At 68.4% G+C, this 57,671-nt stretch carries 49 protein-coding genes (2 of these 49 only partly in view); 41 read left to right on the top strand and 8 right to left on the bottom strand.

Features of this window, described 5'->3' with window-relative positions; all coding sequences use genetic code 11:
- A protein-coding gene (locus H610_RS0111345; RefSeq protein WP_028239778.1) for an ABC transporter substrate-binding protein crosses the window boundary here: on the bottom strand, window positions 1-96 show its 5' portion. It extends 927 nt beyond the left edge of the window; only the first 96 of its 1,023 coding nucleotides appear in the window; the start codon lies at window positions 94-96; its stop codon lies beyond the left edge, outside the window.
- A 689-nt stretch (window positions 97-785) separates the two neighbouring features.
- Here H610_RS0111345 and H610_RS0111340 point away from each other — a divergent pair.
- From H610_RS0111340 to H610_RS0111250, 18 genes are all read left to right on the top strand, one after another.
- Window positions 786-2,165: a uracil-xanthine permease family protein gene (locus H610_RS0111340; protein ID WP_028239777.1), complete on the top strand. Its 1,380-nt coding sequence runs from the start codon at window positions 786-788 to the stop codon at window positions 2,163-2,165.
- A gap of 28 nt (window positions 2,166-2,193) precedes the next feature.
- Window positions 2,194-2,859, top strand: a complete 666-nt coding sequence (locus H610_RS0111335; RefSeq protein WP_028239776.1) for a TetR family transcriptional regulator C-terminal domain-containing protein — start codon at window positions 2,194-2,196, stop codon at window positions 2,857-2,859.
- Window positions 2,860-2,946: 87 nt separating this feature from the next.
- Window positions 2,947-3,888 (top strand): LysR family transcriptional regulator, encoded by a 942-nt coding sequence (locus H610_RS0111325; RefSeq protein ID WP_028239775.1) that lies wholly within the window; start codon window positions 2,947-2,949, stop codon window positions 3,886-3,888.
- 99 nt (window positions 3,889-3,987) lie between these two features.
- Window positions 3,988-4,953 (top strand): isopenicillin N synthase family dioxygenase, encoded by a 966-nt coding sequence (locus tag H610_RS0111320; protein ID WP_028239774.1) that lies wholly within the window; start codon window positions 3,988-3,990, stop codon window positions 4,951-4,953.
- A 20-nt stretch (window positions 4,954-4,973) separates the two neighbouring features.
- Window positions 4,974-5,729 (top strand): alpha/beta fold hydrolase, encoded by a 756-nt coding sequence (locus H610_RS0111315; protein ID WP_043238426.1) that lies wholly within the window; start codon window positions 4,974-4,976, stop codon window positions 5,727-5,729.
- Window positions 5,730-5,748: 19 nt separating this feature from the next.
- On the top strand, window positions 5,749-6,735 hold the full coding sequence (locus tag H610_RS0111310) for an ABC transporter substrate-binding protein (protein ID WP_028239772.1): 987 nt from the start codon (window positions 5,749-5,751) through the stop codon (window positions 6,733-6,735).
- A gap of 11 nt (window positions 6,736-6,746) precedes the next feature.
- Entirely contained in the window at window positions 6,747-7,520 is a 774-nt protein-coding gene (locus H610_RS0111305) for an ABC transporter ATP-binding protein (RefSeq protein ID WP_028239771.1), read from the top strand.
- Window positions 7,521-7,525: 5 nt separating this feature from the next.
- Window positions 7,526-8,287, top strand: a complete 762-nt coding sequence (locus tag H610_RS0111300; RefSeq protein WP_028239770.1) for an ABC transporter permease — start codon at window positions 7,526-7,528, stop codon at window positions 8,285-8,287.
- Window position 8,288: 1 nt separating this feature from the next.
- Window positions 8,289-9,071, top strand: coding sequence for an FAD binding domain-containing protein (locus H610_RS0111295; RefSeq protein WP_028239769.1), 783 nt, complete (start codon window positions 8,289-8,291; stop codon window positions 9,069-9,071).
- The gene (locus tag H610_RS0111290; protein WP_201768362.1) at window positions 9,068-11,311 is read left to right on the top strand and encodes a xanthine dehydrogenase family protein molybdopterin-binding subunit; all 2,244 of its coding nucleotides are present in this window, start codon (window positions 9,068-9,070) and stop codon (window positions 11,309-11,311) included. Before H610_RS0111295 ends, H610_RS0111290 begins: the two co-directional genes overlap by 4 nt.
- The gene (locus H610_RS23745; RefSeq protein ID WP_051231676.1) at window positions 11,308-11,814 is read left to right on the top strand and encodes a (2Fe-2S)-binding protein; all 507 of its coding nucleotides are present in this window, start codon (window positions 11,308-11,310) and stop codon (window positions 11,812-11,814) included. The genes H610_RS0111290 and H610_RS23745 overlap by 4 nt, the downstream gene beginning before the upstream one ends.
- Window positions 11,811-12,320, top strand: a complete 510-nt coding sequence (locus tag H610_RS0111280; protein ID WP_028239767.1) for a nucleoside deaminase — start codon at window positions 11,811-11,813, stop codon at window positions 12,318-12,320. The genes H610_RS23745 and H610_RS0111280 overlap by 4 nt, the downstream gene beginning before the upstream one ends.
- A 102-nt stretch (window positions 12,321-12,422) precedes the next feature.
- On the top strand, window positions 12,423-13,934 hold the full coding sequence (locus tag H610_RS0111275; protein WP_028239766.1) for a phosphate ABC transporter substrate-binding protein: 1,512 nt from the start codon (window positions 12,423-12,425) through the stop codon (window positions 13,932-13,934).
- 1,063 nt (window positions 13,935-14,997) lie between these two features.
- Window positions 14,998-16,545 carry an ABC transporter ATP-binding protein gene (locus H610_RS0111270; RefSeq protein WP_028239765.1) on the top strand — a complete coding sequence of 516 codons (1,548 nt, stop codon included), beginning with the start codon at window positions 14,998-15,000 and terminating at the stop codon, window positions 16,543-16,545.
- Between the two features lie 11 nt (window positions 16,546-16,556).
- Window positions 16,557-17,660, top strand: a complete 1,104-nt coding sequence (locus H610_RS0111265) for an ABC transporter permease (RefSeq protein ID WP_028239764.1) — start codon at window positions 16,557-16,559, stop codon at window positions 17,658-17,660.
- Window positions 17,661-17,739: 79 nt separating this feature from the next.
- A complete protein-coding gene (locus H610_RS0111260) occupies window positions 17,740-18,666 on the top strand; it encodes an ABC transporter permease (RefSeq protein ID WP_028239763.1) in 927 nt (308 codons plus the stop codon).
- A gap of 207 nt (window positions 18,667-18,873) precedes the next feature.
- A complete protein-coding gene (locus tag H610_RS0111255; RefSeq protein WP_028239762.1) occupies window positions 18,874-19,551 on the top strand; it encodes an SDR family oxidoreductase in 678 nt (225 codons plus the stop codon).
- Between the two features lie 225 nt (window positions 19,552-19,776).
- Window positions 19,777-21,132, top strand: coding sequence for an 8-oxoguanine deaminase (locus H610_RS0111250; RefSeq protein ID WP_028239761.1), 1,356 nt, complete (start codon window positions 19,777-19,779; stop codon window positions 21,130-21,132).
- A 2-nt stretch (window positions 21,133-21,134) separates the two neighbouring features.
- On the opposite strand, the gene H610_RS0111245 is transcribed toward H610_RS0111250, so the two are convergent.
- A complete protein-coding gene (locus H610_RS0111245) occupies window positions 21,135-21,653 on the bottom strand; it encodes a nucleoside 2-deoxyribosyltransferase (protein WP_028239760.1) in 519 nt (172 codons plus the stop codon).
- Between the two features lie 33 nt (window positions 21,654-21,686).
- On the bottom strand, window positions 21,687-22,778 hold the full coding sequence (locus tag H610_RS0111240) for a calcium:proton antiporter (protein WP_028239759.1): 1,092 nt from the start codon (window positions 22,776-22,778) through the stop codon (window positions 21,687-21,689).
- 218 nt (window positions 22,779-22,996) lie between these two features.
- On the opposite strand from H610_RS0111240, the gene H610_RS0111230 reads away from it, so the two are divergent.
- The 6 genes from H610_RS0111230 to guaD all read left to right on the top strand — a co-directional run bounded on the left by H610_RS0111230 (window position 22,997) and on the right by guaD (window position 31,556).
- Entirely contained in the window at window positions 22,997-24,079 is a 1,083-nt protein-coding gene (locus H610_RS0111230) for a BMP family ABC transporter substrate-binding protein (protein ID WP_028239758.1), read from the top strand.
- Between the two features lie 101 nt (window positions 24,080-24,180).
- A complete protein-coding gene (locus H610_RS0111225; RefSeq protein ID WP_028239757.1) occupies window positions 24,181-25,152 on the top strand; it encodes a 2-oxoglutarate and iron-dependent oxygenase domain-containing protein in 972 nt (323 codons plus the stop codon).
- Between the two features lie 179 nt (window positions 25,153-25,331).
- Window positions 25,332-26,783: a xanthine dehydrogenase small subunit gene (gene xdhA / locus H610_RS0111220; protein WP_028239756.1), complete on the top strand. Its 1,452-nt coding sequence runs from the start codon at window positions 25,332-25,334 to the stop codon at window positions 26,781-26,783.
- Window positions 26,776-29,172 carry a xanthine dehydrogenase molybdopterin binding subunit gene (xdhB, locus tag H610_RS0111215; RefSeq protein ID WP_028239755.1) on the top strand — a complete coding sequence of 799 codons (2,397 nt, stop codon included), beginning with the start codon at window positions 26,776-26,778 and terminating at the stop codon, window positions 29,170-29,172. Before xdhA ends, xdhB begins: the two co-directional genes overlap by 8 nt.
- A 131-nt stretch (window positions 29,173-29,303) precedes the next feature.
- On the top strand, window positions 29,304-30,131 hold the full coding sequence (gene xdhC / locus H610_RS0111210) for a xanthine dehydrogenase accessory protein XdhC (RefSeq protein WP_028239754.1): 828 nt from the start codon (window positions 29,304-29,306) through the stop codon (window positions 30,129-30,131).
- 126 nt (window positions 30,132-30,257) lie between these two features.
- Window positions 30,258-31,556 carry a guanine deaminase gene (guaD, locus tag H610_RS0111205; protein WP_028239753.1) on the top strand — a complete coding sequence of 433 codons (1,299 nt, stop codon included), beginning with the start codon at window positions 30,258-30,260 and terminating at the stop codon, window positions 31,554-31,556.
- 457 nt (window positions 31,557-32,013) lie between these two features.
- Here guaD and H610_RS0111200 read toward each other — a convergent pair whose 3' ends face one another.
- A complete protein-coding gene (locus H610_RS0111200) occupies window positions 32,014-32,778 on the bottom strand; it encodes a GntR family transcriptional regulator (protein WP_028239752.1) in 765 nt (254 codons plus the stop codon).
- A 410-nt stretch (window positions 32,779-33,188) separates the two neighbouring features.
- Here H610_RS0111200 and H610_RS0111195 point away from each other — a divergent pair, with 410 nt between their 5' ends.
- Both H610_RS0111195 and H610_RS0111190 read left to right on the top strand, forming a co-directional pair.
- Entirely contained in the window at window positions 33,189-34,535 is a 1,347-nt protein-coding gene (locus H610_RS0111195) for an NCS2 family permease (RefSeq protein WP_028239751.1), read from the top strand.
- 95 nt (window positions 34,536-34,630) lie between these two features.
- Window positions 34,631-35,260 (top strand): LysE family translocator, encoded by a 630-nt coding sequence (locus H610_RS0111190; protein WP_028239750.1) that lies wholly within the window; start codon window positions 34,631-34,633, stop codon window positions 35,258-35,260.
- 966 nt (window positions 35,261-36,226) lie between these two features.
- On the opposite strand, the gene uraH is transcribed toward H610_RS0111190, so the two are convergent.
- On the bottom strand, window positions 36,227-36,580 hold the full coding sequence (uraH, locus tag H610_RS0111185) for a hydroxyisourate hydrolase (RefSeq protein WP_028239749.1): 354 nt from the start codon (window positions 36,578-36,580) through the stop codon (window positions 36,227-36,229).
- A gap of 358 nt (window positions 36,581-36,938) precedes the next feature.
- Between uraH and puuE the strand changes: the two genes are divergently transcribed.
- The 6 genes from puuE to H610_RS0111155 all read left to right on the top strand — a co-directional run bounded on the left by puuE (window position 36,939) and on the right by H610_RS0111155 (window position 42,961).
- Window positions 36,939-37,868 carry an allantoinase PuuE gene (gene puuE / locus H610_RS0111180; RefSeq protein WP_028239748.1) on the top strand — a complete coding sequence of 310 codons (930 nt, stop codon included), beginning with the start codon at window positions 36,939-36,941 and terminating at the stop codon, window positions 37,866-37,868.
- A complete protein-coding gene (uraD, locus tag H610_RS0111175) occupies window positions 37,865-38,380 on the top strand; it encodes a 2-oxo-4-hydroxy-4-carboxy-5-ureidoimidazoline decarboxylase (protein ID WP_028239747.1) in 516 nt (171 codons plus the stop codon). Before puuE ends, uraD begins: the two co-directional genes overlap by 4 nt.
- Before the next feature lie 38 nt (window positions 38,381-38,418).
- Entirely contained in the window at window positions 38,419-39,414 is a 996-nt protein-coding gene (alc, locus tag H610_RS0111170) for an allantoicase (protein ID WP_028239746.1), read from the top strand.
- Window positions 39,415-39,620: 206 nt separating this feature from the next.
- A complete protein-coding gene (locus H610_RS0111165) occupies window positions 39,621-40,124 on the top strand; it encodes an ureidoglycolate lyase (RefSeq protein WP_028239745.1) in 504 nt (167 codons plus the stop codon).
- Between the two features lie 49 nt (window positions 40,125-40,173).
- Window positions 40,174-41,463: a urate hydroxylase PuuD gene (locus H610_RS0111160; RefSeq protein WP_028239744.1), complete on the top strand. Its 1,290-nt coding sequence runs from the start codon at window positions 40,174-40,176 to the stop codon at window positions 41,461-41,463.
- A gap of 145 nt (window positions 41,464-41,608) precedes the next feature.
- Window positions 41,609-42,961, top strand: coding sequence for a nucleobase:cation symporter-2 family protein (locus H610_RS0111155; protein ID WP_028239743.1), 1,353 nt, complete (start codon window positions 41,609-41,611; stop codon window positions 42,959-42,961).
- A 240-nt stretch (window positions 42,962-43,201) separates the two neighbouring features.
- Here the strand turns inward: H610_RS0111155 and H610_RS0111150 are convergent, their stop codons facing one another.
- Complete coding sequence (locus H610_RS0111150) at window positions 43,202-44,212, bottom strand: alpha/beta hydrolase (protein WP_028239742.1); 1,011 nt, start codon at window positions 44,210-44,212, stop codon at window positions 43,202-43,204.
- A gap of 26 nt (window positions 44,213-44,238) precedes the next feature.
- On the bottom strand, window positions 44,239-44,664 hold the full coding sequence (locus H610_RS0111145) for an organic hydroperoxide resistance protein (protein ID WP_028239741.1): 426 nt from the start codon (window positions 44,662-44,664) through the stop codon (window positions 44,239-44,241).
- A 482-nt stretch (window positions 44,665-45,146) separates the two neighbouring features.
- Here H610_RS0111145 and H610_RS0111140 point away from each other — a divergent pair, with 482 nt between their 5' ends.
- The 4 genes from H610_RS0111140 (at window position 45,147) to H610_RS0111125 (ending at window position 51,052) form a co-directional block, all read left to right on the top strand.
- Window positions 45,147-46,697 (top strand): cation:proton antiporter family protein, encoded by a 1,551-nt coding sequence (locus H610_RS0111140; protein ID WP_028239740.1) that lies wholly within the window; start codon window positions 45,147-45,149, stop codon window positions 46,695-46,697.
- 212 nt (window positions 46,698-46,909) lie between these two features.
- Window positions 46,910-48,418: a uracil-xanthine permease family protein gene (locus tag H610_RS23740; RefSeq protein ID WP_051231674.1), complete on the top strand. Its 1,509-nt coding sequence runs from the start codon at window positions 46,910-46,912 to the stop codon at window positions 48,416-48,418.
- 46 nt (window positions 48,419-48,464) lie between these two features.
- Entirely contained in the window at window positions 48,465-49,235 is a 771-nt protein-coding gene (locus H610_RS0111130) for an outer membrane protein OmpK (protein WP_028239739.1), read from the top strand.
- 326 nt (window positions 49,236-49,561) lie between these two features.
- Window positions 49,562-51,052: a sensor domain-containing diguanylate cyclase gene (locus H610_RS0111125; protein ID WP_043238357.1), complete on the top strand. Its 1,491-nt coding sequence runs from the start codon at window positions 49,562-49,564 to the stop codon at window positions 51,050-51,052.
- 151 nt (window positions 51,053-51,203) lie between these two features.
- Here H610_RS0111125 and H610_RS0111120 read toward each other — a convergent pair whose 3' ends face one another.
- On the bottom strand, window positions 51,204-51,653 hold the full coding sequence (locus tag H610_RS0111120; protein WP_028239737.1) for a PA2169 family four-helix-bundle protein: 450 nt from the start codon (window positions 51,651-51,653) through the stop codon (window positions 51,204-51,206).
- A 185-nt stretch (window positions 51,654-51,838) separates the two neighbouring features.
- Between H610_RS0111120 and H610_RS0111115 the strand changes: the two genes are divergently transcribed.
- From H610_RS0111115 to hyi, 5 genes are all read left to right on the top strand, one after another.
- Window positions 51,839-52,462: a TetR/AcrR family transcriptional regulator gene (locus tag H610_RS0111115; protein ID WP_028239736.1), complete on the top strand. Its 624-nt coding sequence runs from the start codon at window positions 51,839-51,841 to the stop codon at window positions 52,460-52,462.
- A 324-nt stretch (window positions 52,463-52,786) separates the two neighbouring features.
- Window positions 52,787-52,924 (top strand): hypothetical protein, encoded by a 138-nt coding sequence (locus tag H610_RS25715; protein ID WP_161630468.1) that lies wholly within the window; start codon window positions 52,787-52,789, stop codon window positions 52,922-52,924.
- Window positions 52,914-54,626: an AMP-binding protein gene (locus tag H610_RS0111110; protein ID WP_028239735.1), complete on the top strand. Its 1,713-nt coding sequence runs from the start codon at window positions 52,914-52,916 to the stop codon at window positions 54,624-54,626. The genes H610_RS25715 and H610_RS0111110 overlap by 11 nt, the downstream gene beginning before the upstream one ends.
- A 595-nt stretch (window positions 54,627-55,221) precedes the next feature.
- A complete protein-coding gene (gene gcl, locus H610_RS0111100) occupies window positions 55,222-57,003 on the top strand; it encodes a glyoxylate carboligase (RefSeq protein WP_028239733.1) in 1,782 nt (593 codons plus the stop codon).
- Between the two features lie 147 nt (window positions 57,004-57,150).
- A protein-coding gene (gene hyi, locus H610_RS0111095; RefSeq protein ID WP_028239732.1) for a hydroxypyruvate isomerase crosses the window boundary here: on the top strand, window positions 57,151-57,671 show its 5' portion. 262 nt of this gene lie beyond the right edge of the window; 521 of the gene's 783 nt are visible here — the first part of the coding sequence; the start codon lies at window positions 57,151-57,153; the stop codon falls past the right edge of the window.

Genomic DNA, 57,671 nt, shown 5'->3' with positions numbered 1-57,671 from the left:
CGCCAGCGCGGTTCCCAGCAGCGTGGCCGGCAGCAGCGTCCGGCGGGCCAGTTTGCACAGCACGGACGCCAGGCGTCGCGATTCCATCGTTTTCATCGGTTGTCTCCATGGGCAAGGCACGGTGAAGCCGCCGGCTGGCAGAGCGCCGGACGGCCGAACGAAGCAAGGGAAGGACGAGGCGAGGACAGCCGGCCTCTCGGCACCGGACTGCGGCAAGGAACGAGCGACGCGGCATTGCGCATGGCGGTGGACCTCTCCTGTCGAGCCCCGAGGGGCATGAACAAGCACCCCGCAACGGGGCGTGCGGCCAATGGGTGGCCGCAAGAGCAATGTCCCGCGCCCGGTGGGGGCGCTAACCGCTTCTACTCGGAAGGAGGCGTAGCAGAAGCTGTGCCAGATCGTGTTCACCGGCGCCGAGGGACCCGGCCTTTCCCGCGCAATCCGCAGAGCTGACGCATCGGCCAGCTTTCGCATGGAGCCGCCTCCCGTCCCGGGGCTGCATCGACCGGTGCCGGGCGCCCATGCAGGAACGCTACAAAAGCGGGCAGAGCGCCCACGCGAGAGCAGTTTTTGGTGCAGCGCGACCCCGCGCGGACGAGCGAAATGCCGGCCGCCCCCGACGGCGAACGGTGCCGGGCACCGCCAGAGCGCGCCCTGCGGGCAGTCGCGCGTGCGCTGCGCCGGCAAAACCTAAGCAACTGGTCAGCTTCTTGCAGAGACCCGCCTACACAGAGACAGGCACCGAGCCTGCGCCTTCTTCGCTGTTCGCTTCAGAGGTCACTGCCATGCAACAACCCGCCGAGTCCGAGCTGATCCACGGCCTGAACGACCGACCCGCCCCGCTGCCGGCCCTGTTCGCCGCGCTGCAGCACATCCTCGCCAGCTTCGTCGGGGTGATCACCCCGCCGCTGGTGATCGGCGCCGTGCTCGGCCTGGGCGAGCACCTGCCCTACCTGATCAGCATGGCGCTGATGGTCTCCGGCGTCGGCACCTTCATCCAGGCCCGCAGCCCCTGGGGCATCGGCGCCGGGATGATCTGCCTGCAGGGCACCAGCTTCGCCTTCCTCGGCGCGGTGCTCTCCGCCGGCCTGCTGGTCAAGGGCCGCGGCGGCAGCCCGGAGGACATCCTGGCGATGATCTTCGGCGTGTGCTTCTTCGGCGCCTTCGTGCAGATCGTGCTCAGCCGCTTCATCCACCAACTGCGCCGGGTGGTCACGCCGCTGGTCACCGGCATCGTCATCACGCTGATCGGCGTCAGCCTGATCAAGGTCGGCATCACCGACATCGGCGGCGGCTTCAAGGCGGAGGACTTCGGCGCGCCGCGCAACCTCGCGCTGGGCGCGCTGGTGCTGCTGACCATCATCCTGCTCAACCGCTCGCAGCAACCCTGGGTGCGCCTCTCGGCGATCATCATCGGGCTCGCGGTGGGCAGCCTGGCGGCCTGGTTCAGCGGCAAGCTGGTCCCGCAGCCGCTGCCCGACCTGCCGCTGGTGAGCGTGCCCGTGCCCTTCCGTTTCGGCTTCGCCTTTGACTGGACGGCCTTCGTGCCGGTGGCACTGATCTACGTCATCAGCACCATCGAGACGGTCGGCGACCTGACCGCCAACTGCATGCTCTCGCGCCAGCCGATCGAGGGCCCGAGCTACCTCAGGCGCCTGCGCGGCGGCATCCTCGGCGACGGCGTCAGTTGCCTGATCGCCGCCACCTTCAGCGCCTTCCCCAACACCACCTTCGCGCAGAACAACGGGGTGATCCAGATGACCGGCGTGGCCAGCCGCCACGTCGGCCTGTACATCGGCGCGCTGCTGTTCGTCCTCGGGCTGTTCCCGCTGCTCGGCGCCGTGCTGCAGCAGATCCCCAAGCCGGTGCTCGGCGGCGCGACCCTGATCATGTTCGGCAGCGTCGCCGCGGCGGGCATCCGCATCCTCGCCCAGGTGCCGCTGGACCGGCGCAGCATGCTGATCATCGCCGCCTCGCTGGGCATTGGCCTGGGCGTTGCAGCGCAGCCCGACCTGCTGCACCAGATGCCGACGCTGGTGCAGAACCTCTTCGAATCGGCGATCACCTGCGGCGGCCTGACGGCCATCCTGCTCGACCTGCTGCTGCCGCGGGAAAAATCGCCGGAGCCGACCTACGCTAGCAATCCGGAGGCGCATCGCGCCTGATCCGCCGGCCGCCACAGGGAAAGGACCTATGAACACCTTCGACGCCACGCTCGCCCAGACCGCCACGGCCGGCAAACGTACCGGGCGGATTCGCCAGAAGAACGAGGAGCTGATCCTCTCGGCCGCCGCCGAAGAGTTCGCGCGCTACGGCTACAAGGGCACCAGCATGAACGCGATCGCCCTGCGCGCCGGCCTGCCCAAGGCGAACCTGCACTACTACTTCACCAACAAGCTGGGCCTGTACGTCGAGGTGATGCGGCACATCCTCGAGCTGTGGGACAACGCCTTCGACCACCTCACCGTCGATGACGACCCGGCCATCGCGCTGGCGGCCTACATCCGCACCAAGATGGAGTTCTCGCGCAGGCAGCCGCAGGCCTCGAAAATCTTCGCCATGGAGGTGATCAGCGGCTGCGAGTGCCTGTCGGCGCACTTCAACGAGGACTATCGCGAGTGGTTCCGCGGCCGCGCCGCGGTGTTCCAGGCCTGGAGCGACGCCGGCAAGATGGACCCGGTCGACCCCATGCACCTGATATTCCTGATCTGGGCCAGCACCCAGCACTACGCCGATTTCTCCGACCAGATCCGCCGCATCACCGGCCAGCGGCGGGTGACCAGGGACGACTTCGCCCGCGGCACCGAGACCCTGACCCGGGTGATCCTCAAGGGCTGCGGGCTGCAGCTGCCCGGCTGACACCGCCCCGCCCGCGTTCCCCAGACCCGCTCGCCCTGCGGCCCGGCCCAGCCGCGGCCGGTCGCCCGCTGCCCGCCAGGACCCCGCATGCACATCCACGCCCGCGCCCTGAAGTACTTCGACATGATTCGCCGCTGCGGGTCGATCCGCGAAGCGGCCAGGCGACTGCACGTCGCCTCCTCGGCGGTGAACCGCCAGCTGCTGCAGCTCGAGCAGGAGATCGGCACGCCGCTGTTCGACCGCATGCCCGGCGGCCTGCGCCTGACCGCCGCTGGCGAGATCTTCTCGCGCCACGTAATCACCGTGCTGCAGGACGAGCACCGCATGACCAGCGAGCTCGACGCGCTCAAGGGCATGCGCCGGGGCGAGCTGTCGATCGCCTCGGTCGAGGGGCTGAACATCGGCCTGATGCCCAACGTGCTCAGCAGCATGGCCACGCGCTACCCGATGCTGCGCCTGGCGGCGCGCACCACCGGCTCGCAGCAGGCCGCGCAGCTGGTAGCCGACGGCGACGTGGACGTCGGCATCGGCTACGGCATCGAGCGCAGCGAAGCGCTGCGCCAGTACGCCGTGGGGCGCTTCCTGCTGGGCGCGATCATGAGCCCGGAGCACCCGCTGGCGGCGCAGCGCACGGTGACCTTCGCCGAGTGCGCGCGCTACCCGCTGATCCTCCCGGGGCCCGGGCTGTCGATCCACACGCAGCTGCGCCCGATCCTGGTGCACCACCGCAAGCCGCTGACCGTGCTGCTGGAAAGCGCCTCGGTGGAGCTGGCCAAGAGCATGGCCCTGCGCGGCGTCGGCATCGCCTTCCAGACCCGCATCGGCATCGAGCAGGAGCTGCAGGACGGCCGCCTGGTGCATGTCCCCCTGACGGCGGCAGGCCCGGTGGTCTCGGAGCTCGGGGTCTACGTACGCAGCGGGCGCTCGCTGCCGGCGGCGCTGGACGCCTTCATCCGGGTGGTCGCCGAGGAGCTGGCGCGGCGCGAGAGCGGCGAACCGACGCTGGGTGACGAGCATGGACGCGGGTGATGCCGTTTCGGCATCGGCCCGGCTCAAATTTGACGCTAACCGCAGCGGGGCAGCGCTTCGTAGGATGGCTCGCAACCGCATAGTCGCACCGAGGCATCCATGACCGAAGCCCTTTCCACGCCCAGCCTGCCGCTGATCGACATCGCCGGCCTGCGCTCCAGCGACCCGGCCGCACGCCAGGCCGTGGCCCGCGAACTCCGCAGCGCGTGCGAGCGCTGCGGGTTCTTCTACATCCACAACCACGGGATCGACGCCGGGCTGATCGCCCGCGTGCGCGCCGAAGCCGAGCAGTTCTTCGCCCTGCCGAGCGCCAGCAAGCTGGCCGTCGACAAGGCCCTGTCGGCCTGCAACCGCGGCTACGAGCCGCTGCGCGGGCAGACCCTGGAGGCCGGCAGCCCGCCGGACCTGAAGGAAGGCTTCTACATCGGCATCGATCTGCCGGAGGATCACCCGAGCGTACTCGCCGGGCGCTTCAACCAGGGCCCGAACCAGTGGCCGGCGGACCTGCCGGATTTCCGCGACACCATGAATGCCTACTTCGCCGCCGCCTACGAACTGAGCGCCCTGCTGATGCGCGGCCTGGCGCTGTCGCTGGAGCTGCCCGAGGACCACTTCGCACCCTTCGTCACCGACGCCTCGGCAACCCTGCGCCTGCTGCACTACCCGCCCCAGCCGCCGCAGCCGGCGCCGGGGGAAAAGGGCTGCGGCGCGCACACCGATTTCGGCGCGGTGACCCTGCTGCTGCAGGACGACGCCGGCGGCCTACAGGTGCAGGCGATCGACTCGGATGAATGGATCGACGCCCCGCCGGTCGAGGGCACCTACGTGGTGAACCTGGGCGACCTGATCGCCCGCTGGACCAACGACCGCTACCACTCGAACCTGCACCGGGTGATCAACCGCTCGGGGCGCGAACGCTACTCGGTGCCGTTCTTCTTCACCGGCAACCTCGACCTGCAGGTCGAGTGCCTGCCGACCTGCCTGGCGCCGGGCGAAGCCCCGAAGTACCTGCCGGTGAGCGTCGAGCAGCACCTGGCCGAATGCTACCGGCGGACCTACGGATGAGCGCGCCGATGGCCACAAGCATGACGACCCGCCATCTGGTGCTGATCCACGGCGCCTGGCAGGGCAGCTGGGCCTTCGACGCCTGGCTGCCGCACCTGCAGGCGCGCGGCTGGCAGCCCCATGCCGTCGACCTGCCGGGCAACGGCTGGGGCCCGGGCCGCGCCGAACCGGCCAGCCTGGACAGCTACGTCGAGCATCTGCTGCGCACCATCGAAGCCATCGACGAACCGGTGGTGCTGCTCGGCCACAGCGGCGGCGGCGTCACCGCCTCGGCGGTGGCCGAACGGATTCCCGAGCGCATCGCCTGCCTGGTCTACCTCGCCGGCATGATGCTGCCCAGCGGCATGGGCTTCGCCGAACTGATGCAGCGCTGCCGCCTGGAGCAGCCGGAGCTGGACATCTCCGGCATCGGCCCCTACCTGCGCTGGGATGGCGAGTTCAGCAGCGTGCCGCCGGATGCGGCGCTGCGCATCTTCCTGCACGACTGCGAGCCCGGCGCCGCCGACCGTGCCGCCAACCTGCTGCGCCCGCAGGCCGAAAGCGGCCGTGCGCTGGTCGCGCAGCTGACTCCCGAGCGCTGGGGTCGGGTGCCGCGAATCTATATCGAAGCGCTCGCCGACCGTTCCGTGGCGCTGCCCTTGCAACGCCGCATGCAGGCCCTCTCGCCGGGGGCCCAACGCCTATCCCTAGACTGCGGCCATGTCCCGCAGCTCGCCCAGCCAGCGCTGCTCACCCGGTTGCTGTGCGATGCCCTTGAAACCCGCCTGCCCCTCTGACACAGCCTTTGGAGTTTTCATGAAGAAAAAGCACCTGCTGGTTTCCCTGCTGCTCGCCTGCGGCGCGATCAATGCGCAAGCCGCCGACAAACTCACCTTCCAGCTGGACTGGCTGCCCACCGGCGGCGACAAGGCGTTCGTCTTCGCCGGCGTCGGCGAGGGCTTCTACGCCGCCGAGGGGCTGGAGGTCACCATCCTGCCCGGCCGCGGTTCGGCCGATGCCATTACCAAGATCGCCTCGGGCGCAGCCGACGTCGGCTCCGGCGGGCTGTCCGCGCTGATGATGGCGGCGGCCGAGGGCGGCGTGCCGGTCAAGGCGGTGATGTCGGTGTACTCCAAGCAGCCGGATGCGCTCTTCACCCTCGAAGGCGGGCCGATCACCGACCTCGAATCGATCATCGGCAAGACCGTGGCCATGCCCACCTTCTCCTCTTCCAACACCATCTGGCCGGTGTTCCTGAAGGACAACGGCATCGACCCGGACGCGGTCAAGACGCTCAAGACCGACCCCAGCACCATGGCGCCGATGCTCGCCCAGGGGCGCGTCGACGCCACCATCAACTGGACCACGGTCGCCCCTGGCTACGCCGCGGTGCTCAAGCAGGCCGGCAAGGAGCTGCGGGTGATCCCCTGGTCGGAATACGGCCTCAACGGCTACGGCCTGTCGCTGTTCGCCTCGCAGGCGCTGATCGACAAGAAGCCGGAGGTCGTCGAGCGCTTCGTGCGCGCCTCGAAGAAGGCCATGGAATTCTCCCTGGCCAACCCGGCCAAGGCCGCCGAGCACCAGAAGGCCCTGGTGCCGGAAGCCGACGTCGCCACGCTGGAAGCCGACATGCGCGCCTCCGCGCCGCTGGTCGACAACGAGATCAGCCAGAAGGACGGCCTCGGCGCCTTCACCCCCGAGATGCTGGGCGCGACCTGGAGCTGGGTCGCCCGCTCCATGGGTTACCCGAGCGACAAGGTCGATCCCGAATCGATCGTCGACCGCAGCTTCCAGAACAAGTGAGCCTGAACTAGATGAACCCTGTGATCGAACTGGCGGGCGTCACCCAGACGTTCGTCTCGAGCGACGGCACCCCGGTCACCGCCCTGCAGAACGTGGACCTGGGTCTGCGCAAGCATGAATTCGTCTCGGTGATCGGCCCGTCGGGCTGCGGCAAGTCCACCATCCTGCGGCTGATCGCGGGACTGCTGCGGCCCAGCGGCGGCCAGGTTTCGATCTACGGGCTGCCGGTGACCGAGCCGCGCGACGAGATCGGCATGGTATTCCAGAAGCCGACGCTGCTGCCGTGGCTGTCGGTGCTGGACAACATCACCTTCCCGATGAAGCACAAGTACGGCCGGGTCGACGCGCGGGACGCCGAGCGCGCACGCGAGCTGCTGGAGATGATCGGGCTGGCCGACTTCGGCCACAAGCGCCCGCACGAACTCTCCGGCGGCATGCAGCAGCGGGTGGCGATCGCCCGCTCGCTGCTGCACGACCCGGACATCCTGCTCATGGACGAGCCCTTTTCCGCCCTCGACGCGCTCACCCGCGACGAGATGAGTTTCGAGCTGCTGCGCATCTGGAACGAGCGGCCGAAGACGGTGGTCTTCGTCACCCACTCGATCCAGGAGGCGCTGCTGCTGTCCGACCGCATCGTGGTGATGAGCGCCCGGCCCGGCCGGGTCAGCGAGATCATCGAGGTGCCGCTGGCGCGACCGCGGACCCTGGAGACGCTCTCCAACCCGCTGTTCAACCAGCTCGCCAACGACATCCGCGTCAAAGTCTTCAGCCGCCGGCCGGAGTGAACCCCGTGAAAGCCCTGCTCAACCGCTACATCTCGCTGATCGCCTTCCTCGTCGTGCTGATCGCCTGGGAAGGTGCCTGCCGGCTGCTGGAGATTCCGCAATACGTGCTGCCGGCGCCCTCGGTGATCGCCGCGGCGATCGGCGACGTCGGCCTCGGACGCTGGCTGGAGCACACCCTGGCGACGCTCAGCGTCGCGCTGGTGGGCTTCGCCGTGGCCATCGGCCTGGCGCTGCCGCTGGCCATCGGCATCGTCAGCTCGCCGCTGCTGGCGCGCCTGCTGATGCCCTGGCTGGTGGTGATCCAGTCCACCCCGATCGTCGCCATCGCGCCGATCATCGTGGTCACGCTCGGCGCCGGCGTGCTGCCGCGGGTGGTGATCACCACGCTGATCGCCTTCTTCCCGATCGTGGTGTCCACCGCCACCGGCCTGGCCTCGGTGCCGCCGGAGCTGGTCGAACTGTCGCGTTCGCTGCGCGCCAGCCGCCGCCGCGAGTACTGGCAGATCCGCATGCCCTTCGCCATTCCCTACATCTTCAGCGCGCTCAAGGTGGCGATCACCCTGGCCATCGTCGGCGCGGTGGTGGCCGAGTTCGTCGCCGCCGAGAGAGGGCTGGGCTACCTGATCCTGTTCACCACCTCCTCGTTCAAGGTGCCGGTGGCCTTCGGCGCGCTGGCGATCCTGGTCAGCTGCAGCCTGGTGCTCTACGGCCTGATCGTCTGGCTGCACCGCCGCCTGTTCCCCTGGAGCCTGGGGCTGGATCGCTGACATGGCCGCTCGACCTTCTTCCACCGACCAGGCGGTGCTGCGCGGCGAGGCCATCTACCTCGCCGGAGGCACCGCCGTGCAGCTCGCCTGGGACCAGGCCGGTCCGCCGGCACCGCTGGTCGATGCACTCGCCCTGCTGCCGCCGCCGAGCGTCGAACCGCTGGAGGCCGGCGGCCTGCGCCTGGCCGCCAGCTGCACGCTCGAGCAGCTGCGCACGCATCCGCTGGTACAGGCGCGGGCACCGCTGCTCGCCGAGGCCTGCCGCACGCTGGCCAGCTACGCGGTGCGCCAGCTGGCCACGCTCGGCGGCAACCTCGCCTGGGGCTTCGGCGACTGCCTGGCGGTGCTGCTGGCGCAGGGTGCCACGGCGCACCTCGACGATGGCCGCCGCCTGCCGCTGGCCGAATACCTGGCGCTGACGCCGCGCCCGCTGCTGCTGGCGGTGACGCTGGACGGCCGGCCCGCCGCATTCGCCCGCTACGAGAAGGTCGGCCTGCGCGCGGCCTTCAGCCCCAGCCGGGTCGCCCTCTGCCTGCTCGCCGAGCGCGACGGCGGCGGCCAACTCGTTTCCGTCCGTGCCGCGGCAGTGGGTGCCGGCCTGCCGGGCCGCCGCCTGGCGCACACCGAAGCCTGGCTGGAAGGGCGCGATCCGATGACATTGACGCTCGGCGACCGGCAGCTGCGCGCCGCCGCCGAAGCCGATTTCCCCGACGCCGTCGACCGCGCCCGCGTCGTCGCCCGCCTGCTGGCCGGCTGGCTGAGCGAAGAGGAGCCTGCGCCATGAAGGATGCCCGCCCGCCGCTTTCGCATGCGCAGCTGGTCGCCCGCATGCGCCCGCGTCCCGACGCCGCCGAACGGCTCGCCGGCGCGCCCTATCTCACCGACCGGCAGCATCCCGAGCAGCTGTTCGGCGCCATCCTCGGCAGCCCACACCCGCATGCGCGCATCCTCTCGCTGGACCTGTCGGCCGCGCGCGCCCTGCCGGGCGTGCACTGCGTGATCGCCGCCGACGACGTGCCGGGATGCAAGGCCTTCGGGCTGCGCCACGTCGACCGACCGGTGTTCTGCGCCGAGCGCGTGCGCTGCATCGGCGACCCGATCGCCGCGGTAGCCGCCGAGACCCCGGAACAGGCGCGCGCCGCGCTGGCGGCGATCCGCGTCGAGTACCAGCCGTTGCCACTGATCGACGACCCGCAAGCGGCGCTGGCACCCGACGCCATCGCGCTGCACGGCGACAGCAACCTGCTGCACCGCGAAACCCATCGGCACGGCAACCTGGCCGCGGCCATCGCCGCCAGCCAGCACATCGTCGAGGGCGAGTTCCTCACGCCACGGCAGATGCCGACCTACCTGGAGACCGAGGGCGGCATCGCCGAGCCGGACGGCCAGGGCGGCCTGACGCTGTATTTCGGCGCCCAGAACCCCATCGGCCAGCGGCAGACGCTGGCGGCCATCCTCGCCCTTCCCGAGGAGCGCGTGCGGGTGGTCAACGGCCCGCTCGGCGGTTCCTACGGCGGCAAGGACGAACTGACCATCCAGCCGATCGCCGCGCTGCTGGCGCTGCACAGCGGGCGCCCGGTGCGCCTGCGGCTGTCGCGCGAGGAGTCGGTGGACCTGGGCGTCAAGCGCCACCCCATGCGCATCCGCATGAAGAGCGGCTGCGACGCCGGGGGCCGGCTGCTGTTCCGCCAGGTGGAGATCCTCGCCGACACCGGTGCCTACGCGACCCATGGGCCGGAAATCCTCGATGCCGCCGTCGAGCACGCCAGCGGCCCCTATCGCTACCAGGCGCTGTCCATCGAGGCCCGCCTGGCCTACACCAACAACGGCATCGCCGGGGCCTTCCGCGGCTTCGGCGCGGTGCAAGTGCAATTCGCCCTGGAGCGGCAGATGGACGAACTGGCCGCGTTGGCGGGCCTCGCGCCGGACGAATTCCGCGCACGCAACCTCTCTGACTTGAATGACCGGGGGCCGCTCGGCCAGGTGGTGGCGCCGTTCGATGGCCCGCGGCTGGCACTCGAGCAGATTCGCCAGCACCCGCTCTGGCAGGGGCCGCGGCGCTGGCAGGACGGCCGCTGGCTGCACGGCGTCGGCATGGCGCTGGTCCAGCGCAGCGACGGTTTCAGCAAGGCCGGGCCCAACGGCGCCGGCCTGGAGGTGGCGCTGGCCGCCGACGGCTGCATCGAGGTGCGCACCAGCTTCACCGAGATGGGCCAGAACCTGCTGGACGTGATCCGCATCCTCGGCGCGCGGCATCTCGGCTGCGACGAGGCGCGCATCCGTCCGCGGATCGGCGATTCGGCCAGCGGCGTGGACTCCGGGCCGAGCGCCGCCTCGCGCTGCACGACCGTGCTCAACCAGTTGCTGCAGCGCCTCGCGCCCGCCTGGCGCGCGCGGCTGCAGGCGCTGGTCGGGGACGACGGGCTCGAACCCGGCGCCGACGGCCTGCTCGACCTCCAGGGACAACTGCGCCTGGACTACGCCGAATTGGCCGCGACGCTCGAAGCCGACCAGTTGCCGGTCGAGCGCTGCGCCTTCGCCGGCGAAGTCACCCCGAGCGACAACCCCATCGCGCACTTCGTGTTCGGTGCCTGCGCCGCCGTCGCCCACGTGCGCGTCGACCGCTGGACCGGCCAGGTGCAGGTGCTGCGATTGAGCAACGCCGGCGCGCTGGGCCCGGTGGTCAGCCCGCTGGGCTACCTCGGCCAGCTCGAGGGCGGCCTGCTGATGGGCCAGGGCATGGCCACCCTGGAAGAGCTGCCGATGCGCGAGGGCCGCTACCTGGCGCGCAACCTCGACGGCTACTTCGTGCCCACCCTGCTGGACGCCCCGCAGATCGAGGTCATCGCCATCGAGGAGGTCCCCGAAGGCGACGAGATCGGCCCGCGCGGCGTCGGCGAGATCGGCGTCAACATTGGCGCCCCGGCGGTGGCCAACGCCATCGCCGAGGCCCTGCAGATGCCGGTGAGACAGCTGCCGGTGAGCGCCGAACGGGTACTCGACCACCTGGAGCGTCAGCCATGATCGATATCGAATTCCATCTCAACGGCGAGCCGGTGCGGCTGCGTTGCCCGGCCGACCGGCGCCTGCTGGACATCCTGCGCGAGGACTTCGGCCTGACCGCGGCCAAGCCCGGCTGCGCCATCGGCCGCTGCGGCGCCTGCATGATCTGGCTCGACGACGCCCCGGCGAACGCCTGCCTGCTGCTCGCGCTGCGGATCCACGGGCGCTCGGTGCGTACCTACGAAGCGGTCTGCCGGGACCCGGCCTCGCAGCCGGTGCGCGACGCCCTCGCCGAAGGCGGCGGGCTGCAGTGCGGCTACTGCACCCCGGGCATGGTGATGACCCTGGCGCACCTGCATCAGTTGCCCGAGCCGCCGGACGCCCCGGCCGCGCGCGAACTGGCCAGCGCCAACCTGTGCCGCTGCACCGGCTACGGCGGCATCCGTCGCGCCATCGAGCGCCTGTTCGAACCGGCCGAGGGCTCGGCCGCCACGCCCATCCGTCCTTGCGGAGATCCAGCATGACCGACCGCCTTCCCCCCCAGGGCCTGATCCCGACCCACGAGCAGATCGTCCGCCACCTGCGCCGCTCCAACGAGGTGGCGCGCCGCGCCATGGAGCTCGGCCACCATCCGTTCGGCGCCGTGCTGGTCGGCCCGGACCAGGAAACCGTGCTGCTCGAGCAGTGCAACATCGACACGGTGAACCACGCCGAGTCCACCCTGGCGCGGGTCGCCGCGACCAATTTCACTCCGGAGTTCCTCTGGGGCTGCACGCTCTACACCGCGGTCGAGCCCTGCTGCATGTGCGCCGGCACCGCCTACTGGGCCAACATCGGCCGCGTGGTGTTCGGCATGACCGAGCACCAGCTGCTCGAAGCCACCGGCAGCCACGAGGAAAACCCGACCATGAGCGTGCCCTCGCGCTACGTGTTCGACCACTGCCAGAAGCCGGTGGAACTGATCGGCCCGGTGCCCGAGCTGGTCGAGGAAACCCTGGCCATGCAGCGGGCGTTCTGGGCCTCGCGCTGAGCGACGATGCCGCTTCGCGGCGGCCGTCCGGCTGAACTTGCGCCGTTCGTCGGCCTCGAAAAAGGCGTTCGGGCCAGCCCGGCCCGCCAGCTCGAGGACGGCATGACGGTCATTCGCACCAGGACATTCCCCCGCCGCGGCACGCTCGTTTCCAGCCTGGCCGCACTCACCCTGCTGGCCGCCCTGCAGCCTGCGTTCGCAGCGACCGGCGCCGAGGCCTTGGCCGCGCGGGATGCGCGCAACAAGGAAGCGAGCGCGCGCCTCATGGGCCCGTCGGACTCGCCACCGGCCCCGCCGACGGCGCACTACAACCACATCATCACCTTCGGCCAGTCGCTGGCTTCGGCCGCCGAAGGCTGGCCGGCGCTGTCCCGGGAGCCGGGCTACGACAACCTGATGCTCGGCGAGGCGACCCGCTCGGCGACCTACAGCGGCCCGCGCTTCGTGCCGGTCGGCGAGGCCGCGTTCAAGCCGCTGCGCGCCGTGGTGCAGGCCAAGGCCGACGCCAAGGTGCTGCTCGGCGACGAGCAGACCGCGGAATTCGAGGAGCATGCCCAGGACGAGGGCGAGTCGGTGGAGGTGGGCGCGCTGAACATGGCCCGCCGGCTGTACCTGCGCGACAAGGGCGCCAGCGCCGACCCGCAGCACCTGTTCGTCGCCAGCAACGCGGCCACCTCGGGGCGCTCGCTGGCGCAGCTGTCGCACACCGGCGGCACCGACGAGTACCAGCGGGTGATCCAGGCCGTGCAGCAGGCCCGGGCGCTGGCCGAGTCGGGAAACACCCGCTACGCGGTCAGTGCGCTGTTCTGGCTGCAGGGCGAGTTCGACTATGCCGAGGTCAACGGCGGGGTGAACGACAAGCTGCGCTACAAGGCCGGGCTGCGCAAGCTGCGCGAGGACCTGAACACCGACATCGCGGCGATCACCGGCCAGCCCCAGGCGCCGGCCTTCCTCAGCTACCAGACCGACGCCAAGTCGTCGAAGGACCCGGACTCGCTGGCGATCGGCATGGCCCAGTGGGAACTGGCCAACGAGGAACCGCACTGGTACCTGGTCGGGCCGGTGTATCCCTACACCGACAAGGGCACGCACCTGTCCTCCAACGGCTACCGCTGGTTCGGCCAGATGCTCGGCAAGGTCTACCACCGGGTGGTGGTCGAGGGGCGCGGCTGGCGCCCGCTGTCGCCGCTCGGCGCCAGCCACGACGGCCGCGAGGTGCTGGTGGACTTCCACGTGCCCTACCCGCCGCTGGCGTTCGACAAGCCCTACATCGCCCACCAGGCACGCGACATCCCCGACCGTGGTTTCGAACTGCACGACGAGCGCGGGCGGGTGCCGCTGGCCAGGGTGGAGCTGGCCGCCGACACCGTGGTCCGCCTGACCGCGTCGCGCGAGCTGGTGGGCACGCCGCGGGTGGTCTACGCCGGCAAGCGCGCCGGCGGCGCCGGCGCCCTGCGCGACAGCGACCCCACCGTCGCCGATGCCGTCTACGAATACCGCGCCGAGGCCGGCATGTGGCGCAGCGAGAACGTCGCCGAACGGGTCGGCAAGCCCTACCCGCTGCAGAACTGGAGCATCGCCTTCGAGCTCAGCGCCGAACCGGCGTCCCCGTAGAAAGCGCCGCGCGCCTGGCGCCGCCCCCCCTGTAGGAGCAGGCTCCGCCTGCGACAGAGGCAGGCACGAAACCTTCGAACCGACACCAAACCAACCCCCTCTCCCACCGGGAGAGGAGGATGGTGAGGCCTGGCGGGCACGCAGCTCGCCCCCTCATCCGGCCCTGCGGGCCACCTTCTCCCGCGGGGAGAAGGGAAAAGCGCCCCGCGGCGCTGCCAACCGGCACGACGCTCCCCCTGTAGGAGCAGGCTCTGCCTGCGACCGAGGCAGGCACGAAACCTTCGAACCGGCACCAAACCAACCCCCTCTCCCACCGGGAGAGGAGGATGGTGAGGCCTGGCGGGCACGCGGCTCGCCCCCTCATCCGGCCCTGCGGGCCACCTGCTCCCTCGGGGAGAAGGGAAAAGCGCCCCGCGGCGCTGCCAACCGGCACGACGCTCCCCCTGTAGGAGCAGGCTCTGCCTGCGACCGAGGCAGGCACGAAACCTTCGAACCGGCACCAAACCAACCCCTCTCCCACCGGGAGAGGAGGATGGTGAGGGCTGGCGGGCACGCGGCTCGCCCCCTCATCCGGCCCTGCGGGCCACCTTCTCCCGCGGGGAGAAGGGAAAGGCATGCGCTGCCTGAAGCCTCGGCAATCCCTGCAGGAGCAGGCTCTGCCTGCGACCGAGGCAGGCACGAAACCTCGAACCGGCACCAAACCAACCCCATCTCCCACCGAGAAAGGAGGATGGCAAGGCCTGGCGGGCACGCGGCTTGGCCCCTCATCCGGCCCTGCGGGCCACCTTCTGCCGAGAGGAGAAGGGAAAGCCCCGTCGCCACGCCCGAGGAAGCCGCTGCAACGCGCGCGATCATCTGGTAGAAAGGCCGCCCGCTGGAAGATAGCCATGCGCCAGTTTGGGCTACGCTCGACGCAAGCGCACCAAAGCAAGGCAATGCCAGCGGGCCGTCGGCCGGCGCGGGCCGCCCCGGATTCCCGATGAACCGGGCGCCGGACGAATCCTGACTAACTGGCCAGCTTTTTGCTTTGTCTGGCCCACCGAGAATTCACCGGATACCCACCATGTCCGAGCTTCAACACCCGCCACGCCTGCTGCTGCGCGGCATCACCAAGCAATACCCCGGCACCCTGGCCAACGACCGCGTGTCGCTGAGCATCCGCGCCGGCGAGATCCACGCCCTGCTGGGCGAGAACGGCGCCGGCAAGAGCACCCTGATGAAGATCATCTACGGCGTCACCCAGCCCGACGCCGGCGAGATCCTCTGGGAAGGCCAGCCGGTGGTCATGCGCGACCCGGCGCAGGCGCGCGAGCGCGGCATCGGCATGGTGTTCCAGCACTTCTCGCTGTTCGAGACGCTCAGCGTGGCCGAGAACATCGCCCTGGCCATGGGCGCTGCGGCCGGCACGCCGAAGCAGCTGGAGCCGAAGATCCGCGAGGTCTCGCAGCGCTACGGCATGCCGCTGGAGCCGCAGCGGCTGGTGCACAGCCTGTCGATCGGCGAACGCCAGCGGGTGGAGATCGTGCGCTGCCTGATGCAGGACATCCGCCTGCTGATCCTCGACGAGCCGACCTCGGTGCTCACCCCGCAGGAGGCCGACGACCTGTTCGTGGTGCTGCGCCGGCTGGCCGCCGAGGGTTGCAGCATCCTGTTCATCAGCCACAAGCTGGGCGAAGTGCGCGCGCTCTGCGAGAGCGCCACCGTGCTGCGCGGCGGCCGCGTGTCCGGTGACTGCGTGCCGGCCGAATGCTCCGACCTCGATCTGGCGCGGCTGATGGTCGGCGATGCCGAAGGGCTCGAGGCGGAATACCCGAAGGCCGAGGGCGGTACGCCCTTCCTGCGGGTCGAGGGACTGTCCTGGCACAACGCCGATCCGTTCGGCGTGTCGCTCGAAGAGATCGCCCTGGACGTGCGCGCCGGCGAGATCGTCGGCATCGCCGGGGTCGCCGGCAACGGCCAGGACGAACTGCTCGCCCTGCTCAGCGGCGAACAGCGCCTGGCCCGCGACCAGGGCGCGCGCATCCGCTTCCTCGAGGCCCCGATGGCACACCTGCGTCCGGATGCGCGGCGTCGCCAGGGCATGGCCTTCGTCCCCGCCGAGCGGCTCGGCCACGGCGCGGTGCCGGACATGAGCCTGGCCGACAACGGCCTGCTCACCGCCTTCCAGCAGGGCGGGCTGATCGGCGGCGGGCTGATCCGCCACGGCCGCGTCGAGGCCTTCGCCCGGCGCATCATCGAGCGCTTCGCGGTGAAGACGCCGGGCACCCATACGCCGGCGCGCAGCCTGTCCGGCGGCAACCTGCAGAAATTCATCCTCGGCCGGGAAATCCTCCAGCAGCCGAAACTGCTGATTGCCGCGCACCCGACCTGGGGCGTGGACGTCGGCGCCGCGGCGGCGATCCACCGTGCGCTCATCGAGCTGCGTGACGCCGGCGCCGCCATCCTGGTGATCTCCGAGGACCTGGAAGAGCTGTTCCAGATCAGCGACCGCATCGCCGCGCTGAGCCATGGCCGCCTATCGCCGCTGCGCGCCACCGCCGCCACCAGCGCCACCGACGTCGGGCGCTGGATGGCCGGCCAGTTCGATCAACCCACGCCCACCGCCGCCTGAGAGCCTTCGCCATGCTGTTATCCCTCGAACCGCGCGGCCAGCAGTCGCGCCCGATGCTCTGGCTCTCGCCGCTGCTCGCCGCGCTGCTGACGCTGATCAGCGGCGCGCTGCTGTTCGCCGCGCTGGGCCACCCGCCGCTGGAAACCCTGCGCGTGCTGCTGATCGACCCGATCAGCGACCTGTACGGCATCTCCGAACTGCTGGTCAAGGCGCTGCCGATCCTGCTCTGCGCGCTGGGCCTGGCGGTGGTCTACAACGCCCGCATCTGGAACATCGGCGCCGAAGGCCAACTGCTGATGGGCGCGCTGGCCGGCAGTGCGCTGGCGGTGCACATCATCGACTGGGACTCGCGCTGGGCGCTGGTCATGACGCTGGCCGTCGGCACCCTCGGCGGCGCCGCCTGGGCCGGGCTCTGCGCCTGGCTGCGCACGCAGTTCAACGCCAACGAGATCCTCACCAGCATCATGCTCAACTACATCGCGTTGAACCTGCTGCTGTTCGCCGTGCACGGCCCGCTGAAGGACCCGGAGGGCTTCAACTTCCCCGAGTCGGCGATGTTCGGCGATGCCACCCGCCTGCCGCAGCTGTTCGAGGACCTGCGCGTGCACGCCGGCTTCTACTTCGCGCTGCTGGCGCTGGTGGTGGTCTGGGTGCTGCTGCAGAAGAGCTTCCTCGGCTTCCAGGTCAAGGTGCTCGGGCTGGACAAGCGCGCCGCCGGCTTCGTCGGCTTCCGCGAGAAAAAGCTGGTATGGATCGCCCTGCTGATCAGCGGCGCGCTGGCCGGGCTGGCCGGCGTCGCCGAGGTCACCGGGCCGATCGGCCAGCTGGTGCCGCAGGTCTCGCCGGGCTACGGCTACGCGGCGATCACCGTAGCCTTCCTCGGCCGGCTCAACCCGATCGGCATCGTCTTCGCCAGCCTGCTGATGGCGCTGCTCTACCTCGGCGGCGAGAACGCGCAGATGGCCGCCAACCTGCCGCAGTCGATCACCCAGCTGTTCCAGGGGATGGTGCTGTTCTTCCTGCTGGCGTGCGATGTGCTCATTCACTATCGACCGCGGCTGAAAGCCGCGGGAAGGCTGAAGGCCAAAGGCTGGACGAAGGAGGCCGCGGCATGACCCGGACCCCGCACCGTCCCCTGACCGCTTTTCCGTCCAGCCTCCAGCCTCAAGCCTCCAGCGGCTTCCGGGAGTAACCATGGATATCGACCTGCTCACCAACATTTTCTACGCCATGGTCCGCACCGGTACGCCGCTGCTGCTGGTGGCCCTCGGCGAACTGGTCTGCGAGAAGACCGGCGTGCTCAACCTCGGCCAGGAGGGGATGATGCTGTTCGGCGCGGTGGCCGGCTTCATCGCCGCCTTCGCCACCGGCAACCTCTGGCTCGGGGTTATCTTCGCCTGTCTCGGCGGCATGCTGCTGTCGCAGCTGTTCGCCCTGGTGGCGCTGGGTTTCAACGCCAACCAGGTGGCCACCGGCCTGGCGCTGACGATCTTCGGCGTCGGCCTGTCGTCCTTCATCGGTGCCGGCTGGGTCGGCAAGCCGCTGACCGGCTTCGAGCCGGTGGCCATCCCGCTGCTCAGCGAGATCCCGCTGATCGGCCGCATGCTGTTCGCCCAGGACCTGCTGGTGTACCTGTCGTTCGCGCTCTTCGCCCTGGTCGCCTGGGTGCTGCTCAGGAGCCGCGTCGGGCTGATCATCCAGGCGGTCGGCGAGAACCCCAACGCCGCCAGCGCCATGGGCCTGCCGGTGCTGCGCGCGCGCGCGCTGGCGGTGCTGTTCGGCGGCGCCATGGCCGGGCTGGCCGGCGGCTACCTGTCGCTGGCCTACACGCCGATGTGGGCCGAGAACATGACCGCCGGGCGCGGCTGGATCGCCCTGGCGCTGGTGGTGTTCGCCAGCTGGCGCGTCGGCCGCGTGCTGCTCGGCGCCTACCTGTTCGGCCTGGCCAGCATCCTGCACCTGGTGGCCCAGGGCATCGGCCTGTCGATCCCCGGCAACCTGCTGGCGATGCTGCCCTACGTGGCGACCATCGCGGTGCTGGTGCTGCTCTCGCGCGACGCCATCCGCACCCGGCTCTACGCGCCGGTGTCGCTGGGGCAGCCGTGGAAGGCGGGGCACTGACAGCCCCGCTGAAAAGAACGGTCGCAGGCAGAGCCTGCTCCTACGCCCGCCCCCCTGTAGGAGCAGGCTCTGCCTGCGACCCGCTCCCAAGCGTGCACTGACCGGGCCCCATCATCACCCCGATCGATGAGCACCTTCGCCCTCCGCGATTCGCCTATGCTCCTGTGCCGGTCCAGACTTCCACCACCACCGCCAAGGAGAACACACATGAGCCAATCCGTTCTGATCATCGGCGCCTCCCGGGGCCTCGGCCTGGGGCTGGCGCAGGCGTTCGCCGCGCAGGGCTGGGAGGTCACCGCCACCGTGCGCGACCCGCGGCGCGCCGAGGCGCTGCAAGGCGCCGGGCAGGTCGCCGTAGAAACCCTGGACATGACCGATGACGCCAGCGTCGACGCCCTGGCCGCGCGCCTGGAGGGGCGGTGCTTCGACGTGCTGTTCGTCAACGCGGGGATTTCCGCCCCGCAGGTGGACGCAGTGAGCGAGACCTCGCGCGAACGGGTGGGCGAGCTGTTCTTCACCAACGCCGTGGCGCCGGTCCGGCTGGCCGAGCGCCTGCTGCCGAACGTCAAGCCCGAGGGCGTGCTCGCCTTCATGAGTTCGATCATGGGCAGCCTGGAGACCGGTACCGGCATGGGCAAGCCGCTCTACAGCGCCAGCAAGGCGGCGCTCAACCACCTGGTGCGCAGCTTCGCCAAGGCCCTGCCGGACGGCGGCCCGACCATACTCCTGATGCACCCGGGCTGGGTCCGTACCGACATGGGTGGCGACCAGGCGCCGCTGGACGTCGAGACCAGCTGCCGCGGCATGCTCCAGCAGGTGATCCAGGCCGCCGGCCAGGGCGGGCACCGGTACCTGGACTACCAGGGCAATGCGCTACCCTGGTAGGCGGCCTGCTGCTGTAGGAGCGAGCTTGCTCGCGAATATCCGGCTTCGTGCGGCCTCCTTCGCGAGCAAGCTCGCTCCTACGTGTCGAACGGGCGCCTGCCTCCAGTCGACAACCCCGCCCTCAGTCGCTATCTTCCCTCCCCGCGCGCCCGACGAGGCGCCCCTGGATCAGCAGACAGGGCATAACTGAGCTGGCTTTCCCATCGTCATCAGGAGAAGCCGGCCATGCCCGCGACCCGTCTGTGGATCAAGAACCCCCTCGCCCTGTTCACCGCCAACGACCTGCACGCCCCCGGCGGGCTGGTGGTGGAGAACGGCGTCATCGCCGAGCTGCTCGATGCCGGCCAGGCGCCCGCACGGCCGGTCGACCAGACCTTCGACGCCCGCGAGCACGTGGTGCTGCCGGGGCTGATCAACACCCATCACCACTTCTACCAGACCCTCACCCGCGCCTGGGCGCCGGTGGTGAACCAGCCGCTGTTCCCCTGGCTGAAGACGCTCTACCCGGTGTGGGCGCGACTGACGCCGGAGAAGCTGGAAGTCGCCAGCAAGGTGGCCCTGGCCGAGCTGCTGCTGTCCGGCTGCACCACCGCGGCGGACCACCACTACCTGTTCCCCGGCGGCCTGGAGAATGCCATCGACGTGCAGGTGCAGGCGGTGCGCGAACTCGGCATGCGCGCCCTGCTCACGCGCGGTTCGATGAGCCTGGGCGAGGCCGACGGCGGCCTGCCGCCGCAGCAGACGGTGCAGGAGGCCGAGACCATCCTCGCCGACAGCGAGCGGCTGATCGGCCTGTACCACGAGCGGGGCGACGGCGCGCAGGTGCAGATCGCCCTGGCGCCCTGCTCGCCCTTCTCGGTCACCCCTGAGATCATGCGCGCCAGCGCCGAGCTGGCCGAAGCGCACGACGTGCGCCTGCACACCCACCTGGCCGAGACGCTGGATGAGGAAGCCTTCTGCCTCGAGCGCTTCGGCCTGCGCACCGTGGACTACCTCGACAGCGTCGGCTGGCTCGGCCCGCGCACCTGGCTGGCCCACGGCATCCACTTCAACGCCGAGGAAATCGCCCGCCTCGGCGCGGCCGGCACCGGTATCTGTCATTGCCCGAGCAGCAACATGCGCCTGGCCTCGGGCATCTGCCCGACCGTGGAACTGGAGGAAGCCGGCGCGCCACTCGGCCTCGGCGTCGACGGCTCGGCCTCCAACGACGGCTCGAACATGATTCTCGAGGCGCGCCAGGCGCTCTACCTGCAACGGCTGCGCTACGGCGCCGAGCGCATCACCCCGGCGCGCGCGCTGGGCTGGGCGACCCGCGGCTCGGCGCGCCTGCTCGGGCGCGACGACATCGGCGAGCTGGCGGTCGGCAAGCAGGCCGACCTGGCGCTCTTCAGGCTCGACGAGCTGCGCTTCTCGGGCAGCCACGACCCGTTGTCGGCGCTGCTGCTGTGCGGCGCCGATCGCGCCGACCGGGTGATGATCGGCGGCCGCTGGCGGGTGATCGACGGGCAGGTGGAAGGGCTCGACCTGCCGGGGCTGATCGCCGAGCATCGCGAAGCGGCACGGACGCTGATCGCCGGGTGAACTCAGCCCCGCCGGGCGAGCTCGGCAGCCAGTTGTCGCAAGGCCTCGCCCGGCCCGCCGGTGACCAGGGTCGCCGGCACGCCGAGCATCAGGTTCAGCGGCAGGTCGAAGGCCTCGAGCTGCAGGCCGTCGCAGTCCAGGCCCGGCTCGCCGCACAGGTGCGGGAGCTGGCGGGCGAGGCGTTCGGCGTAGCTGCCCTCGCCGTCCAGGTAGCCCACCACCGGCTTGCCGCGCGCCACCGCGTAGCCGACCTCGAAGCAGGTGCCGCTGTCCGGCTCGCCGCCGCGGAAGAAGTTGAGGTCGGCCAGCACCGCGTCGGCCTGCTCCAGCAGTTCCAGGTTGGCGCGGTAGATCCAGGCGGCCTGCTCGCGGGCGGTAGTGATGTGCGCCGGCACCTGCTTGTCCAGCGGGTACAGGCCGGTGAAGCCGAATTCGGCGCAGAGCGCCTTGAGCCGCTCGCCGTGTTCGAGGGCGTCCGGCCGGAACACCCCGGGGCCGGCGAGGTAAATGCGTGCGTCCATGGTCTCCCGTCGGGTCGCGGTTCGCCGCGGCCGTCACAGGCCGATCAGCGAAAGCATGATGAAGGTGGCGAACAGCACGAAGTGGGTCATGCCCTCGATCGCGTTGGTCTGGCCGTCGTTCAGGTTGATGGCGGCGACGATCAGGGTGATGAAGATCATCACCGTCTGCACCGGGGTCATAGCCATCTGGAACGGCTGGCCACTATACAGCGCCAGCGCCTCCATGACCGGCACGGTGAGGATCACCGTCGACAGCGAGGCGCCCAGCGCGATGTTGACCACCGACTGCATGCGGTTGGCCAGCGCCGCGCGCAAGGCGGTGAGGATCTCCGGGCTGGCCGAGATCGCCGCCACCAGCAGCGCGGCCACCACCGGCGGCGCGCCGCTGCCCTCCAGGCCGACGTTCAGCGCCTGCGACATCACCTCGGCCAGCGCGCCGATGATCACCACGCCGGCGCACAGCATGACGATCGAGCGACCGCGACTGCCCGGCGCATGCTCGGCTTGCGGCTGGCCCTTGCGCCGGCGCTTCTCCGGATAGCTGTAGCTGAAGAAGTAGCTGTGCGCGCCGACCTGCATGCGCAGGAACAGCCCGTACAGCAACAGCATCGCGCCGATGGTGAACACCGAGTACAGCCGCCAGTCCTCGCGCGGGATGAACTCGGGCACCACCATGGACACGCCCATGGCGGTGAGGATCATCACGCTGTAGGTGCGCGCGGAATCGTCGTTGTAGGCCTGCTCGCCGTGGCGCAGGCCGCCCATCAGCGCGGCGAGCCCGAGGATGCCGTTGAGGTCGAGCATCACTGCCGCGTAGATGGTGTCGCGCACCAGCGTCGGCGACGGGTGGTGAGTGATCATGATGCCCAGGATGACCACCTCGACCAGCACCGCGGACAGCGTGAGGATCATCGTCCCGTAGGGATCGCCGACCTTTTCCGCGAGGATTTCGGCATGATGCGCGACCCGCACCGAGGCCAGCACGATCATCAGCACGAGCACGGCGACGCCGCTCAGTGCGATCATGCGCCCGCCGTGCAGCAGGCTGCCCTCGAGCGCGTAGGCGACGACGGCGGCCAGCAGGGCCAGGAGCAGGAACCACTCTTCTTTCAATGCCGCCGGCATGACCAATCCCCCGTGAAGCCTACTGTTCGGATGCACCAAGCTGTGGCAGAAATCCCGCCCGCCGCACCTCGCCGGATCAATGGCATGCCGCGGCCCGCACCTGCCCGGCAGGCGCCATCGCGGCCGGCCGGTATCTGTCCAGTTGGTCAGTTTTTTGCAGATCCAGCAGCAGCCTCACGGCGGACACGCAAAAGAACACGAAACCAGGAGCAACACCCATGCAGAGCAACACGAGGAAATCCCTCCTTCGCGGTCTCGCCGCGGCGATCGGATTCAGCACCGCACTCACCGCTGCCGCGGCCGATCCGCTGAAGATCGGCTTCGTCTACGTCGGCCCGATCGGCGATCACGGCTGGACCTACCAGCACGAGATGGGCCGCCAGTACGTGGAAAAGGAACTGGGCGACCAGGTCGAGACCACCTTCGTCGAGAACGTCGCCGAGGGCGCCGACGCCGAGCGCGTGATCCGCAACATGGCCAAGGGCGGCTACGACCTGATCTTCACCACGTCCTTCGGTTACATGAACCCGACGGTCAAAGTGGCCAAGCAGTTCCCCAAGGTGACGTTCGAGCACGCCACCGGTTACAAGCAGGACAAGAACCTCGGCACCTACCTGTCGCGCTCCTATGAGGGCCGCTACGTCGGTGGCTTCCTGGCGGCGAAGATGACCAAGACCAAGAAGGTCGGCTACATCGCCTCCTTCCCGATCCCGGAAGTCATCCGCGACATCAACTCCATCCAGCTGGCGCTGGACAAGTACAACCCCGGCACCGAGATCAAGGTGGTGTGGGTCAACTCCTGGTTCGACCCGGGCAAGGAAGCCGACGCCGCCAACGCGCTGATCGACCAGGGCGTCGACGTGGTGTTCCAGCACACCGACAGCCCGGCGCCGATCCAGGCCGCCGAGCGCCGCGGCGTCTACTCGGTCGGCTACGCTTCGGACATGGCCCACTTCGGCCCGAAGGCGGTACTGACCTCGATCGTCAACGACTGGGGCCCGCACTACGCCAAGTCGGCCAAGGCCGTGATCGACGGCACCTGGCAGCCGCAGGATTTCTGGGGCGGCCTGGCCGAGGACACCATCAGCCTGCCGATCAGCGACCTGGTACCGGCCGACGTGAAGGCCGAGGCGGAGCAGATCATCGCCAGCATCAGGAGCGGCGAGTTCCACCCCTTCACCGGCCCGATCAAGGACCAGTCCGGCACCGTGCGCATCGCCGAAGGCGCCACCGCGAGCAACGCCGAGCTGGCCTCGATGAACTACTACGTGCAGGGCATCAACGCCGAGCTGCCGAAGTAACCCGAGAAGCCGCTGGAGGCTCGAGGCTGGACGAGGCACTCTTTCGTCCAGCCTTTCAGCCTCCAGCCCGGTATCGAACAGCACATGCACGAGTCTGCAAAATGACGACCCTTCCCATCATCGACATCGCCCCGCTCTACGCCGACGACGAACACGGCCGGCGCGAGGTGGCACGGCAGATCGACGCGGCCTGCCGCGACTGGGGCTTCTTCTACATCCGCAACCATCCGATCGGCGCCGAGCGCATCCGCCAGCTGAAGGAGGCCGCGGAGCACTTCTTCGGTCTGCCCGCTGAGCAGAAGCTGAAGATCGACATCACCCAGAGCAGGCACCACCGCGGCTATGGCGCCGTCGCCACCGAGCAGCTCGATCCGAGCAAGCCGAGCGATCTGAAGGAAACCTTCGACATGGGCTTCCACATGCCGGCCGATCACCCCGACGTGCTTGCCGGCAAGCCGCTGCGCGGGCCGAACCGGCATCCCGACCTGCCCGGCTGGGAGGCGCTGATGCAGCAGCACTACCAGGACATGCACGCGCTGGCCTGCACCCTGCTGCGCGCCGTGGCCGAGGCGCTGGGCGTCGAGCAGGACTTCTTCGACAAGCGCTTCGTCGAGCCCATCAGCGTGTTCCGCATGATCCACTACCCGCCGCGCAGCACCGCCTCCAGGGTCGACCAGCAGGGCGCCGGCGCGCACACCGACTACGGCTGCGTCACCCTGCTCTACCAGGACCAGGCCGGCGGGCTGCAGGTGCAGAACGTACGCGGCGAATGGATCGACGCGCCGCCGATCGAGGGCACCTACGTAGTCAACATCGGCGACATGATGGCGCGCTGGAGCAACGACCGTTACAAGTCCACGCCGCACCGGGTGATCAGCCCGCTGGGCGTCGACCGCTACTCGATGCCGTTCTTCGCCGAGCCGAATCCCGACACCGTCATCAGCTGCCTGCCCGGCTGCCAGGGCCCGGACAACCCGCCCAGGTACCCGGAAACCACCTGCAGCGCCTACATGCTGTCGCGCTTCGCCGAGACCTACGCCTATCGGCGCGAGGCCTCGCCGGCCACGGCCTGAGCCAAACTGGAATTTGCCCGGTCTCGCCACGGCGGGAGCAATCGCATGGAAAACAGGCGCCACGGAAGGCGCTCGCCCGACAACTTGACTTTTCAGTCAATTTTTATTGACCCAAAAGTCAGGTACGACTAGATTGCTTTCCCAGCTGCCGAGAACAAGAACATCCGGAGGTGTCTCTCTTGATCCAGTTTCTACTCAATCGAGAACTGCGTACCGAGCAGTCGCTCGACCCCAACGTCACGGTGCTCAACTACCTGCGCGAGCACCTGGGCAAGACCGGCACCAAGGAGGGCTGCGCCTCCGGCGACTGCGGTGCCTGCACCGTGGTGGTCGGCGAACTCACCGGACCGGCGGGCGCCGAACGCATCCGCTACCGTACCCTGAACAGCTGCCTGACCTTCGTCTCGTCGCTGCACGGCAAGCAGCTGATCACCGTCGAGGATCTCAAGCACGATGCCCAACTGCATCAGGTGCAGCAGGCGATGGTCGACTGCCACGGCTCGCAGTGCGGCTTCTGCACCCCCGGATTCGTCATGAGCCTGTTCGCCCTGCAGAAGAATGCGGCGGGCGCGGACAAGGCCCAGGCGCACGAGGCGCTGGCCGGCAACCTGTGCCGCTGCACCGGCTACCGGCCGATCCTCGAGGCCGCCGAGCAGTCCTGCTGCGCAAAGCGGCCGGACCAGTTCGACGCCGCCGAGGCCGATACCATTGCCCGGCTCAAGGCCATCGCCCCTCGCCAGATGGCCGAGCTCAACAGCGGCGACAAGCGCTGCCTGCTGCCCCTCACCGTGGCCGACCTGGCCGACCTCTACGCCGCCACCCCGGACGCCCGCCTGCTCGCCGGCGGCACCGACCTGGCGCTGGAAGTCACCCAGTTCCACCGCGAGCTGCCGGTGATGATCTACGTCGGCCACGTCGAGGAGATGAAGCAGGTGGTGGTCACCGAGGATGCCATCGAGATCGGCGCCGCCACCGCGCTGACCGACTGCCATGCCGCGCTCGCCGCCGACTACCCGGACTTCGGCGAGCTGCTGCAGCGCTTCGCCTCGCTGCAGATCCGCAACCAGGGCACGCTCGGCGGCAACATCGGCAACGCCTCGCCCATCGGCGACTCGCCGCCGCTACTGATCGCCCTCGGCGCGCAGATCGTGCTGCGCCAGGGCAAGGCCACGCGCACGCTGGCGCTGGAAGACTATTTCATCGACTACAAGGTCACCGCGCGCCAGGAAGGCGAATTCATCGAGAAGATCATCGTGCCGCGGCCGCGCGGCAACCAGGCGTTCCGCGCCTACAAGGTGTCCAAGCGACTGGACGACGACATCTCCGCCGTCTGCGCCGCGTTCAACCTGGTGGTGGAGGATGGCACCGTGCAGAGCGCGCGCATCGCCTTCGGCGGCATGGCCGCGATTCCCAAGCGCGCGGCCGCCTGCGAGCAGGCGCTGCTCGGCGCCGCCTGGTACCCCGGCGTGGTGGAGGAAGCCTGCGAGGCGCTGGCCCGCGACTTCACCCCGCTGACCGACTTCCGCGCCAGCCGCGAATACCGCCTGCTGACCGCCCAGAACCTGCTGCGCAAGTGCTTCCTCGAACTGCAAGCGCCGGCCTACGAGACGAGGGTTACCGCGTATGTCTAACCACGCCACCGTCAAGACCCAGGAAGAGATCGCCGCCCTGTTCAAACAGGAGCTGGTCACCGGCGTGGGCAGGAGCGTGAGGCACGACAGCGCGCCCAAGCACGTCAGCGGCGAGGCGGTCTACGTCGACGACCGCCTGGAGTTCCCCAACCAGCTGCACGTCTACGCCCGCACCAGCGACCGCGCCCATGCGCGCATCCTGAAGATCGACACCTCGCCCTGCTACGCCATTCCCGGCGTGGCCATCGCCATCACCAGCCGCGACGTGCCCGGCCAGCTGGACATCGGCCCGGTCGCCCCGGGCGATCCGCTGCTCGCCGACGGCAAGGTCGAGTACGTCGGCCAGCCGGTGGTCGCGGTCGCCGCGGACAGCCTGGAGACCGCGCGCCAGGCGGCCATGGCGGCGATCATCGAGTACGAGGACCTGGAACCGGTGCTCGACGTGGTCGAGGCCCTGCGCAAGAAGCATTTCGTGCTCGACAGCCACACCCATCAGCGCGGCGACGCCGAGGCGGCGCTGGCCGCCGCGCCGCGCCGACTGAGCGGCACGCTGCACATCGGCGGCCAGGAGCACTTCTACCTGGAGACGCAGGTCTCCTCGGTGATGCCCACCGAGGACGGCGGCATGATCGTCTACACCTCGACGCAGAACCCCACCGAGGTACAGAAGCTGGTGGCCGAGGTGCTCGGCGTGCCGATGAACCGGATCGTCATCGACATGCGCCGCATGGGCGGCGGCTTCGGCGGCAAGGAAACCCAGGCCGCCGGCCCGGCCTGCCTGTGCGCGGTGATCGCGCGGCTGACCGGCCGTCCGACCAAGATGCGCCTGCCGCGCATGGAAGACATGACCATGACCGGCAAGCGCCACCCCTTCTACGTCGAGTACGAAGTCGGCTTCGACGATGACGGCCGCCTGCACGGCATCCGCATGGACCTGGCCGGCAACTGCGGCTACTCGCCGGACCTTTCCGGCTCCATCGTCGACCGCGCCATGTTCCACGCCGACAACGCCTACTACCTCGGCGACGCGCTGATCCACGGCCACCGCTGCAAGACCCACACCGCCTCCAACACCGCCTACCGTGGCTTCGGCGGTCCGCAGGGGATGGTCGCCATCGAGGAGGTCATGGACGCCATCGCCCGCGAACTCGGCAAGGACCCGCTGGAGGTGCGCAAGGCCAACTACTACGGCAAGGACGAGCGCAACGTCACGCACTACTACCAGACCGTCGAGCACAACATGCTCGAGGAAATGACCGCCGAGCTGGAGGCCAGCGCCGAGTACGCCAAACGCCGCGCCGAAATCCGCGCGTTCAACGAGCAGAACCCCGTGCTGAAGAAGGGCCTGGCGCTGACCCCGGTGAAGTTCGGCATCAGCTTCACCGCCAGCTTCCTCAACCAGGCCGGCGCGCTGATCCACGTCTACACCGATGGCAGCATCCACCTGAACCACGGCGGCACCGAGATGGGCCAGGGCCTGAACACCAAGGTCGCGCAGGTGGTGGCCGAGGTGTTCCAGGTCGATATCGAGCGCATCCAGATCACCGCGACCAACACCGACAAGGTGCCCAACACCTCGCCGACCGCGGCCTCCAGCGGCGCCGACCTGAACGGCAAGGCGGCGCAGAACGCCGCGCAGACCATCAAGCAGCGGCTGATCGAATTCGCCGCGCGGCACTGGAACGTCACGCCCGAGGACGTGGAATTCAGGAACGGCCAGGTGCGCATCCGTGACCAGTACGTCGCCTTCGAGACGCTGATCCAGCAGGCCTACTTCGGCCAGGTCTCGCTGTCGGCCACCGGCTTCTACCGCACGCCGAAGATCTACTACGACCGCGACAAGGCGCGCGGCCGGCCGTTCTACTACTACGCCTACGGCGTGGCCTGCGCGGAAGTGATCGTCGACACCCTGACCGGCGAGTACCGCATGCTGCGCAGCGACATCCTGCATGACGTCGGCGCCTCGCTGAACCCGGCCATCGACATCGGCCAGGTCGAGGGCGGCTTCGTCCAGGGCCTGGGCTGGCTGACCATGGAAGAGCTGGTGTGGAACGACAAGGGCAAGCTGATGACCAGCGGCCCGGCCAGCTACAAGATCCCGGCGGTGGCCGACATGCCGCTGGACCTGCGGGTCAGGCTGGTGGAGAACCGCAAGAACCCCGAGGACACGGTATTCCACTCCAAGGCCGTGGGCGAGCCGCCGTTCATGCTCGGCATCTCGGTCTGGTGCGCGATCAAGGATGCGGTGGCCAGCCTGGCCGACTACCGGGTCCAGCCGCAGATCGACGCGCCGGCCACGCCCGAGCGGGTGCTCTGGGGCGTGGAGCAAATGCGAAAACTGAAGCGGACCGCTGCTGCCGTCACGGCAACGGAAACCACACCGGCCTGATCTCAATGGTGGGCTGAAGCCCACCCTACGAGTGACCGGCCCGTAGGGTGGGCTTCAGCCCACCAGATCCGCCGCCGCCACCGATGACACGAACGATCGCATGCCCACCGGGCATCGGAGAACGACAGATGATCACATGGATCGACGCCCTGGCCGAACTGCAGCAGCAGGGCGAACCCTGCGTTCTGGTCACCATCGTTGAGGAGCGTGGCTCCACCCCGCGCAACGCCGGTTCGAAGATGGTGGTCAGCCGCGCCCGGCTGTACGACACCATCGGCGGCGGCCATCTGGAATACAGGGTCCAGCAGATCGCCCGCGAGATGCTGGAAAGCCGCACCCGCGAGACCCGCCTGGAGCGCTTCTCGCTGGGCGCCAGCCTCGGCCAGTGCTGCGGCGGCGCCGCGGTGGTACTGCTCGAGCCGATGGGCCAGCCGCAGGCGCGCATCGCCGTGTTCGGCGCCGGCCACGTCGGCCGCGCGCTGGTGCCGCTGCTCGCCGGCCTGCCCTGCCAGGTGCGCTGGATCGATTCGCGCGAGGACGAGTTCCCCGGGCAGATCCCGCGCGGCGTGCAGAAGGTGGTCAGCGAGGAAGTGGTCGACGAGGTGGCGAGCATGCCGCCGGGCAGCTACTTCATCGTCATGACCCACAACCACCCGCTGGACCTGGAACTCACCGCGGCGATCTTGGCGCGCGACGACTTCACCTACTTCGGCCTGATCGGCTCGAAGACCAAGCGCGTCAAGTTCGAGCACCGCCTGCGCGACCGCGGCTTCCAGCCCGAAGCCCTGCAGCGCATGCGCTGCCCGATGGGCCTGCCGGACGTGAAGGGCAAGCTGCCGGTGGAGATCGCCGTGTCCATCGCCGGCGAGATCATCGCCACCTACAACGCCGACTTCGGCGAAAAGCACCAGGGCGGCGCCGGCGTCACCCAGCTGCTGCCGGCCTCGCGCCGCAGCTGAGCGAACATCGCCCCGAGGTCGGGCCTCCCACAGGGTCCCTTGCCGCCTTGTGGGAGGCGCGCCCTCGCGGCGACGGCGGGCCATCGGCCCGCCCCCAAGCCAGACAAAAACCTGACGAGAACCATCATGTCCCAACGCAAAGCCTACCGTGCCGCCCTGCTCCACTGCCTGGCCGACCCCCGCGAGGTCGGCGTCGAGGCGTCCTACGAATATTTCGAGGACGGCGTGCTGGTGGTCGAGGACGGCACCATCGCCGAGATCGGCGCGGCCGAGCAGTTGCTGCCGCGCCTGGCCGGCGTCGAGGTGCAGCACTACCCGGACGCGCTGATCACCCCCGGCTTCATCGATACCCATATCCATTACCCGCAGGTGGGCGTGATCGGTTCCTACGGAACCCAGCTGCTCGACTGGCTGGAGACCTACACCTTCCCCAACGAAGGCCGCTTCAGCGACATGGCGCACGCCCGCGAGCAGGCCGAGCTGTTCCTCGGCGAGCTGCTGCGCAACGGCACCACCACCGCGCTGGTGTTCGGCACGGTGCACAAGCAGTCGGTGGATGCCTTCTTCGAGGCTTGCGAGAAGCGCAACCTGCGGATGATCGCCGGCAAGGTGCTGATGGATCGCCACGCGCCGGAGTTTCTCACCGACACCGCCGAGTCCGGCTATGCCGACAGCCGCGAGCTGATCGAGCGCTGGCACGGCAAGGGCCGCCTGCATTATGCCGTCACGCCGCGTTTCGCCCCGACCAGCACGCCCGAACAGCTCACCCTGGCCGGCAAGCTGTTCGCCGAATTTCCCGACCTCTACATGCACACCCACATCTCCGAGAACAGGCAGGAGGTCGAATGGGTCAAGGAACTGTTCCCCGAGCGCAAGGGCTACCTGGACGTCTACGACCACCACGGCCTGATCGGCCCGCGCTCGGTGTTTGCCCACGGCATCCACCTGTGCGATGACGAATGCAAGCGCCTCGGCGAGACCGGGTCGGCGGTGTCGTTCTGCCCCACCTCCAACCTGTTCCTCGGCAGCGGCCTGTTCGACCTGGCCAAGGTGGAAGGCTTCGGCGTGCGCGTGGGGCTGGGCACGGACGTGGGCGGCGGCACCAGCTTCTCGCAGCTCGTGAGCCTGAACGAGGCGTACAAGGTGCTGCAGCTGCAGGGTCAGAAGCTCGATGCATTCAAGGCGCTCTACCTCGCCACCCTGGGCGGCGCGCGCGCGCTGTACCTGGACGACCGCATCGGCAACCTGCAGCCGGGCAAGGACGCCGACTTCGTGGTCCTGGACTACAAGGCCACGCCGCTGATCGAGTACCGCCTGGGCCAGGCGAAAACCCTGCAGGAAAAACTCTTCGCCCTGATGATCCTCGGCGACGACCGCGCCGTACGGGAAACCTTCGCCGCCGGATGCAGCGTGCACCGGCGCTGAGGCACTGGGGCGCTCCGCGTAGGGTGGGCCGGGCGGCGTTCCGCTTCAGCCCACCACGGCGCTCCGGTGCAGGCCTGCGTCGGTGGGCTGAAGCCCACCCTACGGACCTGCGCGCAACCCAACCTAGGGTGCCACCGCGCTGCTCCGTCGTACCGGCGAGGGCGACCGCGCCGTACGGGAAACCTTCGCCGCCGGACGCAGCGTGCACCGGCGAAGGTGAATTGGTGTCCGACCTCGCGTAGGGTGGGCCGGGCGGCGTTCCGCTTCAGCCCACCAGGTCGCTCCGGTGCAGGCCCGTGTTGGTGGGCTGAAGCCCACCCTACCGGCTACGGGCCACCGTCCTACCCATCGTACCGGCGAAGGCCGGTACCCAGAGGGGCGGTGCCAGGGTCATGGATGCAGGCGCGGCCTGTCAGGCCGACACAGGCGCCTCAGGCATCGCCCGCCACAGGCGCCCTCAGCCTTTGCGGCCGGCGGGGCGGAGCTTCTTCTTGCCCTGCAGCAGGTGCGAGAACACCGCGTGCAGGTCGTCCGAGGCGCTGTCTTCCTCGAAGTTGAGCTTGCTGTCGATGTGGTCCATGTGGTGCATCATCAGGCGCACGGCCTTCTCCGCGTCCCTGGCCTCGAGCGCGTCGATCAGTTCGTTGTGCTCGTCGTAGGAACAGTGCGTGCGGCTGCCGCCCTCGTACTGGGCGATGATCAGCGAGGTCTGCGACACCAGGCTGCGCTGGAAGCTCACCAGCGGGGCGTTCTTCGCCGCCTCGGCGAGCTTGAGGTGGAATTCGCCGGACAGCCGGATGCCGGCGCCGCGGTCGCCGCGGGCGAAGCAGTCGCGCTCGTCGGTGACCATCTGCCGCAGCTGGGCCAGCTGCTCGGCGGTGGCGTGCTCCACCGCCAGCTCGGTGATGGCGCGCTCGACCAGGCGGCGCGCGTAGAAGATCTGCCGGGCCTCGTCGACGCTCGGGCTGGCGACCACCGCCCCGCGGTTCGGGCGCAGCAGCACCACGCCTTCGTGGGCGAGGCGCGACAGCGCCCGGCGGATGATCGTCCGGCTGACCCCGAAGATCTCGCCCAGGGCTTCCTCGCTGAGCTTGGTGCCGGGCGCGAGGCGCTGCTCGAGAATGGCGTCGAAGATGTGCGCGTAGACGATGTCGTCCTGGGTCCCGGTCCGACCCTTGGCCGCGCGGGATGGCTTCTTGAGAGGCTGCAGCTGTTCGTTCATGGGTTCGGTTCGCGACTGTCGGCCCGGCGAACTTTACTGCCTCAGCAGCTCGCCGGGCAGCCTTTGCGGCGAAAAATATCGAAAGTATGAGCTTTTTTCGTACACAAAAAATCGCACCAACTTCGCTCACTCCCCTGCTTCAACTCCCAACTTCCACACCATCGCCTGCACCCTCTGGTCCGCAGCCCTGGCATGCATGGCCTCGAATGTCGCGTCAGTACTGGCCAACGACGGACGAAAGGGCCGAGAACGCGCTTGCATTTCTTGTATACAAAACCATAATCGCCACTAGCCTTTCTGACCTCTCGGTCAAGTTAAATCCGAAACGGAAGGTGCGGCGCAACGTCACCCCCTACCCTCGAGAGCGCGCGCTCTGGGTGATCGACAACAAGAACGATGAGGAACCCCTTGTGGACACAACCAAGCAGGAACAGCAGGCGTCCGGCCTGCATACCGCTCGTAGCGGCTGGCTCGACCGACTCTTCAAGCTCCGCGCACATGGCACCAGCGTCCGTACCGAGCTTCTCGCCGGCCTGACGACCTTCGTCACCATGGCCTACATCATCTTCGTCAACCCGAACATCATGGCCGATGCCGGCGTCGATCACGGCGCGGCCTTCGTCGCCACCTGTATCGGCGCCGCGCTGGGCTGTCTGCTGATGGGCCTGTACGCCAACTGGCCGGTGGGCCTGGCGCCGGGCATGGGGCTGAACGCCTTCTTCACCTACACGGTGGTCGGCGAGATGGGCTACAGCTGGCAGATCGCGCTGGGCGCGGTGTTCCTCTCCGGCGTGCTGTTCACCCTGATGAGCCTGTCGCGCATCCGCGAATGGCTGCTCAACAGCATCCCCATGAGCCTGCGCTTCGCCATGGGCGCCGGGGTGGGCCTGTTCCTCGGCCTGATCGGGCTGAAGACCGCCGGCATCGTGGTCGACAGCCCGGCGACGCTGATCACCATGGGCTCGTTCCAGGAGCCCACCGCGCTGCTCGCCGCCATCTGCTTCCTGCTGATCGCGGTGCTCAGCCACCGCAAGGTGTTCGGCGCCATCCTGCTGTCGATGCTGGCGGTCACCGGCATCGGCTGGGCCATGGGGCTGGTGGAGTACAACGGCCTGGTGTCGATGCCGCCGAGCCTGGCGCCGACCTGGCTGGCGATGGACATCGCCGGGGCCTTCAACGTGGCGATGGTCAGCGTTATCCTCGCCTTCCTGTTCGTCAACATGTTCGACACCGCCGGCACCCTGATGGGCGTCGCCCATCGCGCCCAGCTGGTGGACGAGGACGGCCGCATCCAGGGCCTGTCGCGCGCGCTCAAGGCCGACAGCACCTCCAGCGTGGTGGGCGCCTTCGTCGGCTGCCCGCCGGTGACCAGCTACGTCGAGAGCGCCTCGGGCGTCGCCGCCGGCGGCCGCACCGGCCTCACCGCGGTGACCGTCGGCGTGCTGTTCATGGTGGCGATGTTCTTCGCCCCGCTGGCCGGCATGATTCCCGCCTATGCCACCGCCGGCGCGCTGATCTACGTCGCCATGCTGATGATGAGCGGCATGGCGCACATCGACTGGAAGGACCACACCGACACCATCCCGGCCATCGTGACCGTGGTGATGATGCCGCTGACGTTCTCCATCGCCAATGGCATCGCCCTGGGCTTTCTCACCTACGCCACGCTGAAGCTGCTCACCGGCCAGCGCGACAAGGTGTCGATCAGCCTGTACGTGTTGTGTGTCATATTCATCGCCAAGTTCGCCTTCCTCTGAGGCTCGCCCGCCGGCCTGGCCGGTGGGCTTCGACTGGCGGATCAACCGGCCCCACCCCCGCGGTGGGGCCTTGTCTTGTGGGAAGGAGTGAAACGATGAGCGTGGAAACCTGGTTGCTGTTCGCCGGCGCGGCGCTGGTGGTGATCCTGATACCGGGCCCGCTGTCGCTGCTGATGATCGGCAACAGCCTGAACTACGGCGTGCGCCGCTCCTATCCGGCCTTCCTCGGCGGCGTCTGCGCGGCCACCTGCCTGCTCAGCGCCTCGGCGCTTGGCCTCGGCGCGCTGCTGATGGCCTCCGAGCGACTGTTCAGCGCCCTCAAACTGGTCGGCGCGCTCTACCTGTTCTACCTCGCCTGGCAGAGCTGGCAGGACGCCCGCCGCGCTCCTGCCGCGCCGACCACTCTGGACGCGGCACTGCCGACCCCGCGCTTCGCCTCGCTGTTCTGGCGCGCCTTCGTCCTGGGCGCGAGCAACCCGAAGGACATCCTGTTCTTCGCCGCCTTCCTGCCGCAATTCCTCGATGCCGGCCGCCCGTTCGCGCCGCAGTTGCTGACGATGATCGCCACCTGGGCGGTGCTGGACCTGTGCTGCAAGCTGGCCTACGGCCTCGGCGCCCAGGGCGCAGCGCGCTACCTGCGCACCGGGCAGGGGCATGCCTGGTTCAATCGGGTGAGCGCCGCACTGTTCGGGGGCGCCGGGGCGGCTTCGTTGCTGAGTCGCTGAGGGGGGTGTTTGTGCCGGATGGCATTTACCCGATCCTTAAGCAAAAACGCCGGAGCCCCTGTGGGAGCAATCTGGACCGCGAAGCTTTTGGCTTTTGTTCGGGTGTAGGCGCGTGTTCGGGTGCAGGCACGCCGCGCTTTCCTCGGCCCGAACGACAGGTTGCGCCTCGCACGGCGCGTCACTTTTTCTTGTCTGGCCAAGAAAAAGTAACCAAAAAAAGAAGGCCACCCCGGCATCCGGGTCCGCCCGCTGCGCGGCCGGACTCCCCTCGCTCCGGCGCCGCTCCGGGGGCCGTCACGACGGGACGTCCCTGTCCCGTCGTTCCTCGCTCGGCGTCCATGCCTCGCGTCCCCCTGCGCAACGCCTGCGCTCGGCCTCCTGACGGGGAATAGGTCCGAGTCGCCTGGAAGATTCGTGCAGCTAAAACGTTGCTTGCTCTCTGTGCTTTGTACGTGGACCAACAGGCGACACCAAACGCCCCTTGCAGGAGGCCGAGCGCAGGTGTCGTGGAAGGGGTTGAGCGGCATGGATGCCGCGAAAGCCGCGACTGGCCATGGATGGCCCTTCGCGGCGGGCCCCTGGAGCGGCGCCGGAGCGAGGGAAGTCAGGGCGCGCAGCGACCTGACCCGGATGAAGGGGCAAGCGTTTTTGCTTACTTTTTTCGCGACTGAAAAAAGTAAGGCGCCGTGCGAGGCGCAACTATAGTCCCGAGCCGAAGAAAGCGCGACGAGCGTGCACGTAGGCTTGTGCCATGCCCATTCACGAGCCAGAACTCGGCGTCCCTCTCGCGCCTACACAACGCTACGGAGTGTTTGCACAGTACGGCGCTTTCGCCCTGCCCCGCAGGCTAAAAGCTTCGCGGTCAAGACCGCTGCCACAGGCTCGCCCCCCACGCCCGCCAGGGCAAAAAAACCCGCCACGAGGGCGGGTGCAAAGGACTCAGAGAGTCATCACGCTTGGTAGAAGCTAGCTGCCCCGATAGGTGGAATAGCTATAGGGAGAAATCAGCAAGGGCACGTGGTAATGATCCTGCCCCGCGTCGACCCCGAAACGCAGCACCACCACGTCGAGGAAGGCCGGCTCGGTCAGCGCGACGCCGCGCGCCCGGTAGTAGTCCCCGGCGCGGAACTGCAGCTGGTAGACGCCCGAACGATAGGCATCCCCCTCCAGCAGCGGGCTGTCGCAGCGCCCGTCGTCGTTGGTGGTGCGGCTGGCGACGTGCTCCAGGCGGTCGCCGTCGACGCGATACAGGTCCACGACGATGTCGCGGCCGGGGCAGCCGTGGGCGGCATCGAGTACGTGTGTGGTCAAACGTCCCATAGGGTGTCAGGCACTGGCGCGAAAGCGCGCGGGCCCTGCCTCCTGTGCTGTTCGATGGTGGGCAAGTGAGCTGGAGCATAGCATGCGCCCGGATGCCTGCAAGACAAATTTAATGATTTTTGTACACAATCCATGCGACAGCCTGGCAATCGAGGATTCGCATCGGAAACGCCGACCTATCCACCGGAATCGGTTTTTCATAGCGATGCGGCATGGCTCGTGCATCCTTTGCGGCCGACAGACGTCGGATTTTTCCGATTTACAAACTGCAAATTCGTTTGTATACAATTGGCTCACAGCGGTCGCGTCAGCCGGAAGCGCCTGGCGACCTACCCTAACGGATACAGGAAGACACACAGTGAGCGCCGACTACCCACGCGACCTCATCGGCTATGCCGGTAATCCCCCCCACCCGCACTGGCCGGGCGACGCCCGCATCGCGCTGTCCTTCGTGCTCAACTACGAGGAAGGCGGCGAGCGCTGCATCCTCCACGGGGACAAGGAGTCGGAGGCGTTCCTCTCCGAGATGGTCGCCGCGCAGCCGCTGCAGGGCGTGCGCCACATGAGCATGGAGTCGCTCTACGAATACGGCAGCCGCGCCGGTGTCTGGCGCCTGCTGCGGCTGTTCCGTGAACAGCACATCCCGCTGACCATCTTCGCCGTGGCCATGGCCGCCCAGCGCCACCCCGAGGTGATCAGGGCGATGGTCGCCGACGGCCACGAGATCTGCAGCCACGGCTACCGCTGGATCGACTACCAGTACATGGACGAGGCCCAGGAACGCGAGCACCTGCTCGAGGCGATCCGCATCCTCACCGAGCTGACCGGCGAACGTCCGCTCGGCTGGTACACCGGCCGCACCGGCCCGAACACCCGCCGTCTGGTCCGCGAGGAAGGCGGTTTCCTCTACGATTCGGACACCTACGACGACGACCTGCCCTACTGGGACCCGGAATCGACCCCGGACAAGCCGCACCTGGTGATCCCCTACACGCTGGACACCAACGACATGCGCTTCACCCAGGTGCAGGGCTTCAACAGCGGCGACGACTTCTTCAACTACCTGAAGGACGCCTTCGACGTGCTCTACGCCGAAGGCCAGGCCGGCGCGCCGAAGATGCTCTCGATCGGCATGCACTGCCGCCTGCTCGGCCGCCCGGCCCGGATCGCCTCGCTGGCCCGCTTCATCGACTACGTGAAGGGCCACGAGAAGGTCTGGTTCGCGCGCCGCGTCGACATCGCCCGCCACTGGCACGCCACCCATCCGCTGAAGGAGAGCGCCGAATGAGCCGCTTCCAGACCCTGACCCCGTCCACCCTGAGCCGCGAGCAGTTCGTCGCCGCCTTCGCCGACGTCTACGAGCACTCGCCCTGGGTCGCCGAACAGGCCTACGACCGCGGCGTGGACGCCAGCCTCGACGACATCGAGACGCTGCACCAGCGCATGGCCGACATTCTCCTCAGCGCCCCGCGCGACGCGCAGCTGGCGCTGATCAACGCGCACCCGGACCTGGCCGGCAAGGCCGCGGTCCGTGGCGAGCTCACCGCCTCCAGCACCTCGGAGCAGGCCGGCGCCGGCATCCACGAGTGCACGCCGGAGGAGTTCGCCCGTTTCACCGAACTGAACGACGCCTACAAGGCCAGGTTCGGTTTCCCGTTCATCATGGCGGTCAAGGGCAGCAACCGGCACCAGATCCTCGCCGCCTTCGAAGAACGCATCCACCACTCGCCCGAGCAGGAGTTCACCCGCGCCCTGGCCGAGATCAACAAGATCGCGAAGTTCCGCCTCGAGCAGCTGTAACCAGCCGGACCCGCGACCAACCATCAAGGCAGATACCGATGAAAAGCTACGCCGTACCCTTCGAGAAATACGTCAACCTGGCCGACGCCCGCCTCGGCACCCAGGCCATCTTCGTCACCGACGACTGGTTCGCCGACGTCAACCGGCTGTTCCAGCCGACCCCGGCCGTGTGGAAGGAGGGCGTGTTCGACGACAACGGCAAGTGGATGGACGGCTGGGAGTCGCGCCGCAAGCGCTTCGAGGGCTACGACCATGCGGTGATCCGCCTGGGCGTGCCGGGCTCGATCAAGGGCGTGGACATCGACACCAGCCACTTCACCGGCAACTACCCGCCATCGGCGTCGCTGGAGGCCTGCTTCGTCGCCGAGGGCGATCCGACCGACGCCACGGTCTGGACCGAGGTGCTACCGGCCGTCGAGCTCAAGGGCAACAGCCACCACTACCACGAGATCGGCCACGACCAGCCGTTCACCCACCTGCGCTTCAACATCTACCCCGACGGCGGCGTGGCGCGCCTGCGCGTGTACGGCATCCCCTACCGCGACTGGAGCGACGTCGGCGACAACGAGCAGGTCGACCTGGCCGCGGCGCTCAACGGTGGCCGCGCGCTGGCCTGCTCCGACGAGCACTTCGGGCGCATGAGCAACATCCTCAACCCGAACCGCGGCGAGAACATGGGCGACGGCTGGGAAACCGCGCGGCGCCGCACCCCGGGCAACGACTGGGTGATCGTCGCCCTCGGCCATCCGGGCGAAATCGAGCGCATCGTCGTCGACACCCTGCACTTCAAGGGCAACTACCCGGACAGCTGCAGCATCCAGGCGGCCTACGTGAAGGGCGGCACCGACAGCCAGATCGAGACCCAGAGCCTGTTCTGGCGCGAACTGCTGCCGAGCCAGAAGCTGTCGATGCACGCCGAACACGAATTCGTCGAGCAGATCGCCAGGCTCGGCCCGGTGACCCACGTGCGCCTGAACATCTTCCCGGACGGCGGCGTCAGCCGGCTGCGCCTGTTCGGCAAGGTGGCGCGCTAACCCGGGCACCCGTAGGGTGGGCTTCAGCCCACCAGGAGAACAGATGGCGAAGCCGGGGGGCGGTTTTCCCCTCACCCCAGCCCTCTCCCCAAGGGGGAGAGGGGGCAAATACCTCAGCCCCGCACCGTGCCATTCCCTCTCCCCTCAGGGGAGAGGGTTAGGGTGAGGGGCAACGGACTTTCAACCGAATCAGCAACGAGTAAACCATGCGTACCCTGACCATCGAGCCATTGACCAAGGAAGCCTTCGCCCCCTTCGGCGACGTCATCGAGACCGAAGGCAGCGACTACTTCATGATCAACAACGGTTCGACCCGCCGTTATCACAAGCTGGCCACGGTCGAGACCGCGCAGCCGGAGGATAAGGCGATCATCAACATCTTCAGCGCCGAGGCCCTGGAGATGCCGCTGGTCATCCGCATGCTCGAACGTCATCCGCTGGGCAGCCAGGCCTTCATTCCGCTGCTCGGCAACCCCTTTCTGGTCGTGGTCGCGCCACTTGGCGATGCACCTGTACCGGGCCACGTCCGCGCCTTCCGCAGCAACGGCAGGCAGGGCGTCAATTACCACCGCGGCGTCTGGCACCACCCGGTGCTGACGATCGAAAAGCGGGATGAATTCCTGGTGGTCGATCGCAGCGGTTCCGGCAACAACTGCGACGAGTTCTTCTTTCCGGAGAGCGACCAGCTTCTCCTCGACCCCCAACCCTAATAAGAAAGCCCGGCCCTCGCGTGCGAAGGCCGGGAAGAGGTGCGTAAAAATGGATGCTCATCTGACCGAGTGGCTCAACCTGCTCATCCGCTGGATTCACATGATCGTCGGCATCGCCTGGATCGGTGCGTCCTTCTACTTCGTCTGGCTGGAAAACAACCTCAACCGCAGCAACCCTCGCGAAGGGCTGTCCGGCGATCTCTGGGCGATCCACGGTGGCGGTATCTACCACCTGGAGAAGTACAAGCTGGCGCCGCCGAAGATGCCGGACAACCTGCACTGGTTCAAATGGGAGGCCTACACCACCTGGCTGTCCGGCGTGGCCCTGCTGACGGTGGTCTACTACCTGAACCCGAGCCTTTACCTGATCGCCCCCGGCAGCGACCTGAGCCCGGCCGCCGCGGTGCTCACCGGCCTGGCCTCGCTGATCGTCGGCTGGTTCGTCTACGACCTGCTGTGCGACTCGCCGCTGGGCAAGCGCCCGGCCCTGCTCGGCGTCGTGCTGTTCGGCCTGGTGGTGCTCGCCGCCTACGGCTACTCGCAGCTGTTCAGCGGTCGCGCGGCCTACATCCACACCGGCGCGCTGATCGGCACCATCATGGTCGGCAACGTGTTCCGCATCATCATGCCGGCCCAGCGTGCGCTGGTTAAGGCGATCGAGGAGAACCGCGAGCCCGATCCGGTGCTGCCGGCCAAGGGCCTGCTGCGTTCGCGGCACAACAACTATTTCACCCTGCCGGTGCTGTTCATCATGATCAGCAACCACTTCCCGAGCACCTACGGCAGCCAGTGGAACTGGGCGATCCTCGCCGGCATCTCGGTGTGCGCGGTGCTGGTGCGGCACTACTTCAATACCCGCCACGAGAACAATCGCTTCGCCTGGGCGCTGCCCGCCGGCGCGGTGGGGATGATCTGCCTGGCCTTCGTCACCTCGCCCAGCCACCAGGCCGGCGTGCCCAACGTGGCGACCGTCAGCCCGCGCGAGGCGAGCGTCGCCGAACAGGGCGGCCTACCGAACGCCGCCGAGCAGAGCCCGCGCGAAACCAGCATCGACCAGCAGCAAGCCGCGGCCGGCGGCCAAGGTTTCGCCCAGGTCGAGCAGGTCATCCACGAGCGCTGCACCGTCTGCCATTCGGCGCAGCCGAGCAGCCCGATGTTCGCCGCCGCCCCGGCCGGGGTGATGTTCGACACGCCGGAGCAGATGAAGCAGCTGGCCGCGAAGATCCACGCGCAGTCGGTCGCCAGCCAGATCATGCCGCTGGGCAACATCACCCAGATGACCCAGGAGGAACGCGACCTGCTCGGCGACTGGATCGCCAAGGGCGCTCCGATCAGGTAACCCGACGAGGCCGCGCCGCATTCCGGCGCGGCCTTTTCGTTTTCCCCTCCTTTCCGCCAGAGGCGCACGCTCCCGATCACCCTCACAACCGCCTGGTGCCTGCCAGGCCCTCGACATCCAAGAACAATAGCCCGAGGTCTTCGCCATGAACCGCCTGAATCGACCGGCCCGGCCGGTGCGCCCCGAGGAACCGCGTCTTCCCCCGCTGCAGCTGCTGCTGGTGGGCCTGCAGCACGTGCTGCTGATGTACGGCGGCGCGGTCGCCGTGCCGCTGATCGTCGGGCAGGCCGCCGGGCTCTCGCGCGAGGAGATCGCCTTCCTGATCAACGCCGACCTGCTGGTCGCCGGGATCGCCACGCTGGTGCAATCGCTCGGCATCGGGCCGGTCGGCATCCGCATGCCGGTGATGATGGGCGCCAGCTTCGCGGCGGTGAGCAGCATGGTGGTGATGGCCGGGATGCCGGGCGTCGGCATGACCGGCATCTTCGGCGCGACCATCGCCGCCGGCGCTTTCGGCCTCGCCATCGCGCCCTTCGTGTGCAGGATCGTGCGTTTCTTTCCGCCGCTGGTGACCGGCACGGTGATCACTTCGATCGGCCTGTCGCTGTTTCCGGTGGCGGTGAACTGGGCCGGCGGCGGCAGCGCCACCGACGAATTCGGCGCCCTGCCCTATCTGGCCATCGCTGGCGCGGTGCTGGCCACCATCCTGCTGGTCAATCGCTTCCTGCGCGGCTTCTGGGTCAACGTCTCGGTGCTGATCGGCATGGCGCTGGGCTACGCGCTGGCCGGGCTGTGCGGCATGGTCGAGCTCGGCGGGCTGACCGCGGCACCGGCGGTGCAGCTGGTCGAGCCGAACCATTTCGGGACCCCGCAGTTCCTGCTCGCGCCCATCCTGTCGATGTGCCTGGTGGTGGTGATCATCTTCGTCGAGTCGGCCGGCATGTTCCTCGCCCTGGGCAAGATCACCGGCCAGGAGGTCGATCCGCGTCTGCTGCGCCGCGGCCTGCTGTGCGACGCCGGCGCCACCTTCCTGGCCGGCTTCATGAACACCTTCACCCACTCGTCCTTCGCGCAGAACATCGGCCTGGTGCAGATGACCGGCGTGCGCAGCCGCTACGTCACCGCCGTCGCCGGGCTGTTCCTGATCAGCCTCAGCCTGCTGCCGAAGGCCGCCTTCCTGGTCGCCTCGATTCCGCCGGCGGTGCTCGGCGGCGCCGGGCTGGCGATGTTCGGCATGGTCGCGGCCACCGGCATCAGAATCCTCCAGGAAGCCGACATCGGCGACCGGCGCAACCAGCTGCTGGTGGCGGTCAGCATTGGCCTGGGCATGGCGCCGGTGGTGCGCCCCGAGCTGTTCGCCCAGTTGCCGCACTGGATGGAGCCGATCACCCATTCCGGCATCGCCATGGCCACGCTCAGCGCGGTGACCCTCAACCTGCTGTTCAACGTGCTCGGCGGCCGCAGCGGCGAACAGGCCAGCGGCTGCGCCCACGGTTGACGGTCGCCGGCAGCCTGCCTCTGCAGCTCCCCCACCTGCAGGGGCGGGTTCTGTCTGCGACCTTTCTTTTTCGTCCTGCTGCTGGTGGGCTGAAGCGGAACAGCCCGGCCCCGCTCCTGGAGGAGCAAGCTCTGCTTGCGACCCCCATGCGGCCTCGTAGCGCCATACTGCCGGGCTTCTGGACACACACGAAAAACCCCGGCCGCCTGGGGACGGTCGGGGTCGGTGCGTTGCCGGGGCTTACTGCAGGTGGGTCTTCAGCGCGTTGCCGGCCTGCTCGACGGCCGCCCGCGTGCCAGGCAACCGGCCAAGGGCGTTGAGCAGTCCAAAGTCGTGGATCATGCCGTTGTAACGGGTCGCCACCACCGGGACTCCGGCAGCATCGAGCTTGCGCGCGTAAGCCTCGCCCTCGTCACGCAGCACGTCGAACTCCGCGGTCTGCACCAGCGCCGGCGGCAGGCCGCGCAGCCGCTCGAGCTCCGCCCGCAGCGGCGAGGCATAGGCCTCGGCGCGCTGCTTCCGATCGGTGGTGTAGTTGTCCCAGAACCAGCTCATCATGTTGCGCGTCAGGAAGTGGCCCTCGGCGTACTGCCTGTACGAGGCGGTCTCGAAGCTCGCGTCGGTCACCGGCCAGAGCAGCGCCTGGAAGCGGATCGCCGGGGTGCCCTTGTCCTTCGCCATCAGGCTGACCACAGCCGCCATGTTGCCGCCGACGCTGTTGCCGGCAACCGCCAGGCGCTGGCCGTCGACCTGGATTTCGCGGCCATGCTCGGCCACCCACCGGGTGGCGGCGTAGGCCTGGTTGATGGCGGTCGGGTACTTCGCCTCGGGCGAAGGCGTGTAGTCCACATAGACCGCCGCCGCGCCGGACGCCACCACCAGGTCGCGGATCAGCCGTTCGTGGGTCGGGAAATCGCCCAGCACCCAGCCGCCGCCATGGAAGAACATGAAGACCGGCAACTCGCCCTTGGCGCCGACGGGGCGAACGATGTTCAGCCGGATCGACTGGCCGTCCACCTCGATGGTGCGTTCGCTGACATCCGCCTCGGGCAGCGCGGCACCGGCCTGGGCGCCGCTCAGGACAGCGCGGGCGTCCTTGGGCGACAACTGCTCGATCGGCTTGCCGCCGCCTTTTTCCAGCGCCTCGAGAAAGGCCTGGGTCTGGCGTTCGACGCCGGGGCTGCCGGCGGCGAGCGCGGCGCTGGCCGACAGCGAGAGGATGGCGAGAGAAAGGGTCTGCTTGATGTTCATGCTGCGTTGCTCCTCTGCGATGCCGCTCAGGCCAGGGTCAGGGTGACGTCGATGTTGCCGCGGGTGGCGTTCGAGTAGGGGCAGACGATGTGCGCCTTCTCGATCAGCTGGCGCACCTCTTCGCGGTCCATGTCCGGGAGGGTGATCTTCAGCTCGACCTCGATGCCGAAGCCGGTGGGAATGGCGCCGATACCGACGAAGCCCTCGACCCAGGTCTCGGGCGACAGCCTGTGCTTGTCGCGGGCGGCGACGAATTTCAGCGCGCCGAGAAAGCAGGCCGAGTAACCGGCGGCGAACAGCTGTTCCGGGTTGGTGCCCTGCCCGCCCGTACCGCCCAGCTCCCTGGGCGTGGCTAGGCGCACGTCGAGCACGCCGTCGGAGGAAATGGCACGGCCGTCGCGGCCGCCGGTGGCTTCGGCAGAGGCGCGGTAGAGAACGCTTTCGATCGACATGGTGAGTGTTCCTCTTTGAATGAAACGGTTGGGGTCGGCCCTGGTGGCTGGCCATCGATAAGAAACAGGCGTCGCGTTTTGATTGCCAACTAATATTTGGCGCGCAAGCTTGTTCCACGGGGAGAACCTTAATGCTCATTTATTTTGCGCACAAGTAATTTATTGGATCGCTTTCTTCCCTTGCGCTGCAGGACAGGCATAAGCCCGGATGACGGGGTTGCAGGCAGGTGTGGTCATGGCCGTGCGCAGAAGCAGGCTCTGCTTGCGCTCCAGTGAGCGGAGGCAGAGCGGCGGGATGAGGCGCATCGGGCCGCCCAGTTCTCATCCCGGTCCTCTCCGGGGAAGAGGGGCGAGCCTGCTCCTGCAGCCCGGCCTCGCTCCGCCCCGCTTGCGCCAGGCCACGCCCCTCGACCAAATGCAACTGCCGGCTTCGCGGCGCCGCGACTACAATGCGCGGCCGTTTCCGTGAAGAAGGACTGCCCATGCTCGAAGCCACCTGGATCGCCTTTGCCTTCGTCCTGGGCCTCGGCGCCCGCTCCATCGGACTGCCGCCGCTGGTGGGCTACCTCGCGGCCGGCTTCGCGCTGGCGGCCGTGGGCAGCGAGATCGGCCTCGACCCGCACGACAGCGAGGTGCTGCAGCACATCGCGCACCTGGGCGTGCTGCTCCTGCTGTTCACCGTCGGCCTGAAGCTCAAGCCGAGCAACCTGGTGCGCCGCGAGGTGATCGGCGGCGGCGTGCTGCACTTCCTGGTCTCCAGCCTGCTGCTGACGCCGGCGATCCTGCTGCTGGCCGACACCACCTGGGCGCAGGCGCTGATGCTGTCGATCGCGCTGTCGTTCTCCAGCACCGTGCTCGCGGCCAAGGCGCTGGAGAGCAAGCGCGAGCTGCGCGCCTTCCATGGCCGGGTCGCCATCGGCGTGCTGATCATCCAGGACCTCATCGCCCTGCTGGTGATGAGCCTGACCAGCGGCAAGGTGCCCTCGGCCTGGGCGTTCGCCGTGCTGCTCCTGCCGCTGCTGCGCCCCGTGCTGTTCCGCCTGCTCGACGCCAGCGGCCACGAGGAGCTGATGGTGCTGCTCGGCCTGCTGCTGGCACTGGTGGTCGGCGGCTACGGCTTCGAGACGCTGGGCCTGAGCTCCGAGCTCGGCGCGCTGGCCTTCGGCGCCATGCTGGCCAAGCATCCGCGCGCCGGCGAGCTGTCCAGCGCGCTGTGGAGCATCAAGGAGGTATTCCTGATCGGCTTCTTCCTGCAGATCGGCATCGGCGGGCTGCCGGATGCCCAGGCGCTGACCTTCGCCGTGGCCATGACGCTGCTGCTGCCGCTCAAGGGCGCGCTGTTCTTCTTCCTCTTCCTGGCCTTCCGCCTGCGCGCCCGCAGCGCCTTTCTCAGCGGCGTCAGCCTGACCAACTACAGCGAGTTCGGCCTGATCGTGGCGAGCGTGACCATGCCGCAGTGGCTGATCCCGCTGGCGATCACCGTGTCCCTGTCGTTCGTGGTGTCGGCACCGCTCAACCGCATGTCCCATCTGCTCTACGACCGCCTGGCGCGGCGCCTGATCCCGCTGGAGCGCGACATCCGCCACCCCGACGAACAGCCGGTTTCGCTCGGCGACGCGCAGATCCTGGTCATGGGCATGGGCCGCACCGGACGCGCGGCCTACGACCACCTGTTCCACAAGGGCTACCGGGTGGTCAGCATCGACTCCGACCCGGTCGCGGTGGACAGCAACGTGCAGGACGGGCGCAACGTGCTGTTCGCCGACGCCGAGGACCAGATCCTGTGGGACAACCTGCAGATGCCGAACGTGCAGGCGGTGATCATGGCGATGAACGACGAAGAGGCGAAGATCATTTCCACGCAGAAGCTGCGCGCCCGCGGCTTCGACGGGCTGATCGTCTCCCATGCGATGTACAAGGACATCGCCCGGCGCATCCAGGAAGCCGGCGCCGACCGCACCTACCTGACCATGAGCGAGGCCGGCACGGGGCTCGCCGAGCACGTCGCGCACGACCTGCAGACGCGTGCCTGACCCGGGCGGCGGCACGCCGGCGTGCCGCCTTTCCGGCGTCACCCGGCTGTCGACTGATTGTGCACAATCAGGCAATTATTTGTTTATTGCCCTGTCTACAGGTTGCTATAGTGGCGCGCAAACCTGTCCAGGCGGCCAAGTTTTAGCCGGACGGAAACAGGGCCGACGCCCTACCAGCCCATGACCGAACAACAACAATTGGCAGGCTAGACATGACCGCAGACCAAAGCCGGAGCACCGCTCCGCAGAACGAGCTCATCTATGGGCTCGACGACCGTCCCGCTCCGCTTCCCGCCCTGTTCGCCGCGCTGCAGCACGTACTGGCCAGCTTCGTCGGCATCATCACTCCTACCCTGATCGTCGGCAGCGCCCTCGGCCTTGGCGCCTACGTACCCTACCTGGTGAGCATGGCGCTGTTCGTCTCCGGGCTCGGCACCTTCGTCCAGGCCAAGCGCATCGGCCCGATCGGTTCGGGGCTGCTGTGCCTGCAGGGCACCAGCTTCGGCTTCCTCAGCGCGGTGCTCAGCGCCGGCTTCATCGTCAAGGGCCGCGGCGGCTCGCCGGAGGACATCCTCGCCACGCTGTTCGGCGTCAGCTTCTGCGCGGCCTTCGTCGAGATCGCCTTCAGCCAGTGCATCAGCAGGCTGCGCCGGGTCATCACCCCGGTGGTGACCGGCACCATCATCTGCCTGATGGGGCTGTCGCTGATCAAGGTGGCGATGACCGACATCGCCGGCGGCTTCGGCGCCCAGGACCTCGGCGCCCTGCCCAACCTGGCGCTGGCCGGGCTGGTGATTGGCATCATCGTCGCGCTCAACCGCTTCAAGTGGGCGGTACTGCGGCTGTCGGCGGTGTTCATCGCGCTCGCCATCGGCTACCTGGTCGCCTGGTACCTGGGCAAGGTGGACTTCGCCCGGCTCGACGGCCTGCCGCTGCTGAGCGTGCCGGAGCCGTTCAAGTTCGGCTTCGCCTTCGACTGGATGGCCTTCATCCCGATCGCGGTGATCTTCCTCATCACCCCGCTGGAAACTGCCGGCGACCTGACCGCCAACTCGATGATCTCGCGCCAGCCGGTCAAGGGCCCGGTCTACATGCGGCGGATCAAGTCGGGCATCCTCGCCGACGGCTGCGCCTCGGCCACTGCGGCGGTGTTCAACAGCCTGCCGATGACCACCTTCAGCCAGAACAACGGCGTGATCCAGCTGACCGGCGTGGCCAGCCGCCACGTGGGCTTCTACATCGCCGGCATTCTCATCCTGCTCGGGCTGTTCCCGGTCGTCGGCGGCGTGCTGCAGATGATGCCCAAGCCGGTGCTCGGCGGCGCCACCCTGATCATGTTCGGCACCGTGGCCCTGGCCGGGATCAAGATCCTCGCCGAAGCCGGCCTGCACCGCCGCAACATGCTCATCGTCGCCATCTCGCTGGGCCTGGGGCTGGGCGTGGCCAGCGTGCCCGAAGTGCTCAGCGCCATGCCCGAGGTGCTGAAGAACATCTTCGGTTCGCCGATCACCATCGGCGCCTTCAGCGCCATCCTGCTCAACCTGTTCCTGCCGCGCGACGAGACCGAGCAGGACGCCTTCGACCCGGACGAGTTGGTCGAGGACGTCATCGGCACCCACACCCTGGCGGTGAACATTCCCGAGTACCCCGGGCAGGACGAGCAGAACCCGCAGCGCCGCGACGGCGCCCCGGGCGTCGGTCACGCCCCTACGCCCGGTTGACCCCTATCCCAAAAGCCGCTTCGACAAAAACAACAAGGACCACCGCATGAAGCTCAAGCGCTCCGCCCTCTGCCTCGCCGCCGCCGGCGGCCTGCTCGCCGGCCCGGCCATGTCCGACGACTGGCTGTACTGGCAGGATTTCAGCCTGACCTACCTCTACGGGAAGGATTTCAAGGTCAACCCGAAGATCCAGCAGACCGTCACCTTCGAATACGCTAACAGCTGGAAGTACGGCGACGCCTTCGTGTTCGTCGACTCGCTGCACTTCAATGGCGACGTCGAGGACGACAGCAGCCTGTACGGCGAAATCTCGCCGCGGCTGTCGTTCGGCAAGATCAGCGGCACCGAACTGAAGTTCGGCCCGGTCACCGACGTGCTGCTGGCGATGACCTACGAGTTCGGCGAGGACGACGTGGAGTCCTACCTGATCGGGCCCGGCTTCGACCTGGCGATCCCCGGCTTCGACTTCTTCACCCTCAACTTCTACCGCCGCCACACCGACGGCGACCGCGACGGCGATGGCGTCTGGCAGATCACCCCGGCCTGGTCCTACACCATCCCGGTGGGCCGCTCGGACATCCGCATCGACGGCTTCATGGACTGGGTGGTCGACAACGACGAGAGCTACCACGCCAACCTGCACTTCAACCCGCAGATCAAGTACGACCTGGGCAAGGCCCTCAACTGGGGCGCCAAGCAGTTCTACGTCGGCATCGAGTACGACTACTGGAAGAACAAGTTCGGCATCGAGGACGGCTCGGTGCCCTTCCGGACCGACCAGAACACCGCCAGCCTGCTGGTGAAGGTGCACTTTTAGCCGGATGGGTCGTCGGCGGGTAGGCGAGGGCCGATGAAAGGGGGTGGCCGCAGCCATCCCCTTTTTTGTTCGACGACGCAGGGTGGATGCGCAGCCTCATCCACGCGTCGGGTTCGGCTTATGCGGGCCCGTGCCGGGCCGACCGGCACCGCAGCAGGGTGGAAAACGCTGCGCGGTTTTCCACCCCACGTCTTGCAGTACTCCAAAAGCGGCCAACGAGGCGGTTGCTCCCCACAGGGGCACCGTTCGGCGGCCCACCGCTCGGCTTCTTTGACAGCCTCCCCCGATTGCGAATAGATAGACGGCCGCCCCGACGAGGACCATCGATGCAACGCCTGCTGTCCATGAAGCAATCGAGCATTCTGCTCCTGCTGGGTCTGCTCATCGGGCTGGGCTTCCTGGCCACCACGCTGGCGAGCTATCACACCTCCCGTTCGGCGCTGCGCGACAACATCATGCGCAACGAGCTGCCGCTGACCGCCAACAGCATCTACCTGGAGATCCAGCGCGACCTGGTGGTCCCGGTGCAGATCGCCTCGGCCATGGCCAGCGATGCCTTCATGCTCGAATGGGCCGGACAGGGCGAGCGCAATCCCGGGCTGATCACCCGCTACCTCGAAGACATCAAGCGGCGCTACGACACCTCCACCGCCTTCTTCGTCTCGGACCGCTCGGGCACCTACTACAGCGAAAAGGGCGTGCTCCACCGGCTCGACCCCAACGAGCCGCGGACGCAGTGGTTCTACGAGTTCAAGGCCAGCGGCGAGCCCTGGGAAGTGGTGGTCGACGTCGCCCAGAAGACCATGTTCATCAACAATCGCGTGGTCGACGAGGACGGCCGCTTTCTCGGCGCGGCCGGCGTCGGCCTCACGCTCGACCGCCTGCTGCCCATGATCGACAGCTACCAGCAGCGCTACGACCGCAACATCTATTTCGTCGATGCCGAACAGCGCCTGGTGGTGACCGGCAGCGACGGCGGCCCCGGCGGGGCGCCGCGCGGCGCCCCGCTGCGGGAGATTCCGGCGTTGCAAGAACTGCTCGAGCAGGCGCCGCAGCTGACCGACGGCTCCTACCAGTACCACAACGGCGACAGCTCGCATTTCATCAACGTGCGCTACATACCCGAGCTGGACTGGCACCTGCTCATCGACAAGCAGGAGAGCGGCATCCTCGCCCCGATCCGGCGCACGCTCTGGCTGAACCTGCTCATCTGCCTCGGTGTCACCGCCGTGGTGCTGACGCTGGTCGGGCTGATCATCCGCCGCTACCTGCAGCGCATCGAGGCGCTGGCCACGCGCGACAGCCTCACCGGGCTGCTCAACCGCCGCGGCTTCGGCCTGGTCGCCGAGCAGGCGATGAAGGAAAGCCGCCGCAAACGCGCCGGCCTCTGCGCGCTGGTGCTGGACATCGACCACTTCAAGAAGGTCAACGACACCTACGGCCACGCCGCCGGCGACGAGTTGCTGCGCGGATTCGCCGCCCGCCTGACGGCAACAGTGCGCCGCTCCGACGTGGTCGCCCGCTGGGGCGGCGAGGAGTTCGTCGTGCTGCTCAAGGACACCCCTCAGGCCACCGCCCTCGGCATCGCCGAAAAGCTGCGCGCGGCCACCGAGGACGACCCCTTCGCCTGCGGCGACGCGCTGCTGCCGGCGACCACCAGCATCGGCGTGGCCTGCCTCGTGCGCGGGGAGTCGCTCGCGCAGTTGCTAAAGCGCGCCGACCAGGCGCTGTACGGGGCCAAGCGCCAAGGGCGCAACCGGGTGCAGGTCAACGCCCCGGCCCCCCACCCTCCGGCCATAACTTCGGCCCCCCTGTAGGAGCAGGCTCTGCCTGCGCCCCCCGGGCACTGGCCAGGGCTGCCTGCAACGGTCGCCAGCAGCGCTTGCTCCACAGCAGTCCGACCGCTTCCGCTGGCCTGAATGCAAGAACGCCGGCAGCTGCCGGCGTTCTCCAAGGGTTACGTCGGGCTCAGCTGGCCCGCGCCCGGTCGCGCAGCGCCTTGACCTGGTCATGGTTGCGCAGCACGCCCTGGTACTGGCGCTCGACCACCGCCCGCACGTTGGCCGGCAGGTCCTTTTCCAGGGCCTCCTTGTAGCGTTTCTTGGCGACGTCCTCGCCCCGTTCGCACTCGTTCAGGATGGCTTCGTCGCTCTTGCCGGTGATGGCGCTCTTGAGGTCCACCCAGCGGCGATGCAGGGCGCCGGTGGCACTGGGGCTGTCCTCCGGCTTGCCGCCGAGCGAGCGGACTAGATCCTGCAGCTCGGCCGCCGCGGTGGCGCACTCCCCGGCGCGCTGGGTCAGGGTGCTCTTGACGCTGACGTCCTTGATGTCCTCGGCGCAGTCGCGAAAACCCTTCTCGCCGTCGTAGCAGGTTTCGATCAGGTCGTTCAGGACTTCGATGGTGTCTTTGCTGTCCATGATGCTCTCTCCTCTGTCGTGGAACAGAAGGCCGTTTTCCGGCCACCTGCCTCAACCGACAGGCCCTGACCCGCCGGGTTCAGGCCATCCGACGAGCACCGTTGGTTGCCTTGAGCCTCGCGGAAGGCCGGTGCTAGCATGCCGCGTCGACCACCGGACCGGTGGCAGCGAACCGAAAAGGCCCCATGTCGAGTATTCGAGAGCGCAACCAAGAGCTGATCCTGCGAGCCGCCAGCCAGGAGTTCGCCGAAAAGGGATTCGCCGCGACCAAGACCAGCGACATCGCCGACCGCGCCGGCCTGCCCAAGCCCAACGTCTACTACTACTTCAAGTCGAAAGAGAACCTCTACCGCGAGGTGCTCGAAAGCATCGTCGAACCCCTGCTCGAGGCGGCAGAACCCTTCAATCAGCCGGGCGAGCCGGCCGAGGTACTGCGCGCCTACATCCGCGCGAAGATCCGCATCTCCCGCGACCACGCCTGTGCCTCCAAGGTATTCGCGAACGAGATCATGCACGGCGCGCCGCACCTGTCGCCGGAGCGCGTCGCCCAGCTCAACGGCCAGGCCAGCCACAACATCGCGCGGATCCAGGGCTGGATCGACCAGGGCCTGATGGCGGCGGTGGATCCGCACCACCTGATGTTCAGCATCTGGGCGGCGACCCAGACCTACGCCGACTTCGACTGGCAGATCTCCACCGTGACCGGCAAGGCCTCGCTGGACGACTCGGACTACGAGGCCGCGGCCGAGACCATCATCCGCCTGGTGCTCAAGGGCTGCGACGTGCGCGAAGGCAGCAGCGCCGCCTGATCGCGACGCTTCACCGCCTCGAGCGATCCCCCGTCGCCCCGGCGAAGGCCGGGGCCCAGCTGCCCGCCTCTAACCGTCCTGCCCACCCCTGGGTACCGGCCTGCGCCGGTACGACGAGGTCGGGGCAAACCTCGGCGCCAGTCGCAGCCACACCCCCGCCCACGCCGGCATGACGAGACACCCACCCCGCACCCCGGCATTTCTGCACACCGCCTGGGCGCTTTTGTCCGCCTTGCCGTCCGGATTGCCTATCTATACTCGTTTCAGGCACGCGCGACCCCGCTCCGGAGGCGTGCGAAAACCGACAACAACAAGAAGACCGCCATGACCCTTGCCACCCACGACGGCACGCCCATCGGCGTGCCACGCCCGCCGCCATCCGTATCCCCCGCCCAGGCCGGTCGCAGCCGGCGCACCACCCGTTCCCGCCCCTTCTCCGGAGACGCCGAAGATGAACGATAACGCCCGTCCGTTTCTCGCTGCCCGTGATTTCCTGCTGGCCCACCACCGGGACTACGAAGCCGCCGTGGCCGGCTTCCGCTGGCCCGAGCTGTCCCGCTTCAACTGGGCGCTGGACTACTTCGACGAGATGGCGCGCGACAACCCCGCCCCGGCGCTGCGCATCCTCGGCGAGGACGGGCGCCACGAGCTGTACAGCTTCGCCGAGCTGTCGCGCCGCTCCAACCGCGTGGCCAATCACCTGCGCCGGCTCGGCGTGCGGCACGGCGAGCGCATCCTGTTGATGCTCGGCAACGAGGTGGCGCTCTGGGAGACCATGCTCGCGGCCTTCAAGCTCGGCGCCGTGGTGATTCCCGCCACCGCCCTGCTGACGCCCGACGACCTGCGCGACCGGCTCGAACGAGGGCGCGTCCGCCATGTGCTGGTGGGCTGCGCCCAGTGCGCCAAGTTCGACGGGCTGGATGGCGACTACACGCGCATCTGCATCGGCGAGCCGGTCGCCGGCTGGACGAACTACGCCGATGCCGACCGTGAGTCCGAGGCGTTCATCCCGGACGGCGAGACGCTGGCCACCGACCCGCTGCTGCTCTATTTCACCTCCGGCACCACCTCCAAGCCCAAGCTGGTGCTGCACAGCCACCAGAGCTACCCGGTCGGCAGCCTGTCGACCATGTACTGGCTCGGCCTGCAGCCGGGCGACCTGCACCTGAACATCTCTTCGCCGGGCTGGGCCAAGCACGCCTGGAGCTGCTTCTTCTCGCCCTGGAACGCCGGTGCCTGCATCTTCATCCAGAACGTCGCGCGCTTCTCCTGCCAGGCCCTGCTGGACACGCTGGAGCAGCACGGCGTGACCAGCCTCTGCGCGCCGCCGACGGTCTGGCGCATGCTCGTCCAGGAAGACCTGGCCGCCTACCGCAACCGGCTGCGCCTGCGCGAGGTGATCGGTGCCGGCGAGCCGCTCAACCCGGAGATCATCGAGCGCATCCAGCAGGCCTGGGGCCTGACCCTGCGCGACGGCTACGGCCAGACCGAAACCACCGCGCAGGTCGGCAACACGCCCGGCCAGCCGGTCAAGCCCGGCTCGATGGGCCGGCCGCTGCCGGGCTACCAGGTGGTGCTGCTCGACCCGGACGGCCACCCGGCCGACGAAGGCGAGGTGGCGCTGCGCATCGAGCCGCGCCCGCTGGGGCTGATGGCCTGCTACGAGGACAGCCCGGAAAAGACCGCCGAGGTCATGCGCGACGGCCATTACCGCACCGGCGACACCGCAGTGCGCGACGCCGACGGCTACATCACCTTCGTCGGGCGCGCAGACGACGTGTTCAAGTCCTCGGACTACCGCATCAGCCCGTTCGAGCTGGAGAGCGTGCTCATCGAGCACCCCGCCGTGGTGGAGGTGGCCATCGTCCCGAGCCCCGACCCGGTGCGCCTGTGCGTGCCCAAGGCGTTCGTCATCCTCGCCCAGGGCCGGCAGCCGGACGCCGCGCTGGCCGAGGACATCTTCGCCTTCGCCCGCGGGCACCTGGCGCCCTACAAGCGCGTGCGCCGGCTGGAATTCGTCGACGAACTGCCGAAGACCCTGTCCGGCAAGATCCGCCGGGTCGAGCTGCGCAAGGATGAACTGCGCCGGCGCGACAGCGGTGAGCGCGGTGAACGAGAGCACTTCGAGGAAGACTTCCCCGCCGACAAGGCAGGCGCGGCCTGATACGGGTGCAGGCCGGCGCCCAGTTGACCATGCCAACCGCCCTGCCCGCCACCTGGGTACCGGCCTGCGCCGAGGTGATGGCGCTCGAGCCGCTATGCCGTCGGTCGCCCGTGCTTCTTCCTTCTTCGTCCGCGAGATGATGGACCGCAGGGCCGTAGTCTGGGGCTCGTGCACACCCGCCCTCACCCCAGCCCTCTCCCGGAGGGAGAGGGGGTTGGATTGGCGTTGGTCGAAGTGCCGTGCAGGCGCCTTCGCGGTCGAGACCACGGACGAAGTCGCCGTCGCCCCGGCGCAGGCCGGGCCCAGGAGCCGCTGAAGTCATTGCTGGATGCCCGGCAGCGCCTGGGTCGCAGGCAGAGCCTGCTCCTACAGGTGTTCGACGTAGTTGCAGACTGCGCCACGCCTTCCCTTCTCCCCCGGGAGAAGGTGGCCCGCAGGGCCGGATGAGGGTCCGCCCGGCGAACGCCCGCCCTCTCGCATTCGATACCCAGAGTATCGAGAGAAATCAAATTTCGCCGATTCCGCCCGACCGGGCGGACTGTCATGCTTGGCCCAGCTAGAAAAACTATCGAATAAAAAATCTAGGAGGATTCCCATGGCCCGCATGAGAGCAATCGATGCCGCCGTAGCGGTAATGCGCAAGGAAGGCATCGACACCGCCTTCGGCATTCCGGGTGCGGCGATCAACCCGCTGTATTCGGCCCTGCGCGCCGACGGCGGCATTCGCCATATCCTCGCCCGCCACGTCGAGGGCGCCTCGCACATGGCCGAGGGCTACACCCGCGCCGCGCCGGGCAACATCGGCGTGTGCATCGGCACCTCGGGCCCGGCCGGTACCGACATGATCACCGGCCTGTACTCGGCCTGGGCCGATTCCATCCCGATCCTCTGCATCACCGGCCAGGCACCGCGCGCGCGTCTGCACAAGGAAGACTTCCAGGCGGTCGACATCGAGTCCATCGCCAAGCCGGTGACCAAGTGGGCCGTCACCGTGCGCGAGCCGGCGCTGGTGCCGCGCGTGTTCCAGCAGGCCTTCCACCTGATGCGTTCCGGCCGCCCCGGCCCGGTGCTGATCGACCTGCCGTTCGACGTGCAGATGGCCGAGATCGAATTCGACGTCGAGACCTACGAGCCGTTGCCGGTGTACAAGCCGGCCGCCACCCGCGCTCAGATCGAGAAGGCCATCGACATGCTGTGCGCCGCCGAGCGGCCGCTGATCGTCGCCGGCGGCGGGATCATCAACGCTGCCGCCGAGCAACTGCTGGTGGCCTTCGCCGAAACACTCGGCGTGCCGGTGATCCCGACCCTGATGGGTTGGGGCAGCATTCCCGACGACCACCCGCTGATGGCCGGCATGTGCGGCCTGCAGACCAGCCATCGCTACGGCAACGCGACGATGCTGGCCTCGGACTTCGTGCTCGGCATCGGCAACCGCTGGGCCAACCGCCACACCGGCTCGGTCGAGGTCTACACCAAGGGCCGCACCTTCGTGCACGTGGACATCGAGCCGACCCAGATCGGCCGCGTCTTCGCGCCGGACTACGGCATCGTCTCCGACGCCCGCGCCGCGCTGGAGCTGTTCGTCGAGGTGGCCCGCGAGCGCAAGGCTGCCGGCCGCCTGCCGGACCGCCGCGCCTGGGCCGCCGATTGCCAGGAGCGCAAGCGCACCCTGCTGCGCAAGACGCACTTCGACGAGGTGCCGATGAAGCCGCAGCGCGTCTACCAGTGCATGAACAACGCCTTCGGCAAGGACACCTGCTACGTCAGCACCATCGGCCTGTCGCAGATCGCCGCCGCACAGTTCCTGCACGTCTACAAGCCGCGCCACTGGATCAACTGCGGCCAGGCCGGCCCGCTCGGCTGGACCGTGCCGGCCGCGCTCGGGGTGGTCGCGGCGGACCCCGCGCGCAAGGTGGTGGCGCTGTCGGGCGACTACGACTTCCAGTTCATGATCGAGGAGCTGGCGGTGGGCGCGCAGTTCAAGCTGCCCTACATCCACATCCTGGTGAACAACGCCTACCTCGGCCTGATCCGCCAGGCGCAGCGCAACTTCGACATGGACTACTGCGTGCAGCTCGGCTTCGAGAACATCAACGCCCACCAGCAGGGCATGGAGGGCTACGGCGTCGATCACGTCGCCGTGGTCGAGGGCCTTGGCTGCAAGGCGCTGCGGGTCTTCCGCCAGGAAGACCTGCGCCCGGCGATCGAGCAGGCGCGGGCCTGGATGGCCGTGCACCAGGTGCCGGTGGTGATCGAGGTGATCCTCGAGCGGGTGACCAACATCGCCATGGGCACCGAGATCGACGCCATCAACGAGTTCGAGCCGCTGGCGCAGGGCCGCGAGGACGCGCCGACCGCGGTCGGGCTGCTGGACTGACCATGTTCAGGTGGATAAGCCGCAAGCGGCGTTATCCACCCTACGCCGGAACAACCGCCGAGCAACCGTTGGGTGGATGTCGCGAAGCACATCCACCGCAACACAACAACACAACACAACGATCCGTACAGATCAGGAGAAACACCCATGCCCCGCTTTGCCGCCAACCTGTCGATGCTGTTCACCGAGCTGGACTTCCTCGACCGCTTCGCCGCCGCCGCCGAGGCCGGCTTCAGCGGCGTCGAGTACCTGTTCCCCTACGATTACCCGGCCGAGGAACTCAAGGCGCGGCTGGACGCCAACGGGCTGACCCAGGTGCTGTTCAACCTGCCGGCCGGCGACTGGGCCAACGGCGACCGCGGCATCGCCTGCGATCCGCAGCGCACCGAGGAATTCCGCGCCGGCGTGGACAAGGCCATCGCCTACGCCAGGGTGCTCGGCAACACCCAGGTCAACTGCCTGGCCGGGATCGCACCCAAGGGCGCCGACCTGGGTGCGCTGGAAATGACCTTCATCGAGAACCTGCGCTACGCCGCCGACCGGCTCGAGGCCGCCGGCATCCGGCTGGTCATGGAGATGATCAACACCCGCGACATCCCGCGCTTCTTCCTCAACACCACCGGCCAGGCGCTGGAGATCCGTGACAAGGTGGGCAGCGCCAACCTGTT

It is taken from the genome of Stutzerimonas azotifigens DSM 17556, assembly GCF_000425625.1.
Taxonomy (GTDB): domain Bacteria; phylum Pseudomonadota; class Gammaproteobacteria; order Pseudomonadales; family Pseudomonadaceae; genus Stutzerimonas; species Stutzerimonas azotifigens.
Note: the sequence above shows the minus strand (reverse complement) of the source record. Positions and strands in the feature narration are given on the sequence as shown.

Excerpts from the sequence above, each read along its gene's own strand:
- H610_RS0111340 (WP_028239777.1), top strand. The coding sequence starts at position 786 with ATGCAACAACCCGCCGAGTCCGAGCTGATCCACGGCCTGAACGACCGA.
- H610_RS0111335 (WP_028239776.1), top strand. The coding sequence starts at position 2,194 with ATGAACACCTTCGACGCCACGCTCGCCCAGACCGCCACGGCCGGCAAA.
- H610_RS0111325 (WP_028239775.1), top strand. The coding sequence starts at position 2,947 with ATGCACATCCACGCCCGCGCCCTGAAGTACTTCGACATGATTCGCCGC.
- H610_RS0111320 (WP_028239774.1), top strand. The coding sequence starts at position 3,988 with ATGACCGAAGCCCTTTCCACGCCCAGCCTGCCGCTGATCGACATCGCC.
- H610_RS0111315 (WP_043238426.1), top strand. The coding sequence starts at position 4,974 with ATGACGACCCGCCATCTGGTGCTGATCCACGGCGCCTGGCAGGGCAGC.
- H610_RS0111310 (WP_028239772.1), top strand. The coding sequence starts at position 5,749 with ATGAAGAAAAAGCACCTGCTGGTTTCCCTGCTGCTCGCCTGCGGCGCG.
- H610_RS0111305 (WP_028239771.1), top strand. The coding sequence starts at position 6,747 with ATGAACCCTGTGATCGAACTGGCGGGCGTCACCCAGACGTTCGTCTCG.
- H610_RS0111295 (WP_028239769.1), top strand. The coding sequence starts at position 8,289 with ATGGCCGCTCGACCTTCTTCCACCGACCAGGCGGTGCTGCGCGGCGAG.
- H610_RS0111290 (WP_201768362.1), top strand. The coding sequence starts at position 9,068 with ATGAAGGATGCCCGCCCGCCGCTTTCGCATGCGCAGCTGGTCGCCCGC.
- H610_RS23745 (WP_051231676.1), top strand. The coding sequence starts at position 11,308 with ATGATCGATATCGAATTCCATCTCAACGGCGAGCCGGTGCGGCTGCGT.
- H610_RS0111280 (WP_028239767.1), top strand. The coding sequence starts at position 11,811 with ATGACCGACCGCCTTCCCCCCCAGGGCCTGATCCCGACCCACGAGCAG.
- H610_RS0111275 (WP_028239766.1), top strand. The coding sequence starts at position 12,423 with ATGACGGTCATTCGCACCAGGACATTCCCCCGCCGCGGCACGCTCGTT.
- H610_RS0111270 (WP_028239765.1), top strand. The coding sequence starts at position 14,998 with ATGTCCGAGCTTCAACACCCGCCACGCCTGCTGCTGCGCGGCATCACC.
- H610_RS0111265 (WP_028239764.1), top strand. The coding sequence starts at position 16,557 with ATGCTGTTATCCCTCGAACCGCGCGGCCAGCAGTCGCGCCCGATGCTC.
- H610_RS0111260 (WP_028239763.1), top strand. The coding sequence starts at position 17,740 with ATGGATATCGACCTGCTCACCAACATTTTCTACGCCATGGTCCGCACC.
- H610_RS0111255 (WP_028239762.1), top strand. The coding sequence starts at position 18,874 with ATGAGCCAATCCGTTCTGATCATCGGCGCCTCCCGGGGCCTCGGCCTG.
- H610_RS0111250 (WP_028239761.1), top strand. The coding sequence starts at position 19,777 with ATGCCCGCGACCCGTCTGTGGATCAAGAACCCCCTCGCCCTGTTCACC.
- H610_RS0111245 (WP_028239760.1), bottom strand. The coding sequence starts at position 21,653 with ATGGACGCACGCATTTACCTCGCCGGCCCCGGGGTGTTCCGGCCGGAC.
- H610_RS0111240 (WP_028239759.1), bottom strand. The coding sequence starts at position 22,778 with ATGCCGGCGGCATTGAAAGAAGAGTGGTTCCTGCTCCTGGCCCTGCTG.
- H610_RS0111230 (WP_028239758.1), top strand. The coding sequence starts at position 22,997 with ATGCAGAGCAACACGAGGAAATCCCTCCTTCGCGGTCTCGCCGCGGCG.
- H610_RS0111225 (WP_028239757.1), top strand. The coding sequence starts at position 24,181 with ATGACGACCCTTCCCATCATCGACATCGCCCCGCTCTACGCCGACGAC.
- xdhB (WP_028239755.1), top strand. The coding sequence starts at position 26,776 with ATGTCTAACCACGCCACCGTCAAGACCCAGGAAGAGATCGCCGCCCTG.
- guaD (WP_028239753.1), top strand. The coding sequence starts at position 30,258 with ATGTCCCAACGCAAAGCCTACCGTGCCGCCCTGCTCCACTGCCTGGCC.
- H610_RS0111200 (WP_028239752.1), bottom strand. The coding sequence starts at position 32,778 with ATGAACGAACAGCTGCAGCCTCTCAAGAAGCCATCCCGCGCGGCCAAG.
- H610_RS0111190 (WP_028239750.1), top strand. The coding sequence starts at position 34,631 with ATGAGCGTGGAAACCTGGTTGCTGTTCGCCGGCGCGGCGCTGGTGGTG.
- uraH (WP_028239749.1), bottom strand. The coding sequence starts at position 36,580 with ATGGGACGTTTGACCACACACGTACTCGATGCCGCCCACGGCTGCCCC.
- uraD (WP_028239747.1), top strand. The coding sequence starts at position 37,865 with ATGAGCCGCTTCCAGACCCTGACCCCGTCCACCCTGAGCCGCGAGCAG.
- alc (WP_028239746.1), top strand. The coding sequence starts at position 38,419 with ATGAAAAGCTACGCCGTACCCTTCGAGAAATACGTCAACCTGGCCGAC.
- H610_RS0111165 (WP_028239745.1), top strand. The coding sequence starts at position 39,621 with ATGCGTACCCTGACCATCGAGCCATTGACCAAGGAAGCCTTCGCCCCC.
- H610_RS0111160 (WP_028239744.1), top strand. The coding sequence starts at position 40,174 with ATGGATGCTCATCTGACCGAGTGGCTCAACCTGCTCATCCGCTGGATT.
- H610_RS0111155 (WP_028239743.1), top strand. The coding sequence starts at position 41,609 with ATGAACCGCCTGAATCGACCGGCCCGGCCGGTGCGCCCCGAGGAACCG.
- H610_RS0111150 (WP_028239742.1), bottom strand. The coding sequence starts at position 44,212 with ATGAACATCAAGCAGACCCTTTCTCTCGCCATCCTCTCGCTGTCGGCC.
- H610_RS0111145 (WP_028239741.1), bottom strand. The coding sequence starts at position 44,664 with ATGTCGATCGAAAGCGTTCTCTACCGCGCCTCTGCCGAAGCCACCGGC.
- H610_RS0111140 (WP_028239740.1), top strand. The coding sequence starts at position 45,147 with ATGCTCGAAGCCACCTGGATCGCCTTTGCCTTCGTCCTGGGCCTCGGC.
- H610_RS23740 (WP_051231674.1), top strand. The coding sequence starts at position 46,910 with ATGACCGCAGACCAAAGCCGGAGCACCGCTCCGCAGAACGAGCTCATC.
- H610_RS0111130 (WP_028239739.1), top strand. The coding sequence starts at position 48,465 with ATGAAGCTCAAGCGCTCCGCCCTCTGCCTCGCCGCCGCCGGCGGCCTG.
- H610_RS0111125 (WP_043238357.1), top strand. The coding sequence starts at position 49,562 with ATGCAACGCCTGCTGTCCATGAAGCAATCGAGCATTCTGCTCCTGCTG.
- H610_RS0111120 (WP_028239737.1), bottom strand. The coding sequence starts at position 51,653 with ATGGACAGCAAAGACACCATCGAAGTCCTGAACGACCTGATCGAAACC.
- H610_RS0111115 (WP_028239736.1), top strand. The coding sequence starts at position 51,839 with ATGTCGAGTATTCGAGAGCGCAACCAAGAGCTGATCCTGCGAGCCGCC.
- H610_RS25715 (WP_161630468.1), top strand. The coding sequence starts at position 52,787 with ATGACCCTTGCCACCCACGACGGCACGCCCATCGGCGTGCCACGCCCG.
- H610_RS0111110 (WP_028239735.1), top strand. The coding sequence starts at position 52,914 with ATGAACGATAACGCCCGTCCGTTTCTCGCTGCCCGTGATTTCCTGCTG.
- gcl (WP_028239733.1), top strand. The coding sequence starts at position 55,222 with ATGGCCCGCATGAGAGCAATCGATGCCGCCGTAGCGGTAATGCGCAAG.